At 54.0% G+C, this 57,671-nt stretch carries 51 protein-coding genes, 2 tRNA genes and 1 other RNA gene (1 of these 54 cut by a window edge); 35 read left to right on the top strand and 19 right to left on the bottom strand.

Annotated elements, in window-relative coordinates:
* Positions 1-945 carry the 3' end of a phosphoenolpyruvate synthase gene (ppsA, locus tag EDC54_RS10745; RefSeq protein WP_132456001.1) on the top strand. 1,434 nt of this gene lie to the left of the window's left edge, so the window shows 945 of its 2,379 coding nt (coding positions 1,435-2,379); its start codon lies beyond the left edge, outside the window; its stop codon occupies positions 943-945.
* A gap of 201 nt (positions 946-1,146) precedes the next feature.
* Here the strand turns inward: ppsA and apbE are convergent, their stop codons facing one another.
* The 3 genes from apbE to ydiK all read right to left on the bottom strand — a co-directional run bounded on the left by apbE (position 1,147) and on the right by ydiK (position 3,782).
* Complete coding sequence (gene apbE, locus EDC54_RS10740) at positions 1,147-2,190, bottom strand: FAD:protein FMN transferase ApbE (RefSeq protein WP_132455999.1); 1,044 nt, start codon at positions 2,188-2,190, stop codon at positions 1,147-1,149.
* Positions 2,191-2,283: 93 nt separating this feature from the next.
* Positions 2,284-2,395, bottom strand: an RNA gene (gene rprA, locus EDC54_RS10735) — antisense sRNA RprA.
* A 277-nt stretch (positions 2,396-2,672) separates the two neighbouring features.
* Positions 2,673-3,782, bottom strand: a complete 1,110-nt coding sequence (gene ydiK, locus EDC54_RS10730) for an AI-2E family transporter YdiK (RefSeq protein ID WP_132455997.1) — start codon at positions 3,780-3,782, stop codon at positions 2,673-2,675.
* 304 nt (positions 3,783-4,086) lie between these two features.
* On the opposite strand from ydiK, the gene ydiJ reads away from it, so the two are divergent.
* Entirely contained in the window at positions 4,087-7,140 is a 3,054-nt protein-coding gene (gene ydiJ, locus EDC54_RS10725) for a D-2-hydroxyglutarate dehydrogenase YdiJ (protein WP_132455995.1), read from the top strand.
* Positions 7,140-7,556 carry a 1,4-dihydroxy-2-naphthoyl-CoA hydrolase gene (menI, locus tag EDC54_RS10720; RefSeq protein WP_132455993.1) on the top strand — a complete coding sequence of 139 codons (417 nt, stop codon included), beginning with the start codon at positions 7,140-7,142 and terminating at the stop codon, positions 7,554-7,556. The genes ydiJ and menI overlap by 1 nt, the downstream gene beginning before the upstream one ends.
* Positions 7,557-7,591: 35 nt before the next feature.
* Here the strand turns inward: menI and EDC54_RS10715 are convergent, their stop codons facing one another.
* Entirely contained in the window at positions 7,592-7,993 is a 402-nt protein-coding gene (locus EDC54_RS10715; protein WP_132456022.1) for a hypothetical protein, read from the bottom strand.
* A 425-nt stretch (positions 7,994-8,418) separates the two neighbouring features.
* Here EDC54_RS10715 and sufA point away from each other — a divergent pair, with 425 nt between their 5' ends.
* The 7 genes from sufA to EDC54_RS10680 all read left to right on the top strand — a co-directional run bounded on the left by sufA (position 8,419) and on the right by EDC54_RS10680 (position 15,560).
* A complete protein-coding gene (sufA, locus tag EDC54_RS10710) occupies positions 8,419-8,790 on the top strand; it encodes a Fe-S cluster assembly scaffold SufA (RefSeq protein WP_132455991.1) in 372 nt (123 codons plus the stop codon).
* 28 nt (positions 8,791-8,818) lie between these two features.
* The gene (gene sufB / locus EDC54_RS10705; RefSeq protein WP_132456021.1) at positions 8,819-10,318 is read left to right on the top strand and encodes a Fe-S cluster assembly protein SufB; all 1,500 of its coding nucleotides are present in this window, start codon (positions 8,819-8,821) and stop codon (positions 10,316-10,318) included.
* Between the two features lie 95 nt (positions 10,319-10,413).
* Positions 10,414-11,160, top strand: a complete 747-nt coding sequence (gene sufC, locus EDC54_RS10700) for a Fe-S cluster assembly ATPase SufC (RefSeq protein WP_132455989.1) — start codon at positions 10,414-10,416, stop codon at positions 11,158-11,160.
* Positions 11,135-12,490, top strand: coding sequence for a Fe-S cluster assembly protein SufD (sufD, locus tag EDC54_RS10695; protein ID WP_132455987.1), 1,356 nt, complete (start codon positions 11,135-11,137; stop codon positions 12,488-12,490). The genes sufC and sufD overlap by 26 nt, the downstream gene beginning before the upstream one ends.
* On the top strand, positions 12,487-13,710 hold the full coding sequence (sufS, locus tag EDC54_RS10690; protein WP_132455985.1) for a cysteine desulfurase SufS: 1,224 nt from the start codon (positions 12,487-12,489) through the stop codon (positions 13,708-13,710). The genes sufD and sufS overlap by 4 nt, the downstream gene beginning before the upstream one ends.
* Positions 13,711-13,741: 31 nt before the next feature.
* Positions 13,742-14,158 (top strand): cysteine desulfuration protein SufE, encoded by a 417-nt coding sequence (gene sufE / locus EDC54_RS10685; RefSeq protein WP_132455983.1) that lies wholly within the window; start codon positions 13,742-13,744, stop codon positions 14,156-14,158.
* A 385-nt stretch (positions 14,159-14,543) separates the two neighbouring features.
* Positions 14,544-15,560, top strand: a complete 1,017-nt coding sequence (locus EDC54_RS10680) for a L,D-transpeptidase family protein (RefSeq protein ID WP_132455981.1) — start codon at positions 14,544-14,546, stop codon at positions 15,558-15,560.
* 151 nt (positions 15,561-15,711) lie between these two features.
* On the opposite strand, the gene EDC54_RS10675 is transcribed toward EDC54_RS10680, so the two are convergent.
* Both EDC54_RS10675 and pykF read right to left on the bottom strand, forming a co-directional pair.
* Complete coding sequence (locus EDC54_RS10675) at positions 15,712-15,948, bottom strand: major outer membrane lipoprotein (protein ID WP_005970385.1); 237 nt, start codon at positions 15,946-15,948, stop codon at positions 15,712-15,714.
* Positions 15,949-16,262: 314 nt separating this feature from the next.
* On the bottom strand, positions 16,263-17,675 hold the full coding sequence (gene pykF, locus EDC54_RS10670; protein WP_132455979.1) for a pyruvate kinase PykF: 1,413 nt from the start codon (positions 17,673-17,675) through the stop codon (positions 16,263-16,265).
* 640 nt (positions 17,676-18,315) lie between these two features.
* On the opposite strand from pykF, the gene licT reads away from it, so the two are divergent.
* From licT to ccmI, 21 genes are all read left to right on the top strand, one after another.
* Complete coding sequence (licT, locus tag EDC54_RS10660; RefSeq protein WP_132455977.1) at positions 18,316-19,182, top strand: BglG family transcription antiterminator LicT; 867 nt, start codon at positions 18,316-18,318, stop codon at positions 19,180-19,182.
* Positions 19,183-19,394: 212 nt separating this feature from the next.
* Entirely contained in the window at positions 19,395-21,296 is a 1,902-nt protein-coding gene (gene bglF, locus EDC54_RS10655) for a PTS beta-glucoside transporter subunit IIABC (protein WP_132455975.1), read from the top strand.
* 35 nt (positions 21,297-21,331) lie between these two features.
* Complete coding sequence (locus EDC54_RS10650) at positions 21,332-22,738, top strand: glycoside hydrolase family 1 protein (protein WP_132455973.1); 1,407 nt, start codon at positions 21,332-21,334, stop codon at positions 22,736-22,738.
* 298 nt (positions 22,739-23,036) lie between these two features.
* Positions 23,037-24,701: a carbohydrate porin gene (locus EDC54_RS10645; RefSeq protein WP_132455971.1), complete on the top strand. Its 1,665-nt coding sequence runs from the start codon at positions 23,037-23,039 to the stop codon at positions 24,699-24,701.
* A gap of 60 nt (positions 24,702-24,761) precedes the next feature.
* Complete coding sequence (locus EDC54_RS10640) at positions 24,762-25,943, top strand: alpha/beta hydrolase-fold protein (protein WP_132455969.1); 1,182 nt, start codon at positions 24,762-24,764, stop codon at positions 25,941-25,943.
* A 370-nt stretch (positions 25,944-26,313) separates the two neighbouring features.
* Positions 26,314-27,750, top strand: a complete 1,437-nt coding sequence (gene nrfA, locus EDC54_RS10635) for an ammonia-forming nitrite reductase cytochrome c552 subunit (RefSeq protein ID WP_132455967.1) — start codon at positions 26,314-26,316, stop codon at positions 27,748-27,750.
* 46 nt (positions 27,751-27,796) lie between these two features.
* Positions 27,797-28,366, top strand: a complete 570-nt coding sequence (gene nrfB / locus EDC54_RS10630; RefSeq protein ID WP_132455965.1) for a cytochrome c nitrite reductase pentaheme subunit — start codon at positions 27,797-27,799, stop codon at positions 28,364-28,366.
* Positions 28,363-29,034 (top strand): cytochrome c nitrite reductase Fe-S protein, encoded by a 672-nt coding sequence (gene nrfC, locus EDC54_RS10625; protein WP_132455963.1) that lies wholly within the window; start codon positions 28,363-28,365, stop codon positions 29,032-29,034. Before nrfB ends, nrfC begins: the two co-directional genes overlap by 4 nt.
* On the top strand, positions 29,031-29,993 hold the full coding sequence (nrfD, locus tag EDC54_RS10620) for a cytochrome c nitrite reductase subunit NrfD (RefSeq protein ID WP_132455961.1): 963 nt from the start codon (positions 29,031-29,033) through the stop codon (positions 29,991-29,993). The genes nrfC and nrfD overlap by 4 nt, the downstream gene beginning before the upstream one ends.
* A gap of 21 nt (positions 29,994-30,014) precedes the next feature.
* Entirely contained in the window at positions 30,015-31,886 is a 1,872-nt protein-coding gene (locus EDC54_RS10615) for a heme lyase CcmF/NrfE family subunit (RefSeq protein WP_132455959.1), read from the top strand.
* Entirely contained in the window at positions 31,879-32,280 is a 402-nt protein-coding gene (gene nrfF, locus EDC54_RS10610) for a heme lyase NrfEFG subunit NrfF (protein WP_132455957.1), read from the top strand. Before EDC54_RS10615 ends, nrfF begins: the two co-directional genes overlap by 8 nt.
* Complete coding sequence (gene nrfG, locus EDC54_RS10605; protein WP_132455955.1) at positions 32,277-33,107, top strand: heme lyase NrfEFG subunit NrfG; 831 nt, start codon at positions 32,277-32,279, stop codon at positions 33,105-33,107. Before nrfF ends, nrfG begins: the two co-directional genes overlap by 4 nt.
* A 465-nt stretch (positions 33,108-33,572) precedes the next feature.
* Positions 33,573-34,193: a cytochrome c biogenesis heme-transporting ATPase CcmA gene (ccmA, locus tag EDC54_RS10600; protein ID WP_132455953.1), complete on the top strand. Its 621-nt coding sequence runs from the start codon at positions 33,573-33,575 to the stop codon at positions 34,191-34,193.
* Positions 34,193-34,849, top strand: coding sequence for a heme exporter protein CcmB (ccmB, locus tag EDC54_RS10595; protein WP_132455952.1), 657 nt, complete (start codon positions 34,193-34,195; stop codon positions 34,847-34,849). Before ccmA ends, ccmB begins: the two co-directional genes overlap by 1 nt.
* 68 nt (positions 34,850-34,917) lie before the next feature.
* Positions 34,918-35,658, top strand: a complete 741-nt coding sequence (locus tag EDC54_RS10590; RefSeq protein WP_132456020.1) for a heme ABC transporter permease — start codon at positions 34,918-34,920, stop codon at positions 35,656-35,658.
* The gene (ccmD, locus tag EDC54_RS10585) at positions 35,655-35,876 is read left to right on the top strand and encodes a heme exporter protein CcmD (protein ID WP_132455950.1); all 222 of its coding nucleotides are present in this window, start codon (positions 35,655-35,657) and stop codon (positions 35,874-35,876) included. Before EDC54_RS10590 ends, ccmD begins: the two co-directional genes overlap by 4 nt.
* The gene (gene ccmE, locus EDC54_RS10580; RefSeq protein WP_132455948.1) at positions 35,873-36,355 is read left to right on the top strand and encodes a cytochrome c maturation protein CcmE; all 483 of its coding nucleotides are present in this window, start codon (positions 35,873-35,875) and stop codon (positions 36,353-36,355) included. The genes ccmD and ccmE overlap by 4 nt, the downstream gene beginning before the upstream one ends.
* A complete protein-coding gene (locus EDC54_RS10575; protein ID WP_132455946.1) occupies positions 36,352-38,307 on the top strand; it encodes a heme lyase CcmF/NrfE family subunit in 1,956 nt (651 codons plus the stop codon). The genes ccmE and EDC54_RS10575 overlap by 4 nt, the downstream gene beginning before the upstream one ends.
* Positions 38,304-38,861, top strand: coding sequence for a DsbE family thiol:disulfide interchange protein (locus tag EDC54_RS10570; protein ID WP_132455944.1), 558 nt, complete (start codon positions 38,304-38,306; stop codon positions 38,859-38,861). Before EDC54_RS10575 ends, EDC54_RS10570 begins: the two co-directional genes overlap by 4 nt.
* On the top strand, positions 38,828-39,316 hold the full coding sequence (locus EDC54_RS10565; protein ID WP_380895549.1) for a cytochrome c-type biogenesis protein: 489 nt from the start codon (positions 38,828-38,830) through the stop codon (positions 39,314-39,316). The genes EDC54_RS10570 and EDC54_RS10565 overlap by 34 nt, the downstream gene beginning before the upstream one ends.
* Positions 39,313-40,182, top strand: a complete 870-nt coding sequence (gene ccmI, locus EDC54_RS10560; RefSeq protein WP_132455941.1) for a c-type cytochrome biogenesis protein CcmI — start codon at positions 39,313-39,315, stop codon at positions 40,180-40,182. Before EDC54_RS10565 ends, ccmI begins: the two co-directional genes overlap by 4 nt.
* A 439-nt stretch (positions 40,183-40,621) precedes the next feature.
* Here the strand turns inward: ccmI and napC are convergent, their stop codons facing one another.
* Genes napC through napF form a run of 7 tightly spaced genes read right to left on the bottom strand, consistent with a single transcriptional unit; the run spans position 40,622 to position 46,504 of the window.
* A complete protein-coding gene (gene napC, locus EDC54_RS10555; RefSeq protein WP_132455940.1) occupies positions 40,622-41,221 on the bottom strand; it encodes a cytochrome c-type protein NapC in 600 nt (199 codons plus the stop codon).
* Positions 41,222-41,229: 8 nt separating this feature from the next.
* Entirely contained in the window at positions 41,230-41,667 is a 438-nt protein-coding gene (napB, locus tag EDC54_RS10550; protein WP_132455938.1) for a nitrate reductase cytochrome c-type subunit, read from the bottom strand.
* Positions 41,664-42,527: a quinol dehydrogenase ferredoxin subunit NapH gene (gene napH, locus EDC54_RS10545; protein WP_132455936.1), complete on the bottom strand. Its 864-nt coding sequence runs from the start codon at positions 42,525-42,527 to the stop codon at positions 41,664-41,666. Before napH ends, napB begins: the two co-directional genes overlap by 4 nt.
* The gene (gene napG / locus EDC54_RS10540) at positions 42,514-43,206 is read right to left on the bottom strand and encodes a ferredoxin-type protein NapG (protein ID WP_132455935.1); all 693 of its coding nucleotides are present in this window, start codon (positions 43,204-43,206) and stop codon (positions 42,514-42,516) included. The genes napH and napG overlap by 14 nt, the downstream gene beginning before the upstream one ends.
* 3 nt (positions 43,207-43,209) lie before the next feature.
* Positions 43,210-45,696 (bottom strand): nitrate reductase catalytic subunit NapA, encoded by a 2,487-nt coding sequence (gene napA, locus EDC54_RS10535; RefSeq protein ID WP_132455933.1) that lies wholly within the window; start codon positions 45,694-45,696, stop codon positions 43,210-43,212.
* Positions 45,693-45,962, bottom strand: coding sequence for a chaperone NapD (gene napD / locus EDC54_RS10530; RefSeq protein ID WP_132455931.1), 270 nt, complete (start codon positions 45,960-45,962; stop codon positions 45,693-45,695). Before napD ends, napA begins: the two co-directional genes overlap by 4 nt.
* Positions 45,959-46,504 carry a ferredoxin-type protein NapF gene (gene napF, locus EDC54_RS10525; protein WP_132455929.1) on the bottom strand — a complete coding sequence of 182 codons (546 nt, stop codon included), beginning with the start codon at positions 46,502-46,504 and terminating at the stop codon, positions 45,959-45,961. The genes napD and napF overlap by 4 nt, the downstream gene beginning before the upstream one ends.
* 217 nt (positions 46,505-46,721) lie before the next feature.
* Here napF and narQ point away from each other — a divergent pair, with 217 nt between their 5' ends.
* Positions 46,722-48,458 carry a nitrate/nitrite two-component system sensor histidine kinase NarQ gene (gene narQ / locus EDC54_RS10520; protein WP_132455927.1) on the top strand — a complete coding sequence of 579 codons (1,737 nt, stop codon included), beginning with the start codon at positions 46,722-46,724 and terminating at the stop codon, positions 48,456-48,458.
* Positions 48,459-48,526: 68 nt separating this feature from the next.
* A complete protein-coding gene (gene narP / locus EDC54_RS10515) occupies positions 48,527-49,186 on the top strand; it encodes a nitrate/nitrite response regulator protein NarP (protein WP_132455925.1) in 660 nt (219 codons plus the stop codon).
* A gap of 258 nt (positions 49,187-49,444) precedes the next feature.
* Here narP and EDC54_RS10510 read toward each other — a convergent pair.
* Positions 49,445-49,521 (bottom strand) — tRNA-Val (locus tag EDC54_RS10510).
* 367 nt (positions 49,522-49,888) lie between these two features.
* Here EDC54_RS10510 and EDC54_RS10505 point away from each other — a divergent pair.
* Both EDC54_RS10505 and katG read left to right on the top strand, forming a co-directional pair.
* Positions 49,889-50,203 (top strand): DMT family transporter, encoded by a 315-nt coding sequence (locus EDC54_RS10505; protein WP_132455923.1) that lies wholly within the window; start codon positions 49,889-49,891, stop codon positions 50,201-50,203.
* A gap of 264 nt (positions 50,204-50,467) precedes the next feature.
* On the top strand, positions 50,468-52,642 hold the full coding sequence (katG, locus tag EDC54_RS10500; protein ID WP_132455921.1) for a catalase/peroxidase HPI: 2,175 nt from the start codon (positions 50,468-50,470) through the stop codon (positions 52,640-52,642).
* A 162-nt stretch (positions 52,643-52,804) separates the two neighbouring features.
* Here the strand turns inward: katG and EDC54_RS10495 are convergent, their stop codons facing one another.
* The 5 genes from EDC54_RS10495 to EDC54_RS10475 form a co-directional block, all read right to left on the bottom strand.
* Complete coding sequence (locus EDC54_RS10495) at positions 52,805-53,503, bottom strand: LutC/YkgG family protein (RefSeq protein ID WP_132455919.1); 699 nt, start codon at positions 53,501-53,503, stop codon at positions 52,805-52,807.
* The gene (locus EDC54_RS10490; protein ID WP_132455917.1) at positions 53,503-54,924 is read right to left on the bottom strand and encodes a LutB/LldF family L-lactate oxidation iron-sulfur protein; all 1,422 of its coding nucleotides are present in this window, start codon (positions 54,922-54,924) and stop codon (positions 53,503-53,505) included. The genes EDC54_RS10495 and EDC54_RS10490 overlap by 1 nt, the downstream gene beginning before the upstream one ends.
* 9 nt (positions 54,925-54,933) lie before the next feature.
* The gene (locus EDC54_RS10485) at positions 54,934-55,653 is read right to left on the bottom strand and encodes a (Fe-S)-binding protein (RefSeq protein WP_132455915.1); all 720 of its coding nucleotides are present in this window, start codon (positions 55,651-55,653) and stop codon (positions 54,934-54,936) included.
* A gap of 46 nt (positions 55,654-55,699) precedes the next feature.
* Complete coding sequence (locus EDC54_RS10480) at positions 55,700-57,253, bottom strand: L-lactate permease (protein ID WP_132455913.1); 1,554 nt, start codon at positions 57,251-57,253, stop codon at positions 55,700-55,702.
* A 304-nt stretch (positions 57,254-57,557) separates the two neighbouring features.
* Positions 57,558-57,634 (bottom strand) — tRNA-Val (locus EDC54_RS10475).
* Positions 57,635-57,671 lie beyond the last annotated feature (37 nt).

Here is a 57,671-nt window from a genome sequence, read left to right as displayed (position 1 = left end):
GAAATGCCCGCGCTGCCGCTGAAAGTGATGATGAATGTGGGTAACCCGGATCGGGCGTTTGACTTCGCCTGCCTGCCAAACGACGGCGTGGGTCTGGCGCGTCTGGAATTTATCATCAACCGCATGATTGGCGTGCATCCCAGAGCGCTGCTGGAATTCGACCAGCAAACGCCGGAACTGCAACGTGAAATCAACGCGCTGATGCAGGGCTATGACGATCCGGTGGAATTTTACGTTGGCCGCCTGACGGAAGGGATTGCCACGCTGGCCGCGGCGTTCGCGCCGAAGCGCGTTATCGTTCGCCTGTCCGATTTTAAATCGAATGAGTATGCGAATCTGGTTGGCGGCGAGCGCTATGAGCCGGAAGAAGAAAACCCGATGCTGGGTTTCCGCGGCGCAGGCCGTTACGTTTCAGCGGATTTCAAGGCCTGTTTTGCGCTGGAATGTGAAGCGGTTAAACGCGTGCGTAACGTTATGGGGTTGAAGAACGTGGAGATCATGGTTCCCTTCGTTCGTACCGTAGCGCAAGCGGAGGCCGTCATCGCCGAACTGGCGAGCCAAGGGTTGCGCCGCGGTGAGGATGGCCTGAAGATAATCATGATGTGCGAGATTCCATCGAACGCGCTGTTGGCCGATGAATTCCTGCAACACTTTGATGGCTTCTCCATCGGATCCAACGATATGACGCAGCTGGCGCTGGGGCTGGATCGCGATTCCGGCGTGGTATCGTCGCTGTTTGATGAACGCAACGATGCGGTGAAAGCGCTGCTGTCGATGGCGATCAAAGCCGCCAAGAAGCAGGGGAAATACGTCGGTATTTGCGGTCAGGGTCCGTCCGACCACGAGGACTTTGCTATCTGGCTGATGGAGCAGGGGATTGATAGCCTGTCGCTCAACCCGGATACCGTGGTGCAGACCTGGCTGAATCTGGCGGAGCACAACTAGTCTGAGATGAATTTTTAGATACTGATGTATTTTTTATTCGCGTAATCATCGTGCTGAGGCGGACCGGGCTGCGGTCACGAACGCCGAAGGTATCGCGTCGCGATTTTCGCGAATAGCCTGGGGTCATGGGGCGGTGGTGGTTGAACCGCTCCATGTATCTCGTCCTTATCACGATGGGATTTTTATTCGTTTGGCCATTTCTTACTGTGCCGTAATCAGGAAGGATTTAAACTGCGGCGTCATTACAGCATCGAACCCCTCATCCGTTTTAGTGATGAGATACACCGCCAGCCCTTGTTGTTTCGCCAGCGCCAACGCTTTCTCCGTTCCCAACACCATTAAGCCGGTATCCCAGCCGTCGGCCTCCAACGCCGTTGGTGCAATAACGGTCGCAGAAACCAAGCGGTGCGTAATCGGTTTGCCGGTCGCGGGGTCGATAATATGGGAGTAGCGTTTGCCCCCGTCCTCAAAATAATTGCGATAGCTGCCGGATGTGCTGATGGCGTAGCCCTGCAAATTCACCGCCGCCTGCATTGCGTTCTCGCGATCGGTCGGTTTCTGGATCGCCACGCGCCACGGTATACCTTCTGCATTCACGCCTCGGCTGGAGATCGCCCCGCCGACAGAAACCAGATAATTCGCGATCCCTTTACGCAGCATCAACTGCGCGAGAAGATCTGCGCCGTAGCCTTCGCCAAGCGTGGAGAGATCGACGTACAAATCCGGAAGATCTTTTTGAATCCACTCGCCTTTCTCGTCACTAATCAGCTTCAGATGATGCAGCCCGACTTTTTGCCGCGCTGAATCGATCTGCTGTTGGCTGGGAAGCTGCACGGGCTGTTTCTGTGGGCCGAATCCCCACAGGTTGACCAGCGGGCCGACGGTGATATCCATCGCACCATGCGTGGCCCGGCCAATCCGCTGTGCGACCAGAATGATGTCCGCCATTCCGCGGGGGATTGGCTGCGGCGCCGTCCCCCGATACTGATTGAAGCGGGATAAAACGGACTGGTCGCGATAGGTGGAGATATCATTGTTGGCCTGCTCCAGCAGCGCGTCGATTTCCTGCTGTAGCTGTGTTCTGTCTTCAGCGATGTCGCCGCTGATTTTTACACTGTAAAACGTTCCCATCGTCTTGCCTTCAATGGTCAACAAAGGGCGCTGGGTTGGCGTTGTATTGTCGCAGGCTGTCAGCAAGCTGAATAAGCCCCAGAAGAGTAAGCGCTTTACGGTGGGGAACGGCATGCAAAACTCCTGAAATAATCTGAACCGATGGCGGGCAAACGGGAGAGTAGCAAAAAAGGAATGAACTGCAATGTCATCGAAGAGAAATCACGGGCAAAAAAAAACCCATCTCAGGGGATGGGTAAAGACTACACACAGCAATTCGTTACACATTCTGACGAGGAGGAATCCTCATTAACGAACAGTAGATTAAAACTAGCTCCGGTGCTTACCTTAGGGATTGCAGACTGTCGGGTCATTAAGAATCCTCTTAATCGTTAATTTATTTTAAGAATGTTCTTTTCTTAATTTTTCTATAGTCAATAAAATTAATGCGATTAAGAAACGATATCAGGTTTTTTAGGATTAATCCCTAAAAATAGAGGCAAAAACATTAGCTATTTTTACCTATTGAACCGTGAAGGGGAAATGGCGACGACATAACGCTAAATGCGCAGAGAAGGGGCAATCCATTGCCCACATATACAGAGGGATTGCCGCGATCACTTTTTGTCAGGCAGATTTGACGTATTCACCGAGATGATGCTCTGCGGTTCGGGGATTTCACGCATCCAGGCGAACAGCAGGCGGTAGGAAACGGCGAGAACGACCGGGCCGATAAACAATCCGATCATGCCAAAGGCCAGTAAACCGCCAATGACGCCAGAGAGTATCAGCAACATCGGAAGATCGGCGCCCATTTTAATGAGAACCGGGCGAATGACGTTGTCGATCGTTCCGACGACACAGCTCCAGATCAACAGGATAGTGCCCCAGCTCGTCTCGCCGCTCCAATACAGCCAGATAATGGCAGGGATAAGCACCGGGAGCGGCCCCAACTGCGCCAGACAAAACAGAAACATCAGAACGGTCAAGAGCGTGGTGTAGGGGATGCCGGATATCGCCAGGCCAATGCCGCCTAATACCGATTGTACGATGGCGGTGACGACCACGCCCAATGCGACGGCCCGAATTGACTGCGCCGCCAGAATCACGGCGGCATCGCCGCGCTCCTGTCCCAGCCGGATAGCAAAGTGCCGTACAGATTTCGCAACGGCCTCACCCTTGTAGTACAGCAGGGCGCTGAAGATAAGCATCAGCGAACAGTGCATCAGGAAGCGCCCGACATGCGCGGCCTGCGCCACCAACCAGGTGGCGGTTTTGCCGAAATAGGGTTGCACTTTGGTAAACAGACCGCTGCCGCCGCTTTGCAGGAGCATCTGCCAGCTGTTGAACAGCTTGTCCCCGACGAGGGGAATTGAGGTTAGCCACTCCAGCGTCGGCGGGGTGAAGTTTTCCTGTCTGGCTCCCCAGTTCATTAATGCTGAACTGTTATCCACTACGCTACTGACGAGAATCGCGATCGGGACAACAAATAACAGGATAAGCAGCAATGTCATAGCGACGACGGCGAGAGAACGGCGTCCCCAGAGTAGTGCCTGGATTTTGATCAGCAGCGGCCAGGTGGCAATCACCACCATACACGCCCAGGAGAACCCCAGTATAAAAGGCTGTATCACCCAAAAACAGGCGATGATCATGATGGTGATAAACGCCAGACTGAACAGGACCCTGGCCAGATCGAATTGGGGGGGCTGAGAATTTTTGCTCAATACATTGTTCCTCAATAGCAAAATAGATGCCTGAAGACGAGGCAACATGGGTAAAACATAATGGATACTGCTAAATCATCATGAGATATTTCCGGGGATTTTGACAGCCTGTTGAACATTTTGTTGGCGAAACGGCCAATAGCCAACACGCTGTATGTTTTTGCCGATCCGGGAGCGCACACGATGGAGAAATGTGATAAAACGTGATGTCGTCCGCTAACCGGGCGGCGGTAATCGCTGGCGCCTTGCCGGCTTTTTCTCGACATATTGGCAAATCCATCTTGTACGGACAGGGTCAAAAATAATGATCCCACAGATCACGCAGTCTCCCGGCCTGGCTCAGCCGGTGCTTAATTTTCTGGAAGCATTGAAGCAACTCGGATTCACGGGCGATACGGCGACCGATTATGCCGATCGTCTGACCATGGCGACGGATAACAGTATTTATCAACTCTTGCCCGACGCGGTTGTCTTTCCCCGCTCAACCGCCGATGTGGCGATATTGTCGCGACTGGCGGGTGAGGCGCGTTTTTCCGGATTAACTTTTACTCCTCGCGGCGGGGGAACCGGCACCAACGGTCAGGCGTTGAATCGCGGTATCGTGGTGGATATGTCGCGCTACATGAACCGTATTCTGGAGATTAATCCTGAACAGGGCTGGGTGCGGGTTGAAGCTGGCGTCATTAAAGATCAGTTGAACCAGTACCTTAAACCTTATGGCTATTTCTTCGCGCCTGAACTGTCGACCAGCAACCGGGCGACGCTGGGCGGCATGATCAATACCGATGCATCAGGACAAGGTTCGCTGGTGTACGGCAAAACGTCAGACCATGTGCTGGGGTTGCGTGCGGTACTGCTGGGCGGTGAGATGCTGGATACTCAGGCGATGCCGGTCGAACTGGCCGAGCAGTTGGCGCAGGAGAACTCGGCGGCAGGCCGCATTTACCATACGGTGCTGCACCGCTGCCGCGAACAGCGCGAGTTGATTTTCAATAAGTTCCCGAAGCTGAATCGTTTTCTGACGGGGTATGATCTGCGCCATGTGTTCAGCGACGATCTCCGTACCTTTGATCTGACGCGTATTCTGACCGGCGCCGAGGGCACGCTGGCGTTTATTACCGAAGCGAAGCTCGATATCACGCCGCTGCCAAAGGTTCGCCGTCTGGTGAATATCAAATATGACTCTTTCAATTCAGCGCTGCGCAACGCGCCGTTCATGGTGGAAGCCAAGGCGTTGTCTGTTGAAACCGTGGATTCCAAAGTACTCAATCTGGCACGCGAAGATATCGTCTGGCATTCCGTCAGTGAACTGATTACCGATGTGCCCAATCAGGATATGCTGGGGCTGAATATCGTCGAATTCGCGGGCGATGATGAAACGCTGATCGGCGGGCAGGTTGACGCATTATGTCAGCGGCTGGATGCGCTGTTAGCCAGCGGAGAGGGCGGCGTGATTGGCTATCAGACCTGTAACGATCTGGCCGGCATCGAACGTATTTACGCCATGCGGAAAAAAGCCGTAGGCCTGCTGGGGAACAGCAAAGGGCAGGCGAAGCCGATTCCGTTTGCAGAAGATACCTGCGTGCCGCCGCAGCATCTGGCGGATTACATTGAAGAATTCCGCGCGCTGCTGGACAGCCACAACCTGACATACGGCATGTTTGGTCATGTGGACGCCGGGGTGCTGCACGTTCGTCCGGCGCTGGACATGTGCGACCCGCAGCAGGAAATGCTGATGAAACAGCTTTCCGACCAGATTGTAACGCTGACGGCCAAATATGGCGGCCTGCTGTGGGGCGAGCACGGTAAAGGCTTCCGCGCCGAGTACAGCCCCGAGTTCTTTGGGCCAGAACTGTATGCCGAGCTGCGTCGCATCAAGGCGGCGTTCGATCCCGATAACCGCCTGAACCCCGGGAAGATTTGTGCGCCGTTGGACGTGGAGGCGCCGATGATGAAAGTCGATGCGGTCAAACGCGGCACATTCGACCGTACGATCCCGCTGACGGTGCGCACGGCGTTTCGTGGTGCGATGGAATGTAACGGCAACGGGCTGTGTTTTAACTTCGATGCCCGTAGCCCAATGTGTCCGTCGATGAAAATCAGCGGCAACCGAATTCATTCGCCGAAAGGTCGGGCGACGCTGGTGCGGGAATGGTTACGCCTGCTGGCGGAGCAGGGCGTCGATCCAGTGGCGTTGGAGAAAACGTTGCCGCAGCAGAAGTTGAGTCTGCGCGCCTTTATCCAGAAAGTCCGCAACACCTGGCAGGCTAAACAGGGGGATTACGATTTCTCGCACGAAGTGAAAGACGCGATGTCCGGCTGTCTGGCATGTAAGGCTTGTTCAACGCAGTGCCCTATCAAGATTGACGTGCCCGGTTTCCGTTCCCGCTTCTTGCAACTGTATCACACGCGCTACCTGCGTCCGGTTCGTGACTATCTGGTCGCCGGGGTCGAAAGCTATGCGCCACTGATGGCACGCAGCCCGAAAACGTTTAACTTCTTTCTGAAAATGCCGTGGCTGAATAACCTGAGCCGCAGCCAGATTGGGATGGTCGACTTGCCCTTGTTGTCATCGCCTTCGTTGCGTCAGCAGTTTGCCGGGCATCGCGGCGTCAACACCACGCTCGAACAGTTGGAACAGTTGCCGGCATCGGCGCGACAGCAGTATGTGTTAATTGTGCAGGACCCGTTCACCAGCTATTACGATGCGCAGGTGGTGGCGGATTTTGTTCATCTGGTTGAAAAACTGGATCTGAAACCCGTGCTGTTACCGTTCTCGCCAAACGGAAAGGCGCAACATATTAAAGGTTTTCTACAGCGCTTTGCCAAAACGGCGGCGAAAACGGCGGATTTCCTCAATCGCGTTGCCAGATTAGGCATGCCGATGGTGGGAGTCGATCCGGCGCTGGTGCTGTGCTATCGCGATGAATACCGTGAGATTCTGGGTGAGAAACGGGGCGATTTTCAGGTGCAACTGGTGCACGAATGGTTGGTGACGGCGCTGGCAGACAGCGCGCCTCAGCCAGCCACCGGCGAGGCCTGGTATCTGCTGGGGCACTGTACGGAAACCACGGCGCTGCCAGCCAGCACGAAACAGTGGGCGGATATTTTCTCACGTTTTGGCGCGCAGTTGGAGAACATCAATGTGGGGTGCTGCGGTATGGCGGGAACCTACGGTCACGAAACTAAAAACCTCGTCAATTCGCAGGGAATTTATGCGCTCTCCTGGCAGCAGGTGTTGCAGAAGTTGCCGCAGAAACGCTGTCTGACCACGGGGTATTCGTGCCGCAGTCAGGTTAAGCGTATGGAAGGCCGCGCGTTGCGTCACCCGCTACAGGCGCTGCTGGAGATTATCTGATGTGTTGGAAACGACAGGTGACGCTTGAGCAACTCAATCAGCAGAGTCAAACCTGTATGGTCGGCCATGTCGGCATTCGCTACACCGTTATCGCGGACGATTATCTGGAAGCGGTGATGCCGGTGGATTCACGCACGCGTCAGCCATTTGGCTTACTGCACGGCGGCGCGTCCGTCGTGCTGGCGGAATCGCTGGGCTCCGTCGCGGGGTATCTGTGCTCTGAAGGGGAGCAGCAGGTGATAGGGCTGGAAATCAACGCCAATCACTTGAGAGCGGTACGCGATGGCGAGGTGCGCGGCGTCTGCCGGGCGCTGCATGTTGGCCGCCGCAGCCAGGTGTGGCAGATTGAGATTTTTGATCATCAGAATCGTTTGTGCTGCGTTTCACGTCTGACGACGGCGGTGATTACGCCGTAAGCGTAATGCACCCGCCTCTTGATCGGTTTGCCTCTTCAGGGAAGAAAAGGCACTCGCTTGACAAAGTCGCTCTGGAAGGCGGTGGCTTTCTCCCATGCGCCTTGCATACTTAACTGATAGCAGATCGACTTCAACGTATTGCGGGCGAAGTAGTAGCTTTGCACCCGAAAAAGGTGACAGCGCCCTTCATTATTGATCTCTTTAATCAACCGATTGTGCAACTTGACCAGCGCATGCAGATAGCTGTCGTCATCGCCGTTTTTCAGGCAAAGTTCAACCATGGTCATACAGGCTTGATGATAGCGGCGTAAATGATCAAGATGACTTCCCGGGCGGTTCAGACGGGCTTCAGCCATGTAGAAATCCACGGTGGCATCACGAATCTGGAACTTATACTCGTCAATCTGGTGTTGCAGCCAGGCATTCACGGAAAGCATGTTGTCGATCTCGAAATTCAAATGATAATCATTATCATATTTATTAAAAAGACCGTGATCAATGGGCAAAGTGAGTTTTAGCGACAAAAAATACGCAACAAAAGCATATAAATCTTCATATACCTTCCCTGTTTTATAAATAGGCATCCCCAATGGATGTTATAATAATGATAATAAAATGATAAATTATGCTGACTGACGTAGCCAAAGGCGATGAGTTAAACCCCTTGTTTATCAATTGAATACATGTTTTCTTCGCTCCGATCTTTTGGGGCGAAAGAACAAAACACAGGGGCCATTGCCCGGCTGAAACGTGAAATGTTACGAATAGCCCTGCGAAACAAGAGGTTGAAGCGAGTTTTATTATCACTAACATGAGTGGAAACCAGCATGAAACTGGTAGCACACGTAATGAGGTATGCCTTATGCAAGCGGAAAATGTAGGAACGTTTTCACTGGAAGAAAATGTTTGGCAGGGACTGACGATGACGGACAGCGCCGCAAAGCAGATCAAGACCCTGATGAAGCAGGATGAGGCCGTCAAAGGTCTGCGCCTTGCGGTGAAACAGTCAGGCTGTGCCGGGTTTGGCTATGTATTGGATCTGGTGCAGACGTTCGAAGCAGATGACCTGGTATTTGAGCATGACGGCGCGAAACTGTTCGTCCCGCTCAAAGCGATGCCTTTCATTGACGGCACAGAGCTTGATTTTGTGCGTGAAGGGCTGAATCAGATATTCAAGTTTAATAATCCCAAAGCGCAGCATGCTTGTGGATGTGGCGAAAGCTTTGGCATTTAAGTGATGAAAAATTATGGCACGTAGCATTATGGCACGTAGCACGGTAGATGTACCTGATGATGTCCAGATCTGGATGGGCGATGGGCGTTATAAAGAAGGGTTCTTCACGCAGTTGGAGACGGACGAATTGGCACACGGCATCAACGAAGATGTCGTGCGGGCGATCTCGGCAAAACGTAATGAGCCAGAGTGGATGCTGGAATTTCGTCTTAACGCCTACAAAGCGTGGCTGGAGATGGAAGAGCCGCACTGGCTGAAAGCTCATTACGAGAAGCTCGATTATCAGGATTATAGTTATTATTCCGCCCCTTCCTGCGGCCACTGTGACGACAGCTGTGGTTCTGAACCGGGGGCCAAACAGCAATCCGGCATTACGGATGTGAATAATTACCTGACCAGCGAAGTGGAAGATGCCTTTAATCAACTGGGCGTGCCGGTGCGTGAAGGGCAGGCCGTTGCCGTTGACGCCATTTTCGACTCGGTTTCCGTTGCAACCACCTATCGGGATGAGCTGGCTGAAAAGGGCATTATTTTCTGCTCCTTCAGTGAGGCGATTCAGGAACATCCTGAACTGGTTCGGCAGTACCTCGGCACCGTGGTGCCCGCCAACGACAACTTCTTTGCCGCGCTGAACTCGGCGGTGGCCTCTGACGGCACCTTTGTCTATATCCCCAAAGGTGTGCGTTGTCCGATGGAGCTGTCGACCTATTTCCGCATCAATGCGGCGAAAACCGGACAGTTCGAGCGCACGATCCTGATCGCCGATGATGACAGCTACGTTAGTTACATTGAAGGGTGTTCTGCGCCAGTGCGTGACTCCTATCAACTGCATGCCGCCGTGGTGGAAGTGATCATCAACAAAAACGCTGAAGTGAAATACTCCACGGTACAGAACTGGTTTTCCGGTAAAGATGACGCGGAAGGGGGGATTCTGAATTTTGTCACCAAGCGCGCGCTCTGTGCCGGCGAACATGCAAAAATGTCGTGGACGCAGTCGGAAACGGGCTCAGCGATTACCTGGAAATACCCAAGCGTGATTCTGCGCGGTGATCATTCCGTGGGGGAATTCTTCTCTGTCGCGCTGACCAATGGTCGCCAACAGGCCGATACCGGCACCAAGATGATTCACATCGGTAAAAATACCCGCTCGACCATCATCTCCAAAGGGATTTCCGCGGGACGTAGTGAGAACACCTATCGTGGTCTGGTGAAGATCATGCCGAGCGCCACCAACGCGCGTAACTTTACCCAGTGCGACTCCATGCTGATCGGCAGTGAGTGCGGCGCACACACATTCCCTTATGTGGAGGTGCGCAACAATACCGCGCAGTTGGAGCATGAAGCGACAACCTCGAAAATCGGAGAGGATCAGCTGTTTTACTGCCTGCAACGGGGTATCAGCGAGGATGATGCGATCTCAATGATTGTTAACGGATTCTGTAAGGATGTTTTCTCTGAACTGCCGCTGGAGTTTGCGGTGGAAGCACAAAAGTTGCTGGCGATTAGCCTGGAACACAGCGTGGGATAATTCGTCGGTCGCCGGGATTTTCACACCCATAATGAGAATCATCGGTCCCGGAATTCATTAAGCGCTCGTCGTATCGGGCGTTGGAAGGAATAAGCATGTTAAGCATCGAAAATTTAAAAGTCAGCGTAGAAGACAAAGCGATCATTCAGGGACTGAATCTCACGATCAAACCGGGCGAAGTGCATGCCATCATGGGGCCGAACGGCTCAGGGAAAAGTACGCTCTCCGCGACGCTGGCCGGGCGTGAAGAGTACGAAGTGACGGATGGCTCCGTCAGCTTTAAAGGCAAAAATCTGTTGGAGCTGGACCCGGAAGCGCGAGCGGGCGAAGGCGTTTTTATGGCGTTTCAGTACCCGGTCGAGATCCCCGGCGTCAGCAACCAGTTTTTCCTGCAAACGGCGGTGAACGCGGTGCGTAAATACCGCGAGCAGGAGCCGCTGGATCGTTTCGACTTCGCCGACTTTATTGAAGAGAAAATCAAGCTGTTGAATATGCCGGAAGATTTGTTGACTCGTTCGGTCAACGTCGGTTTTTCCGGTGGTGAAAAGAAGCGTAACGACATTCTCCAAATGGCGGCGCTGGAGCCGGATTTATGTATTCTGGATGAAACGGACTCCGGGCTGGATATCGACGCATTAAAAATCGTCTCCAACGGGGTGAATTCGCTGCGCGACGGTAAGCGTGCGTTTATCATCGTCACGCACTACCAGCGTATTCTTGACTACATCAAACCGGATTACGTTCACGTCCTGTATCAGGGGCGCATTGTGAAATCCGGTGATTTCTCGCTGGTGAAACAGTTGGAGGAGCAAGGCTATGGCTGGCTTACCGACCAACAATAAGGTCACGAATAACGAAACAAACGCAGCGGGAAAAACCACTATCGCGCAGCGACAAGAGCAGGCGCTGCAACAGTGGCATAGCCTGTTCGAACGCGAGGCGTCACGTCGTTCCGACGAGGCCCGCCAGCACTGGCAGGAAGTGGTGCGTCTGGGTCTGCCGCATCGTAAGCACGAGCACTGGAAATATACGCCGCTGGACGGCCTGCTGAATAACGAATTTATTGCGGCGCAGGCGCCGTCTGTCGATCGCGCCGTGCTGGATGCGCTGTCTTTGCCGGTTGACAGCTGGCGTCTGGTATTTATTGACGGCATTTTCAATGCGGAACTCAGCGATAGCGACTGGGGGCCTTATCAGATCGATACACGGGTATCGCATGCGCATGGCGCGTTGCCTGCTGCTGTTCAGCCTGAGGTGTTTTTGCATCTGACCGAAAGTCTGGCGGCGGAACGTACCCTGATTCGTCTGGCTGCCGGGCAGACGGCGGAAAAGCCGCTTTACCTGTTGCATATCAGTAGTAGTCAGGCGTCGGCATTGAATACGATTCATCACCGCCATCATCTGACGGTTGAACGTGGCGCAAGTGCGGAAATTATCGAGCATTACGTCAGCCTGGATGAACACGCGCACTTTACCGGCGCGCGACTGACGGTGAGTGCGGCAGAAAATAGTCAGGTTAACCACTATAAACTGGCGTTTGAAACGGCGGCGAGCTATCACTTCGCGCACAACGATCTGGTACTGGCGCGCGATGCCAGAGTGCGTAGCCACAGCTTCCTGCTGGGGGCGGGGCTGACGCGCCACCATACCAGCGCGCAACTGAACGGCGAAGGCACGAATCTGTCCATAAACAGCCTGATCCTGCCCGTTGGCAGCGAAGTGTGCGATACGCGGACCTATCTGGAGCATAATCAGGGCTATGGCGAAAGCCGTCAGTTGCATAAAACCATCGTCAACGATCGCGCCAGAGCGGTATTTAACGGCATGATCAAAGTGGCGCCGCATGCGCTGAAAACCGATGGACAGATGACCAATAATAACCTGCTGTTGGGCAGACTGGCGGAAGTCGATACCAAGCCGCAGTTGGAAATCTATGCGGATGACGTGAAATGCAGTCACGGCGCGACCATTGGCCGTATGGACGAAGAACAGCTTTTCTATCTGCGCTCCCGAGGTATTACGCAACAGGATGCGCAGCAGATGATTATCTTCGCTTTCGCGGCGGAGGTGACCGAGGCGATTGAAAATGCGTCTCTGCGGGATGTGGTTCTGAAGCGTATCGCGCAGCGTTTGCCCAGCGCGCTGTCGGACAACAGCAAGGCGGTGCAATGAATTTTCCAATTGAACGGGTTCGTGACGATTTCCCGCTGCTGGCAAGCGAGATTAACGGTCAGCCGTTAGCCTATCTTGATAGCGCCGCCAGTGCGCAAAAGCCACAGTCGGTGATTGAGCGTGAAGCCGCGTTCTATCGTCATGAGTATGCCGCTGTCCATCGCGGCATTCATACGCTGAGCGCGCAGGCAACCAGCGCGATGGAAGCCGTGCGTGAGCAGGTCGCGGCTTTTATCAACGCGGCGTCAGCCGAAGAGATTGTGTTCGTGCGCGGGACGACGGAGGCCATTAATCTGGTCGCGAATAGCTATGGCCGCGCCTTCATCCAGCCGGGTGATAACCTCATCATCACGGAGATGGAGCACCATGCGAACATCGTCCCCTGGCAGATGCTGGCGGAAGCGCGTGGCATTGAGGTGCGCGTCTTGCCACTGGCCGACGATGGCACGCTGGATGTCGCACAACTTCCCAGCCTGCTGGATGAACGTACTCGCCTGCTGGCGGTGACGCAGATATCTAACGTACTGGGCACCTTGAACCCGGTAAAAGCCCTCATCGCGCAGGCAAAAGCGGCAGGGGCCGCGGTGCTGGTCGACGGCGCGCAGTCGATTATGCATCAGCCTGTCGATGTGCAGGATCTGGACTGCGATTTCTTTGTTTTCTCAGGACATAAGATCTACGGCCCATCGGGTATTGGCGTGCTGTATGGCAAACGAGACCTTCTTCAGGCTATGCCGCCGTGGGAAGGCGGCGGGGCGATGATTCGTCAGGTGAGTCTACGCACAGGCACGACCTATGCGGATTCACCGTGGCGCTTTGAAGCCGGTTCGCCCAATACCGGGGGCATAATGGGACTCGGCGCCGCGCTGGATTATGTGTCAGCGTTGGGACGTGAAGACATTCAACGCTATGAATCCTCGCTGATGCAGTACGCGCTGGACGCGTTAACGCAGGTGCCGGATCTGACGCTGTATGGCCCCGCTGAGCGTCATGGCGTTATTGCGTTTAATCTTGGGCAGCACCACGCCTATGATGTTGGCAGTTTCCTCGATCGGTACGGTATTGCCATTCGCACCGGCCACCATTGCGCGATGCCGCTAATGGAACACTACGGTGTTTCAAGTATGTGCCGCGCCTCGCTGGCCGTTTATACTACACGCGAAGAAATTGACCGGCTGGTTGCCGGATTGCAACGTATCTATCGATTACTGGGCAGTTAAGCGCGGCGCGAAATTGTCCGGGGAGGAAAGCATGGCGAGTCTGCCAGAACCGCAGAAACTGGCGCGTAATTTTGCGCGCTGTAATGACTGGGAAGAGAAGTATCTTTATATCATTGAGTTAGGGGAGCGCCTCGCCCCACTGCCCGAAGAGTGGCGCAAGCCGGAAAACCTGATTTCAGGCTGTCAGAGTCAGGTCTGGATTGTTACCCAGCGTGGTGAGCACGGCGTGGTTGCGCTGTATGGCGACAGCGATGCCGCCATTGTAAAGGGGCTGATCGCGGTGGTATTCAGCCTGTATCAGGGATTGACGGCGCAGGAGATGGTTGAACTGGATGTGCGCCCGTTCTTTGACACACTGGCTCTGAGTCAACACCTGACGCCATCCCGCACTCAAGGGTTAGAAGCGATGCTGCGCGCGATTCGCGCCCAGGCAGCCGCACTGATTTAATGTCTGATTTACGCTGTCTTGATAAAGCGCTGTGGCGGTAAGACGTCCGGCGCTTTTCACTTACTTCTCTTCGCGTTTTTTATTCCGATAGGAATTGGCGTCGATCGCATGATTAACTCGCTGATATTTCAGAATTCATCTGTATATTTATTTTCCGTTAAATTTTATGCTGATTCAGCTTTGTAAAGAACTGAATATCAATGCTTTGATTTTTAAATGAAATATTCTTTTGTTACCACAATGCTAATATAGACCCACATTCGGTGGAGAAGTGTTTTTGCCGCATTGACATTCACTGCAAGGTATAACCGGATACGGTTTTGTGGGTAACTAGTCGGATGTTGTTGATCAATAAGTCTGTTAGCTGTGATGTAGGGAACCTAATATGAAACGCGCGTTAACGTTACTTGGTATGGCTTTCGCGGCCTATCTGGCTGGCAGTTCTGCCGCCAGAGCCAAGGAATACCCTTTACCGCCACCGAATAGCCGTCTTATCGGTGAAAATATTACTTATACGGTCCCCAATGACGGTCGTCCGCTGGAAGCGATCGCCGCGGATTTCAAGATTGGCCTGCTGGGCATGTTGGAAGCGAACCCGGGTACGGATCCTTATCTGCCCAAGGCGGGTTCTACGCTGACGATCCCGACGCAAATGCTGCTACCGGATGCGCCGCGTGAGGGGATCGTTGTCAATCTCGCGGAACTACGCCTTTACTACTACCCGAAAGGGAAAAATACCGTCATTGTCTACCCGATCGGGATCGGTCAACTGGGGCGCACGTCGCCGCTGATGACGACCACGATCAGTGAGAAACGTGAAAACCCGACCTGGACGCCAACGGCGAACATCCGTAAGCGCTATTTGGAAGAGCAGGGCATTACGTTGCCGGCGGTTGTTCCGGCTGGCCCGGACAACCCGATGGGCCTGCACGCGCTGCGTCTGGCTGCGCACGGGGGCGTTTATTTGCTGCATGGAACGAATGCGAACTTCGGTATCGGTATGCGGGTCAGTTCCGGCTGTATTCGTTTGCGCCCGGACGACATCAAGGCGCTGTTTGATAACGTGCCGGTCGGTACGCGAGTGCAGATTGTTAACGACGCGATTAAAACCTCGGTTGAACCGGATGGTAAACGTTACATTGAGGTGCATCAGCCTTTGTCGAAGAGCGACAAGGACGATCCGCAAACCATGGCGATTCCGTTGACGGCGAAGACGCAGAAATTTGTCAAAAGCGCGGAGACGGACAGCAAAGCGGTCGCTGACGCGATTGCACGTCGCTCTGGTATGCCGATTCTGGTTAACGTAGGGCAGGATATCAATACCTACCAGCCTCCTGTTGATGCATCCCCTGAAACGCATCAGGCCGCGCCTATCACGTCAATCGATACCACTGCGCGTTAATCAGGAAATTCCCTCGCCAGATGCGTTTCTGCGCATCTGTGTTCGGGGGAGAGAACGGCCAGAGTGTCATGAAACATCACCCGAAAGGGTGAAATAAAGACAAAAAAAATGGCGCACAATGTGCGCCATTCTCACTACTTAACCAGTTCGATTACTTTTTGTAAGTGCGAACTTGGTTGTCCAGACGCTGGTTAGCACGAGCTGCGTCATCTTTAGCAGCCTGCACGTCAGAGCGGATTGCGTTCACATCGTTGCTCAGTTGATCAACTTTCGCGTTCAGAGTCTGAACGTCAGAAGACAGTTGATCGATCTTAGCATTGCTGGAGCAACCAGCCAGCAGAGTTGAACCCAGGATTACCGCGCCCAGTACCAGTTTAGTACGATTCATTATTAATACCCTCTAGATTGAGTTAATCTCCATGTAGCATTACAAGTATTACACAAACTTTTTTCTAATGAGAATAAATTTTTGATGAGAACATGCTTAATTTTGATCGTTCGCTCAAAGAAGCAGCGAGTTTTTCTCATTAATGAAAAAAGCAGGGAAAACAGGGCTATTTTTATCGGATAACTCCGAGGCTTATGACGAATAAATCGCTACGTTACACAAAATCATTAATTAGGTTATTTCGTCGTGTAACGTCGTCGCAGAATATAAAAAAAGCGCCATCAAGGCGCTTTTTACCAACAGGGTTGTTGGGATCAGAGACGGTGTACGGATGCCGTATTGGTTGTACCGCTGGGCACTAAGGCGCCAGACACCATCACCACCACATCGCCAGCCTGCGCAAAACCGCTGTTTAGCGCGGCCTCTTTACCAATACGGTAGAAATCATCGGTAGAGGCGATTTCCTTCACCAGCAGCGTGTCGATGCCTTTGCTCAGCAGAAGCTGACGGGCAGTGACCTCGTTAGTGGTTAGCGCCAGAATACGAGCGTGTGGGAAGTATTTACGCACAGATTTGGCAGACTTGCCGCCACTGGTGGCCACCACAATCAGCGGTGCATCCAGTTTTTCTGCTGTTTCAACCGCGCCGCGGCAGACGGCTTCCGTGATGCGCAGTTTTCCCGATGTCTTGATCGTTTCCAGACGGCTTTTCATCACCGAGTCGGTACGCTGACAGATGGTCGCCATGATGGTGACGGATTCCAGCGGGTATTTACCTTTCGCGCTCTCGCCGGACAGCATCACGGCATCGGTGCCGTCGATAATGGCGTTGGCGACGTCGCCTGCTTCAGCGCGAGTCGGACGCGGGTTTTTGATCATTGAATCCAGCATTTGCGTAGCGGTGATTACCACTTTGCGTGCCAGATTGCATTTTTCGATCATCATCTTCTGCGCGAAAATCACTTCTTCAACCGGAATTTCAACGCCCAGATCGCCACGGGCGACCATGATGCCGTCGGATGCGTCCAGAATTTCGTCAAAGTTGTTCAGGCCTTCCTGATTTTCGATCTTGGAAATGATCTGAATGTTTTCGCCGCCGTGCGCTTTCAGATGGGCGCGGATCTCTTCAACGTCGGAACGTTTACGAATAAAGGAAGCGGCAACGAAGTCTACGCCTTGTTCGCAACCAAAGATCAGGTCACGTTTGTCTTTTTCAGCCAGCGCCGGCAGTTGGATGGATACGCCGGGCAGGTTGACGCCTTTATTTTCACCCAGATCGCCATTGTTCAGTACCTTACAGACGACCTCGTTACCGTTGATAGCGGTAACCTGCATGCCGATCAAACCGTCGTCAACCAGGACGGTATTGCCGACGTTGAGATCGTTTGCGAAGCCGTCATAGGTCACCGCAACGCGTTCCTTGTTGCCGACGATGCTCTGATCGGTCGTGAATGTGAACGTTTGACCTGCGGTTAATGCCACATCCGCGCCGTTTTCAAGCTTCATGGTGCGGATTTCCGGGCCTTTGGTATCAAGCAGGATAGCCGCTTGTTTACCGGTTTTTTCCATGACAGCGCGCAGGTTCTTGATGCGCTGCCCGTGTTCTGCGTAGTCCCCGTGAGAGAAGTTCAGGCGCATAACGTTCATGCCAGCAGACAACAGGTTGCCAAGCATTTCTTCTGACTCTGTTTTTGGCCCGATGGTGCAAACAATTTTGGTCTTTTTCATACGATAGTTTCTACAAGTTGTGATGGATAATAAAAACGGATGAACCGGTGAGAATTTGAGACAAACCGCCGGAAAGAATGCATGAGGAAACAGTGTGAAAGAGGTAAGTATAGATGGTTGCAGCAAGTGGATGACGAGGTGCGTAGCCAATCGTCGCACATGATAAGCGGGATTAGCATTGGCGATGCCGTTGAGGATGATGTTATTGATAGTGGCACGTTGTTTAGCTGAAACCATTCAATTAAAACGACGTTTCGTATTATAGGTATTAAGCGGCGAGAAACAAAGTGATAAAAGGCATGAAATTGAATATTTTGCCGCGTTTACGCAAAAAAACGAACGATTTGATATTTTTATCACACTTTTATGCGTAACGGCTCGCACACGCCACTGGGTAACACCGGTATTACGACGAACCGCGGATCAATGGCTTAGCTAACGGTGAACGGTAAATAGAGAATAAGGAATGTTAACGGCATGTTTTTCTATCGATCGGTATCACGTTTTTGTGACATGCTTATTGTGAAGATAACAGTAAATGATAGCTTACCTGCTATTACGGATTGTTACTGCGTAAGCAGGCAAAACCAGATACTCGTTTAACCGCGGGTGTCTGGTTTTTTATTTCCAGGGTTTGAAAATGAAGATTGCCAAAATACTCAACAATAATGTCGTCACCGTAATCGACGAAAACGATAATGAGTCGGTTGTTATGGGGCGCGGACTGGGCTTCAAAAAGCACTCAGGCGATCTGCTGGACGAAACGCTGATTGAGCGCGTATTCGTCATGAAACCGGGAGAGCTGACATTACGTCTGCAGGAGCTGCTGTCGGAAATTCCGATGGATGTCATCACCACGGCCGACAAGATCATTCTGTTGGCAAAAGCGCGTTTACCCGGGAAGTTGCAAAATAGCATCTATATCTCCCTGACGGATCACTGCCATTTTGCGATAGAGCGCCACAAGCAGGGCGTTGATATCCGCAATGTCCTGTTATGGGAAATAAAGCGTCTGTATCCCAAAGAGTTTGCTGTCGGTCTGGAAGCGCTGGATATGATTGAGCAGCGTCTGGCGGTACGGCTACCGGAAGATGAGGCCGGGTTTATCGCTTTGCATCTGGTTAACGCACAGCTTGACAGTGAAATGCCGGAAGTGCTGCAGATCACCAAAATCATGCAGGAAATACTGAATATTGTGAAATATCAGCTGAGTCTGGATTATAACGAACAGGCTTTGAGCTATCACCGCTTTGTGACGCATTTGAAGTTTTTTGCTCAGCGGCTGATAGGAAAAAATACGGTCTTTAGCGCTGATGAGTCGCTGCATGATGTGGTGAAAGAGAAATATCCGCTGTCTTATCGCTGCGCGGAAAAAATCCAGACGCATATTGCTCAGCAGTATCATTACTCGTTAACGAAAGAAGAGTTAATGTTTTTAACCATTCATATTGAACGGGTCCGTACTGAAGGTCAGGAAAATACAGAACCTGGCGATGGAGAAGATTAGCTCGCGTCGTTTTTATTATTGACGCACAGTCGTGCGGGTGAATAAATCAGCAGGATTGTTACTGTCGGGCGACATTGGCCGGACAGGCAAAACCTAAATCGTTTTCTCAATGTTTATTGGGAATATGCGATTTAGGTTTTTTTTGTCTCAAATATGGCGCTGGCAAGAGTAATTTATTGATATTAAAGTCTCTTTGGCATTAAGGATCGGCAATGGAATACAAAACATTAGCAAGCGAGATACTCGATGGTGTCGGTGGACGCGGCAACATCCTTAGCGTGATACATTGTGCAACCCGACTGCGTTTTAAATTAAAAGATAACCAAAAAGCCGATACCGCCTCGCTGAAGCGTCATCCCGGAGTAATTATGGTGGTTGAGAGCGGCGGACAGTTTCAGGTGGTTATCGGTAATCATGTCAGTGACGTCTACCTCTGTTTATTGGATGTCGCCGGATTGGCCGATTGCGCTGATGCCACGAATCAAGACGGAGATGATGAAAAGAAAGGAAATATTCTTTCCCGCTTCATTGATATTATTTCCGGCATATTTACGCCGTTGCTCGGCATTATGGCGGCATCGGGTATTTTAAAAGGTTTTCTGGCGCTGGCGTTGACCTGTGGCTGGCTGGTTGATACCAGCGGGACTTATAAAGTGTTATTTGCCGCAAGCGATGCGTTATTCTTTTTCTTTCCTGTGGTATTAGGGTATACCGCTGGGAAAAAATTTGGCGGTAATCCTTTCGTGACGATGGCGATTGGCGCGACGCTGGTTCATCCGTCAATGATTGCTGAATTTAATGCGATGCAGAATGCGGATTATCAAACGCTGCATTTTCTCGGGATCCCCATCACCTTTATCAATTATGCCTCATCCGTCATCCCCATTATTTTCTCAGCCTGGCTCTCCTCACGTTTGGAAAAGCCGTTAAATGCGCTATTGCATATTAATATCCGTAATTTCTTTACGCCTCTGCTTTGCCTTTGTATCACGGTTCCCGTCACATTTCTGTTAATTGGCCCTGCGGCAACCTGGCTTGGGAGTCTGCTGGCGAATGGTTATCAACTGATTTATGGCCTCAACGCCAGTATTGCGGGGGCGCTGATCGGCGCTTTGTGGCAGGTGTTTGTGATATTCGGCCTGCATTGGGGACTGGTGCCCTTGATGATCAATAACCTCAGCGTACTGGGCCATGACACCTTGCTTCCGTTACTGGTCCCCGCGGTATTAGGGCAGGCCGGCGCCGTATTAGGCGTCCTGTTGCGCACCCGCGATATGAAATTGAAAGGGGTTTCTGGTTCAGCTTTATCGGCGGCGATTTTTGGGATTACGGAACCGGCGGTGTATGGCGTCACGCTGCCATTGAAGCGTCCCTTTATCTTCGGCTGTCTCGGTGGCGCGCTGGGCGCTTCAATTTTGGGCTATTACCAAACGACCATTTATTCATTCGGTTTCGCCAGTATCTTTACGTTTACGCAGGTGATCCCGCCGTCAGGCGTCGACAACACGGTCTGGGCCGCGGTTATCGGTACGCTGATCGCCTTTATTTTCGCCACGGCCGCCAGTTGGGCTTTCGGCATCCCGCAACAAGACAATGCGGCGGAAGAACCCCCTTCCGGCACGTCGCCACAGACTCCGCGGCGCTCAAGTGAGGCGATGAGTCAGTTGGCGATAAGTAGCCCGATTGACGGCACGGTATTACCGCTCGATCGGGTGAACGATCAGACGTTCGCCAGCGGGTTAATGGGAAAAGGCATTGCGATTAAACCGCAGGTCGGGCGTGTCGTCTCGCCGGTGAATGGCACCGTTGCCTCACTGTTTAAAACTCTCCACGCGATTGGTCTGGAATCGGAAGAGGGGGCTGAGATTCTCATTCATATCGGTATCGATACGGTGAAGTTGGATGGCCAGTATTTCACCGCGCACATCAAGACCGGGGATGTCGTCAGGCAGGGCGATCTTCTGGTGGAGTTTGATTATCAGGCGATCGAGCAGGCCGGCTACGACACGACAACGCCCATCATCATTACCAATAGCGAAAACTACGTTGACGTTCTGCCAGCTACCGCTGACACCGTACAGGAACAAGGCGCATTGCTAACGCTAATCCGCTGAGATTGACATTGATGACCCAATTGGGAGGAGAAAAGATGAGTTATTCGTTTCCGAAAGCATTCTTGTGGGGAGGCGCAATTGCAGCGAATCAGGTTGAGGGCGCGTATTTAACGGACGGCAAAGGGCTATCGACATCAGATTTGCAGCCGCAGGGCATTTTTGGCGACGTGGTCGAGCGTACCCCCGGCGACAGCGGCATTAAGGATGTTGCGATCGATTTTTATCATCGGTATCCCGAAGATATCGCCCTCTTTGCTGAAATGGGATTCAAATGCCTGAGAATATCCATTGCCTGGACGCGTATTTTCCCGCAGGGGGATGACCTTCAGCCAAATGAGGCGGGGTTGGCTTTTTACGATCGCCTGTTCGATGAAATGGCGAAATACGGCATTCAGCCGCTGGTGACCTTATCTCACTATGAGATGCCGTATGGTCTGGTGAAGAATTATGGCGGCTGGGGAAGCCGTGAAACGATAGCGTTTTTTGAGCGCTACGCCCGCACGGTGTTCCAGCGCTATAAAGACAAGGTGAAATACTGGCTGACATTTAACGAGATCAACTGCGCGCTGCACGCGCCGTTCACGGGCGTCGGCTTACCATCTGACAGCGACAAACCGGCTATTTATCAGGCGATTCATCATCAGTTGGTTGCCAGCGCTAAAGCGGTAAAAGCGTGCCATGAAATTATTCCGGACGCAAAAATCGGCAATATGCTGCTGGGCGCGATGAGGTATCCGTTGACCTGCAAACCGAGCGACGTACTGGAAACCCTGCAACAGAACCGTGACTGGCTGTTCTTTGGCGATGTGCAAGTGAGGGGAAGCTACCCGGCATACATGACGCGTTTCTTTGCTCAGCACGGCATTACGTTAACGGTGACGGAAGACGATCGCCAGTCGCTAAAAGAAACGGTTGATTTCATTTCGTTCAGTTATTACATGATCGGCTGTGTGACGACGGACGAAGCGGTGAAGCAGAATGCCCAGGGTAACATTTTGAGCATGGTGCCCAACCCACATCTGGAAAGCTCTGAATGGGGCTGGCAGATCGATCCCGAAGGGCTGCGCTATTTGCTGAATTTCCTGTATGACCGTTACCAAAAACCGCTGTTTATTGTGGAAAACGGCTTAGGGGCCAAAGATAAGCTTGAGAGCGATGGCAGTATTCACGATGACTACCGTATCAAATACCTGAACGATCACCTTTATCAGGTAGGCGAAGCGCTGAAAGACGGCGTTGATGTGATGGGTTACACCTGCTGGGGGCCTATCGATCTGGTCAGTGCGTCAAAAGCCGAAATGTCAAAACGCTACGGCTTTATTTATGTCGATCGTGATGACGAGGGGAATGGCACGTTGGCTCGTCGACGTAAGAAAAGTTTTTATTGGTACAAGGAGGTTATTGCTAGTCGGGGAGGCATCTTAAAGGAAACTGGCGTGTAGATAAGTTTATCTCCTAAAGATTGTCAATACGGAAAATGATAAGGAGGGATGAAGAGCGAAAGCGAATCCGGGCGAAATATTATCTCCGGCAATAATCATATTGCCGTGATATTGATTGTTCTTTTCTGCCCTTAGCTCATGACTGGAAAATAACATAACGCGCATATTGCAAATGAATGAATCCGTTCGGGGACATTCCCCCAACGAAAATAAAGATAAAAGCGTCGTGCTGATGCCGTCAGCATGACGGAACGCTTTCGTCTCTAATTTATTCTGTATTCTACTCGGGGTGACGATAATGTATAAAAAACCGTCGTTAAAATTAATTGTACTGCTTATATCCTCTGCCATTGTATCTAATAGTGCCGTCGCGGCGAAATTAACCATCGAAGAGCGGTTGGCATTATTGGAAAAAGAACTCGCAACAAATCAGCAAGAATTAAAAGTCACGCAAAAAGAACTTCAGGAATATAAAAAGATGGCTGAAAACCGGCAGACCGTTGTCGCCGGGCAAGGGGGGAAATTGACGGGCAAGGAACGCGTCACCGTACCGGTAAGCACGGTATCAGAGAATGGCGCACAGACCGCCGCATCGGTCGATGTGCCATCCGTCGCGCCGCGCCAGCGTGAATTAACGCTGAATGACATTAGTCAGTACGTAAAAGATGACATTGGTTTCACCTATCGGGGTTACTTCCGCTCGGGTTGGGCAACGGGCACACGCGGTGCGCCGGAGTCCTACGCCATTGGTGCTCTGGGTCGTTTCGGTAATGAAAACGGCGCCTGGTATGATCTGGAGTTACATCAGAAAGTATTCGATCGCGACGGGAAGCAGGCGAAAGCGGTCGTGATGCTGGACGGTAATGTCGGGCAGCGTTACACCACCAGCTGGTTCGACAAAGATTCGGAAGATCTGTTGCAATTCTCTGATATCTATCTGACGACGAAGGGATTCCTGCCTTTCGCGCCGGAGGCCGATTTTTGGGTAGGTAAACACCGGTTGCCAAACTACGAAATCCAGATGCTGGATTGGAAAAGCCAGCGCACGACGTCCGGCGCGGGAGCGGGGGTCGGCATAGAAAACTGGCAATTGGGCCCCGGTAAAATGAATGTGGCGTTGATCCGGCAGGATCTGAAAGCCCACGAAGTGAACTATGAGTCATTGTGCAAAAATCAATCCGACGTGAGCGCCAGAAGGGCGTGTGCGACGCAGGATGTGAACTCCAACAGCGTGGAAATCCGCTATAAGGATATGCCGCTGTGGGATAAAGGCTCGCTGGAGGTGTTCGGCAAATATGCCATGGCGAACCGCAATGATACCAACCGTAAGCGTGAAAACGATGGCGCCTACTACAGTGTGAAAGACTCCTGGATTGCGGGAACCATTCTGCGGCATAACTTTGCTGACGGCGGATTCAATGAATTTACCGCGATGGCGGCGGATAATTCCCATGCCAGCGGCTTCGCGCTGATTGATAATGCCAATGCGACGTATGGTTTTGGTGACGATTATTACGGTAATCATTCCTATGGCAAGGCATATCGACTGATCTCTCAAGGCGAAAACTATTTGCGTTCCGATGTGATTATGTCTCATGCGCTGGTTTATTCCTGGGGTGACGATATCTACAGCTACAACACGGGGGCAAATACCGATTTTGAAGGTATTCGCGCCGTGATTCGTCCGGCCTACATTTGGGATGAATATAATCAGACCGGCGTGGAGTTGGGCTGGTTCGAGCAAACCAACAAGGTCGGGGGCGTGAAATATCGGGAATCCGGATATAAGAGCACGTTGTTCCATACGTTTAAAGTCGGTACGAGTTTGCTTAATTCGCGCCCTGAGATCCGTTTCTATGCGACTTACCTGAAATCCAAAGATAATGAAATTACGGATTTTCGTTTTGCGGATGAAAAGAGCGATCAATTTACTGTAGGCGTGCAAACAGAAGTCTGGTGGTAACTATCCTTTGTTAATAACCGGCGGGTAACCGCCGGTCAGACTGCGGAGAAACGAAACTCAATGCGCAATTTGCCCTCTTTAGTCAGCCTGCTGGCTGTCGCGCTGTTCAATGTGGCGACAGAAGCCTCTGCATTACCCGCCGATTTCCCTGTGATGCCAGCGACAACCGTTCCCGTGAGTGAATATGTCACTGCGGTTAATGCGGACAACAGCATCACTTTCCGCCTGTTTGCGCCGACGGCGAAACAGGTCAGCATTTTTACGGGGTCGACGCCTGAAAGCATCGTATCCCATGCGATGGCGAAAGATGCGTCAGGCGTGTGGTCGTTCAGGACACCGGTACTGGCACCGAATTTGTACGAATACTTCTTCAGCGTGGATGGTTTTCGGAGCATCGATACGGGCACCGCATTGACCAAACCGCAGCGTCAGGTGAATACCAGCCTGATTCTGGTGCCGGGGAGCATTCTGGATGTACGTCAGGTGCCGCACGGTGAATTGAGATCGCTGACCTATCACTCGAAAGAATTGCAATCGGAGCGTCAGATGTTTGTCTGGACGCCGCCGGGTTATAGCGAATCGTCCAAACCGCTGCCCGTGCTTTATTTCTATCATGGCTTTGGTGATACCGGGGCATCGGCCGTGGCGCAGGGCCGGATACCGCAGATGATGGATAACCTGCTGGCTGAGAAAAAAATTGTGCCGATGCTGGTCGTGATCCCTGATACGGAAACGGACGTTCCGGGCATCATCCCGGAAGAATATCCACCGCAGGAGCGCCGCAAGGTATTCTACCCGCGCAATGCGTTAGCCGCGGACAGGGAGCTGATTCATGACATTCTTCCCGAGATCGGTAAACGCTTTAACGTACGTCAGGATGCGGACGGCAGGGCGCTGGCAGGACTGTCTCAGGGCGGGTATCAGGCGCTGGTTTCCGGCCTGAGCCACCTGGATCATTTCGGTTGGCTGGCGACGTTCAGCGGCGTGACCACCGAAACGGTGCCAAACAGCGCCGTTGCCGCGCAGCTTGAGCGGCCAGAGCAGATTAACCAGCAGTTGAAGAACTTTACGCTAGCGATTGGCGAAACCGACAATATCACCGGTAAGGATATTGCGGGGTTGAAAACGGTACTGGAACAGAAAAATATCCGCTTTGACTACCTTTATTATCCACATCTCGGTCACGAAATGGATGTGTGGCGGCCAGCCTACGCTGAATTTGTTCAAAAGCTGTTTAAATAGCGACGACAGTGCGGCAGGGGGCGCATCGTCAACCCGCCTCCGCTTAACATAGATAAGCATCGCTTGCATTGGCGCGGCTTATTGCTACCTCAAGAACCTACTCGCGCTATACGGGATACGGCATCAAATGGCGCTGGCGTCCCTCCCGTATCGGCGTTCCCTACGCCAGACCCGCCTATATTAATGCGATGATCATCATATAATTTTCGATACGATTCATTACTTTTCTTTACCTTTGATCAAAAACAATATTTTAAATGCATCATTTTGATATTGATATCGTGAGTAATGTCACGACAGTTATTGTGGTTTCTGTCAAATAGATAACTAAAATGACCGCCGGCAGGCGGCTTAATTTGGACACAAACGCATGGTCAGGATAAGCACGTCAATCTCCTATCTGTGGGGCATGGTAGCCAGTTTTTTTCTCATAGTGCCAGCCTATTCTTCTGAGGCTCCGGCGTCCCCGCCTCCCGCCCCGATAGAAGCAAGAAACGCCGTATTTACCGATCAACACCCCGATCAGTTCAATTCGTGGAAAGCCACCAGTGAACAGTCTGAGCGTCACGATGCGCTGGCAGAAGATCCCAATATGGTGATTCTTTGGGCGGGCTATCCCTTTTCCAGAGACTATAACAAGCCGCGCGGCCACGCCTATGCGTTGACTGACGTGCGTGAAACGCTGCGTACCGGCGCGCCGAAAACGGCGGAAGACGGCCCGCTGCCGATGGCGTGTTGGAGCTGTAAAAGCCCGGACGTGGCGCGACTGATCCAGCAGGAGGGGGAAGGCGGCTACTTCAAAGGCAAATGGGCGCGGGGAGGGCCGGAGATTGTCAACGATCTCGGCTGTGCGGACTGCCATGATACCGCGTCGCCCGATTTTGCGCAGGGCAAACCTGCGCTGACGCTGTCGCGTCCTTACGCGGAGCGCGCCATGGCATCGATTGATAAACCGTTCGATCAGGCCAGCCGCTTCGGCCAGCAGTCAATGGTCTGTGGGCAATGTCATGTTGAATATTATTTTTCCGGTAAAGACAAAGCCGTGAAATTCCCGTGGGACAACGGGTTGAAAGTCGAAGACATGGAAAAATACTATGACGAGATCTCCTTCTCCGACTGGACAAACTCCCTTTCCCGCACGCCGATGCTGAAAGCGCAGCACCCAGAATATGAAACCTGGAGCCTGGGTATCCACGGTAAAAACAATGTGACCTGTATCGACTGTCATATGCCGAAGGTTAAAAACGCCGAGGGCAAATTCTATACCGATCACAAGATCGGCAATCCCTTCGACAACTACGGAGAAACCTGTACGAATTGCCATACGCAGGACAAAGCGACGATGCAGGCCGTGGTCGCCGAGCGCAAGGCAGCGGTTAAGGAATTAAAACTGAAGGCGGAAGACCAACTGGTTCATGCGCATTTTGAGGCTAAAGCTGCCTGGGATGCCGGCGCAACCGAAGCGGAAATGCAACCGATTCTGATGGATATCCGTCATGCCCAGTGGCGCTGGGATTTGGCGGTCGCCTCTCACGGTATTCACATGCATGCGCCGGATGAAGGTTTGCGGATGCTCGGCACTTCGCTGAATAAGTCCAGTGATGCGAGAACCAAACTGGTTCGGCTGCTGGCGCAGAAAGGGATAACCGGCGAAGTCAAACTGCCGGATATTTCGACAAAAGAGAAAGCGCAAAAGGCGATTGGGCTCAACATGCAGCAAATCAAAGCAGAGAAACAGGATTTCCTGAATACGGTGGTGCCGCAGTGGGATGAGCAGGCGCGCAAAGCGGGACGATTGAACCAATAACCCCTCAATCGCCCGTGGATGCGGGCGATCACAAAGTGGAGTGGATATGAGCGTATTACGTTCGTTATTGACTGCCGGGGTGCTGGTATCAGGCATGCTTTGGGCATTGCCGGGAGTCACGCAGCCTGCACCTCAGGCAGAAAAAGGAGAGCGGTGGACCGTCATGCCGCAACGCAACCCCGATGAGGCCTGTTTACAGTGCCATAAACCGGAAGAAGACGGCATGCAGGGTAAACATGCTTCCGCGATTAACCCGCACAACCAGCAGCAGTTAACCTGTACCAACTGTCATGGCAAACCGTCGCTTCTGCATCGTGAAGGCGTTAAAGACGTTATGCGCTTTAACTTCCCGATGTATACGGTGGCAGAGCAAAACAGCGTCTGTATGTCATGCCATGCGCCGGAGCAGTTGCAGAAAGCGTTCTGGCCGCACGATGTTCATGTGGCGAAAGTGGCGTGTGCCAGTTGCCATCAGTTGCATCCCTCGCAGGATACAATGCAGACGCTAGACGACAAGAGCCGTATCAAGCTGTGTGTGGATTGCCATAGCGACCAGCGCAATAACCCCGATTTCAACCCCGCCTCAGTTCATCTGGGTAATAAGAGGCAGCCATGAGTTGTTCTCGTCGCCAGTTTATTGCCCGTATGGGGGGGCTGATCGCCATGACCAGTACGGCGGGGCAGGCTGTGGCGAAAACGTTGAATATCAACGGCGTCCGTTACGGCATGATTCATGATGAATCGCGATGTATTGGCTGTACGGCGTGTATGGACGCCTGTCGGGAAGTCAATCAGGTGCCTGAAGGCGTATCGCGTTTGAAGATCGTTCGCAGTGAACCGATCGGGACGTTCCCGGACGTGAAATATCATTTCTTCCGTGACTCGTGTCAACATTGTGAGAATTCGCCCTGTGTCGATGTGTGTCCCACCGGCGCATCATTCCGCGATGCGGCTACGGGGATTGTGGATGTGAATCCCGATCTGTGCGTCGGGTGCCAATACTGTATTGCCGCTTGTCCGTATCAGGTGCGTTTTATTCATCCGAAGACCAAAACGGCGGATAAGTGCGATTTTTGTCGTAAGACCAACCTGAAACAGGGGAAATTACCCGCCTGCGTGCTGTCCTGCCCGACGGATGCGCTGACGTTCGGTAATCTCGACGATCCCGACAGTGAAATTACCCGCCTGCTGCGCCAAAAGCCGACGTATCGCTACAAGATCGCGCTCGGTACCCGACCGAAGGTCTATCGCGTGCCGTTTAACTACGGGGAGGTTCATCAATGACGCCGGTATCTTCGAGCGCGTTTCATTTCACATCGCTAGTCTGGGACTGGCCGATCGCGATTTATCTGTTTTTAGTGGGGATTTCTGCGGGGCTGGTGACGCTATCGGTCTTACTGCGGCGCTACCACCCTGAGCAGGCAACATCGGACAGTACGCTGATGCGCACCACGCTGATCCTTGCGCCGTGCGCCATCGTTTTCGGGCTGTTAATTCTGGTGTTTCACCTGACGCGTCCCTGGACATTCTGGAAGCTGATGTTCCATTACAGCTTTACTTCCGTGATGTCGGTTGGGGTTATGTTGTTTCAGGTGTACATGGCGGTATTGGTGGTTTGGCTGGCGAATATCTTTAGCGCGCAGGTCGTCGTGCTTCAACGGCGTTGGCTACCGACGTGGCGTTTTGTCGAAAAGGTCCTCGGCTGGCTGACACCGATGCAGAAATCGCTGGATATCGTGATGCTGTTATTGGCGGTGATGTTAGGGGCTTACACCGGGTTTCTGCTTTCCGCGCTTAAGACCTATCCGCTGCTGAATAATCCGATCTTACCCGCGTTGTTCCTCTTTTCTGGTGTCTCTTCCGGTGCGGCGGTGGCGCTGATCGCCATGAGCTGTCGCTACCGCCGTAATCCGCATAGTGCGGAAGCGCACTTTGTACACCGTATCGAAACGCCGGTCGTGTGGTTGGAAATCTTCCTGCTGTTCGCGTTCTTTATCGGTCTTGCTTTAGGCGACGATGGGAAACAGCGGGCGCTGGTGGCCGCGCTGGCCGGTGGATTCTGGGCCGTGTGGTTCTGGCTGGGCGTCGTGGGCGTCGGGTTGGTGATGCCCTTGTTGCTGAAGTCGTGGGCCAATCGGCGTCATTCCCCCTATGGGGTGCTGGCCGTCAGCGGTATGAGTCTGCTCGGGGTACTGCTACTGCGCTTCTTTATCCTCTATGCGGGGCAGTTAACCGTTGTTTAATCCCCGGCAAGAGGTCTGTTGATGTTGCTATTGCCAGAATTTGGATATGTGGCGCTATTGCTGGCGGGTTGCGTGGGTGTGGCGACGGCGCTGCTGACATTTTCAGGTTATTATCGGCGCTGGTCTGGCACTTACCGACTGGCGCGTTGCTGGACGTTGGTGCTGTTTGGCCTTGTGCTGTTCGCGTTTATCGCGCTGACGCTGAGCGTGGTGCAGGATGATTTCTCCGTCAACTATGTCGCCCAGCATAGCCACCGCGATTTACCGCTGGGGCTAAAAATGGCGGCGGTCTGGGGCGGACATGAAGGGTCGTTGTTGCTGTGGCTGGTATGTCTGTGCGGCTGGAGCGCCGCGTTCGCCTGCCGTTATCGCAAGGCGACGAGCGATCTGTTTCCGCTCACGTTGGCGATACTCGCCGTGGTAGCGGCGGCGCTATTGGTGTTTATTGTCTTTTTTTCCGATCCCTTTGTGCGTCTCTTCCCGCCTGCGGTGGCGGGACGGGATCTCAATCCGATGCTGCAACACATTGGTCTTATTCTTCATCCGCCGTTGCTCTATCTCGGCTATGGCGGGTTAACCGTGGGCGCGGCACTGGCGTTAGCGGCGCTGATTCACGGTGAATTTACGGCGCCCGCCTGGCTTTGCTGGCGTTGGGCGTTGCCCGCCTGGAGCCTGTTAACGCTGGGGATCATCCTGGGGTCGTGGTGGGCCTATAACGAACTCGGTTGGGGAGGATGGTGGTTCTGGGATCCGGTAGAGAACGCCTCGCTGCTTCCGTGGTTAACGGCCACAGCCTTACTTCACAGCCTGTTCGTCACCCGCATGCGCGGCATCTTCCGCCATTGGTCGCTGATACTCGCGCTGCTGACGTGCATGTTATGTCTGCTGGGCACGCTGATTGTACGCTCCGGGATACTGGTTTCCGTCCATGCGTTCGCCCTTGATCATGACAGAGGCATGCCGTTGTTTCTGCTGTTTGCCGGTTTAAGCATGGCAGCGTTGGCGGTTTACGGCTGGCGCGCTCAGCTAATTCATCCTGCCGCCCGTTTCTCCGGCTGGTCGCGGGAAGTTGCCATCCTGCTGGCGTTGCTGTTTTTCAGCGCCGTCGCGCTGGTGGTGCTGATTGGCACTTTGTATCCGATGATTTATAGCCTGGCGGGTTGGGGAAGGCTCTCCGTGGGCGCGCCCTATTTTAACCTTGTGCTCTTGCCCTTCGGTGGCCTGATGCTGCTGCTCATCGGGATAGCAGCGGGTGGCGGCTGGAAACGCAGTGCGCGGTGGTCTGCCCGGCGTTTTGGCATGGCGCTGGCGATCGGCATCGTCACCGCGTTGATTTCATGGCCGTATGGCGTCGCCGTCGCGCTGGCTGCGCTTCTGGTCGGTTGGGTCATGGCCGCACAGTGGTTACAACCGCTGTCGGCGCTACGCCAGCAGCTTCCCGCACTGTTAGCGCATACGGGCGTGGCGTTGTTCGCTTTGGGGGTGGCGTTCTCTGCGGGCAGCAAACAGGAAATCAGCGCCAATGTGGGACAAGGAGAGCAGGTCGCGCTGGGTGACTATCATTTTCGATTTTTACAGCTTGATTTGGTGGCGGCGCAGAATTACACCGCGGAGCAGGCCATGATTGCGATTTATCGTGGCGACTCGCTGGTCGCTCACGTCGTGCCAGAGCGTCGTTATTACCACGCCCGCAAACAGCAGATGATCGAGCCGGGCGTAGCCTGGGGGCCGATCAGGGAATGGTATGCGGTGATGGGCGAGAAAACCGGCGAAAACCGCTATGCCATGCGTTTCTATGTGCAAACCGGCGTTCGCTGGATATGGGGCGGCGGCCTGTTGATGGTGGCGGGTGCACTGCTGGGGTGGTTTCGGGGGCGAAGGATCTATGGTTAAACATATGGCGTTGCTTCTCATGCTGCTGATTTTTTCCGCCTCGGCTCAGGTGGTGGATACCTGGGCGTTTACCAGCCCGTCGCAGCGTCAGGCCGCAATGGCGATCGCCGGGGAGTTACGCTGCCCGCAGTGCCAGAACCAGAGCCTGCTGGAATCGAATTCGCCCGTGGCGGTCAGCATGCGCCATGAGGTTTTTTCCATGGTGGAGCAGGGTAAAAGCAAGTCGGAAATTATCGCGTTTATGCATCAGCGTTACGGTGATTTTGTCCAGTACAACCCGCCGATGAACCGGCAAACCGGCATCCTTTGGCTCACGCCGCTGGTTTTGCTGTTAGCGATCGCGATGATTGCGTGGCGGGTGATACGACGCCACAACCGGGGATCGCGGCCATGAACCTGTTAAATGTTGCGTTTATCACTGTCGCCATTCTCGCACTGACCGCCTGTCTGCTATGGCCACTGTTGCCTCTGCGCAAAACGGAGGCGCAGGACACGCTACCGCGTTTAGCTGAGCGCATCTGGCAGTTTCAGTGTGAACAGGCAGTGAAGCACTTGTCTGAACATGAGGCCAGGATGTTGGGTCGCGAGCTGGCCCAGGATCTGCCGTTAACCCAATCCTCTTCCTCTGTGCCGCGCCCGATGCCCGTCGGCATCGTGGTGGTCACGATCATCGCTATCTTTTTGGGGAGCGCCACGTTCTATGCGCTGGGCCAGCGGGGTGTACTCGTTCAGGAGGAACGCCAGCGGCTTGCCGATCCGCTACACGATTTCAGTGTCGCGCAGCAGCAGGAAAAGCAGCTCGCCGCCTTGCAGGACAACATTCGCAAAACGCCGGGTAACAGCGTCCTGTGGGCCGAACTGGGGGAATATTATCTTTATCGCAACGCCTATGACCACGCGCTGCGTGCCTATCGGCAGGCGATTGCGTTGAAGGGCGACAGCGCTGAACTGTATTCGGCGTTGGCGACGGTGCTGTATTACCAGGCCGGTCAGGTTATCACGCCGCCCACGCAGGACATGCTCGATAAGGCGCTGGCGCTGGATGCCGATGAAGTGACGGCGCTGATGCTGCTGGCGTCCGACGCGTTTCTGAAGGCCGACTATGCACGTGCGATTACGCTTTGGCAGCGCTTGCTGGATACCTATAGCCCGCGGGTGAATCGCGTTCAACTGATCGAGGCGATCAACACGGCGACGCTGCTGAAGAATAGCCAGAAATAGTAGGCGATAAGTTTCGCTTTAACCGTCTCTTATACATCACTGCCGCAGTTTATGGCGGGTTTTGCTGTTATACGGCGTAAAAATTATGCAGCGGTGGGCTCGGATAGTGCTCATGAACACCGATGGCACCGCGCAGCGGCATAATTTAGCCGGAAGCCAGGGCTCGCAGGGCTACGGCGATTGAGTCGCCCTGCGTCGGGCGCGTGCTAAGCGGTAGCATAAAATGACGGTCTTGTAGCGCACGAAACGATCTCGGCGGCTGCATAAAAATATGCCCAATAGATTTCCGGTTTAGGCGTGTCGGCGTGGTTTTCGATACGACTCGATGATAGGGATAACCGGAATCACCGACTTTATTGATCTTAATAAAAGAGATTAACTCTTTATGGTTACGGCCCCCGAGAGGGGGGAGTAAGGGCAGCATGTTATTCTATACCCACTTATGAAGTAAGGAGTGGCTCCCCGATGTTAGAAGCGCGCGATGTGGTTTGTCTACGTGATGAGCATGTGCTGTTCAGCGCGTTGTCGTTTACGGCCAGTCCCGGAGAAATGGTGCAGATTGCCGGTGCTAACGGGGTGGGAAAAACTTCGCTGTTGCGCATTTTAAGCGGTTTAGCGACGCCCGAATCGGGGGAAGTTTGCTGGCAGGGACAACGAATTCACCGTATCCGTGAGCGTTTTAATCAGCAACTGCTGTGGCTAGGCCATCAGCCGGGCATCAAGAGTGTCCTGACCGGTGAAGAGAATCTGCGTTTTTTTTATCCGCAGCAGCGTCAGGAGGCGCGCTGGCAGGCGCTGGCGGCGGTCGGATTGTCGGGCTATGAGGACGTGCCGACGGCGCGTCTTTCGGCAGGCCAGCAGAGGCGCGTCGCGCTGGCGCGTTTATGGCTGACGGATGCGCCGCTCTGGATTTTGGATGAACCGCTAACCGCACTTGACGTGGCGGGCGTCGAAATGCTGACACAGCGCATGGAGCGCCATATTGCACACGAGGGCATCATTATTGTCACCACGCATCAGCCGTTGCGTCCCTTCGCTAAGGACATTCGCTGTCTTCATTTAACGCCAGGTGAGGAAACGCCATAATGCGGCGGCTGATTGCGCGGGAACTGCGCGTTGCGTTGCGTAATAGCGCGGAGATTCTCAACCCTCTGTGGTTCTTCCTGATTGTGCTTATCTTATTTCCTCTGGCTATTGGGCCGGAGCCACAGCTGTTGGCGCGCGTCGCGCCCGGTGTGGTATGGGTGGCGGCATTACTCGCTTCTTTATTGGCGATGGATCGCCTGTTCCGTGACGACTATCAGGATGGATCGCTGGAGCAACTGACGCTACTGCCTTTACCGTTACCGCTCGTGGTGCTGGCGAAGGTTGTGGTGCACTGGGTGGTCAGCGGGTTGCCGCTATTGCTGCTTTCACCGCTGGCGGCGCTTCTGTTTGGGCTGGATCGCCACGGCTGGTGGGTGATGGCATTAACGCTGCTGCTCTGTACGCCAACGCTCAGCTTTCTGGGCGCTATCGGCGCTGCGTTAACGGTTGGGCTGCGCCGCAGCGGCGTATTGTTAAGCCTTCTGGTCCTGCCCTTAACCATACCGCTATTGATTTTCGCCACGGCAGCAGTGGAAGCCGCGATGATGCAACTGCCGGTCGGCGGGTATCTGGCGATTCTCGGCGCCTTTCTGGCGGGCAGCGCTACCCTGAGCCCGTTCGCCACGGCGGCGGCGTTGCGGGTGAGCATACAATAATTTATCGATCTCAGGATCGCCTTTATCGTCCCGCAGGGATGAGTTTTACGCAGAGTGAGCACATGATTATGTTGAAAAAAAACGATCAGCTTACGCAACCGGAGCGTCTTTATGGGCGTTGCGGCAAGCTTGTCCCATGGTTTGCCCTGATAAGCGCCGCGTTGCTGATAGGCGGCTGCCTGTTAGGTTTTGGCTTTGCGCCTGCGGATTATCAGCAAGGGCAAGGGTATCGCATCATGTATCTGCACGTGCCTGCGGCCGTGTGGTCGATGGGCGTCTATGCCGTGATGGCGATGTTCGCGCTGGTCGGCATGATCCGGCAGTCAAAAACCGCGGAGCTTGCCGTGGCGGCGATGGCGCCGGTTGGCGCGGTGTTTACCTTTATCGCGCTGACCACCGGCTCCACCTGGGGTAAACCGATGTGGGGGACGTGGTGGGTCTGGGATGCGCGTCTGACGTCGGAGCTGGTGCTGCTGTTTCTCTACGTGGGTATCATCGCGCTCTATAACGCATTTGATGACCGCCGTCTGGCTGGTCGTGCGGCGGCGATTCTGGTACTGGTGGGGGTGGTGAATTTGCCCATTATCCATTTCTCCGTCGAGTGGTGGAATACCCTGCATCAGGCATCGACGAAAATGCAGAAAACCATCGATCCCGCCATGCGCCTGCCGCTGCGCATCATGATGCTGGGATTCATGAGCCTTTTCGTGACGTTGTCACTTATGCGGCTGCGAAATTTGATCCTGATGCAGCAGCGCCGGGCACCCTGGGTGGCAGCATTGGTCAATAAAGGAGGGGTAGCACGATGAACATCGCTTTCACCAGTTGGCAGGCATTCTTTGCGATGGGCGGTTATGCCTTTTACGTCTGGCTGGCCGTGGCGCTCACGCTGTTGCCGCTGGGCGCATTGATCGGCCATACCCTTTGGCGTCGGCGGACATTGCTGAACGACATTCGCCGTCAGCAGGCGCGCGAGCAACGCAAACGCGCGGCTCGCCAATCGGACTCGGTGGAGGTGACGCCATGAGTGCGCCGCGTAAAACTCGCCTCTATGCCATTCTGGCCGTCGTCTGTGGCGCGGTGTTGACCGTCGCGTTGACGCTGTATGCGTTGAGTTCAAATATCGACCTCTTTTACACGCCCAGCGAAATTCTTTACGGCAAGAACGAAACGCAGGAAAAACCGGCGATCGGGCAGCGCCTGCGCGTTGGCGGCATGGTGATGCCGGGCAGCGTGCGCCGCGACAGCCAAAGTCTGGCAGTCCGTTTCACCGTTTATGATGCGCAAGGATCGGTCGATGTGACCTACAACGGAATGCTGCCGGATCTGTTCCGTGAGGGACAAGGCGTTGTGGCGCAGGGCGTTCTGGATACCGACGATCATATTACGGCGAAAGAAGTGCTGGCCCGCCATGACGAAAATTACACGCCGCCAGAAATCAAAGCGGCGATGGAAGGAGAGCACGGGCATGCGCCGACGACGGCCAAAGAAGGTAATCCCTTATGATGCCTGAAGTCGGTAATTATCTGCTTTGTCTGGCGCTGGGCGTGGCGCTGTTGCTTAGCATATATCCGCTGTGGGGCGCGTCGCGTCAGGACACCCGTCTGATGGCGTTGGCTCGCCCTCTTGCCTGGGCGCTGTTCGCATGCATTCTTGCCGCCTTCCTCGTGTTGGTGCATGCGCTGGTGATCAATGATTTTACCGTCCTCTACGTGGCAAATAACTCGAACCGTGCGCTCCCGGTATGGTATCGCGTTGCGGCGGCGTGGGGTGCCCACGAAGGGTCGCTGCTGCTCTGGGTGCTGCTGATGAGCGGCTGGACTTTTGCCGTGGCGGTTTTCAGCCGCGGAATGTCGCTGGATGCGGTCGCCCGCGTGCTGGCGGTGATGGGGATGATCAATGTCGGTTTTTTGCTGTTCATCATTCTGACGTCGAATCCTTTTACACGCACGTTGCCGGAGTATCCGATTGACGGGCGCGATCTCAATCCGCTTTTGCAGGATGTTGGGCTCATCGTCCACCCTCCGCTGCTTTATATGGGTTACGTCGGGTTCTCCGTGGCGTTTGCGTTTGCGGTCGCCTCGCTGCTGGCTGAGCGACTGGACAGCGCGTGGGCTCGCTGGTCACGACCGTGGACACAGGCGGCCTGGTCATTCCTGACGTTGGGTATCGTACTCGGCTCGGGCTGGGCGTATTACGAGCTGGGCTGGGGCGGCTGGTGGTTCTGGGATCCGGTCGAGAACGCGTCATTGATGCCGTGGCTGGTGGGCACGGCATTGCTGCATTCGCTGTCGGTCACCGAAAAACGCGGCAGCTTTAAAGCCTGGACGGTGTTGCTGGCCATCGGCGCGTTCTCGCTCTGCCTGTTGGGGACGTTTCTGGTGCGTTCCGGCGTTCTGGTGTCGGTGCATGCATTCGCCTCCGATCCGGCGCGTGGCATGTTTATTCTCGCGTTTTTGGTCATTGTCATCGGCGGTTCGTTACTGCTGTTCGCCATCAAAGGCAACCGGGTGCGGGCGCGGGTAACGAATTCGCTCTGGTCGCGTGAAACCTTCCTGCTCGGCAATAACCTGATCCTGATGGCCGCTACGCTTGTCGTACTGCTGGGAACACTGCTGCCGCTGGTGCATAAACAGCTAGGTCTGGGCAGCATCTCGATTGGCGCACCATTTTTCAACACGATGTTTACCCTGTTAATGGCGCCTTTTGCCTTACTGTTGGGTGTAGGTCCGCTGGTTCGCTGGCGGCGCGACGAGCCGCAAAAGCTGCGTAAGCTGCTGCTGATGGCAATGGCGGTGACCGCCGCGCTGTCGCTGCTGCTCCCTTGGCTGCTACAGGATTCCCTTGTCGCCATGACGATAGTCGGCCTGTCGATGGCGCTTTGGGTCTTCTTCTTAACGTTGTACGACCTGCATGCCAATGCAACCCGACGTCATGGTCTGCTGCGCGGTTTGACCTCACTTTCCCTGAGCCAGTGGGGGATGGTGTGCGGGCATCTTGGGCTGGCGGTGACGGTGGTCGGGATCGCATTCAGCCAGAATTATAGCGTTGAGCGGGATGTGCGGATGCGGGCGGGGGACAGCATACAAATCCATGATTATCATTTTACGTTTCAAGGCGTGCGTGATGTGGTGGGGCCGAACTGGCACAGCGGCAAAGGAACGATTGAAGTCACGCGTCACGGCAAGCCGGAAGCGACGTTGAAAACGGAAAAGCGTTTTTACAACACCAGCGGGGCGATTATGACAGAAGCGGCCATTGATGCGGGCGTGACGCGCGATCTGTATGCCGCTTTGGGCGAGGAACTGGATGACGGAAGCTGGGCGGTACGGCTCTATTACAAACCCTTTATCCGCTGGATTTGGTACGGCGGCGGGCTGATGGCGTTAGGCGGCATCCTGTGCATGTTTGACCCGCGCTACCGCCTGCGCCGTGCCGTGAGAGAGGCATCATCATGAGTCGTAAGATATTGTTAATCCCGCTCGTTCTGTTTTTACTGCTGGCGACAGCGTTGCTGTGGCAACTGGTGCGCAACAGCGACGGCGACGATCCCATGCGGCTGGAGTCAGCCCTGATTGGCAAACCGATCCCAGCGTTCCGGCTGGAATCGCTGGAGCAGCCGGGAAAGATTTACAGCCAGTCTGAACTGCGCGATGGCAAACCGCTACTGCTGAACGTCTGGGCGACCTGGTGCCCGACATGCCGCGCGGAGCACCAATTTCTTAATACGCTGTCGACGCAGGGCGTTCGCGTTGTGGGCATGAATTATAAAGATGAGCGCCCCAAAGCGATCGAGTGGCTGAAGACGCTGGGCAACCCCTATGCGCTGAGTCTGTTTGATGGCGACGGCATGTTGGGACTGGATCTGGGCGTGTATGGCGCGCCGGAAACCTTTCTGATCGACGGACAGGGCATCATTCGCTATCGCCATGCGGGCGATCTCAATCTGCAAGTGTGGCGGGAAACGTTACAGCCGCTGTGGGAGAAATACAGCCGGGAGGACGGGGCGTGAAAGCGATCGTTTTTTTTATTGCTCTGTTGTTGTCGCTCGGCGCGTTGGCCGCCTCAGAGACATTACATTTTGACAATGACGCGCAGGAACAACAGTTTCGTGAGCTAACGATGCAGTTACGTTGCCCGAAATGCCAGAATAACAGCATCGCTGATTCCAATTCGATGATCGCCGCGGATATGCGGCAAAAAGTTTACGAACTGATGCAGCAGGGGCAGACGAAGCAGCAGGTTGTCGACTATATGGTGGATCGTTACGGTTACTTTGTGACGTATGAGCCGCCGATCACGCCTTTTACGATCCTGCTCTGGCTGCTGCCCGCGCTGTTTCTGGCGGCGGGCTGCGGGATGATTATTCGGCGCGCGCGCCGTACTAAGCGGGCCAGAGCGCCGATGAGCGAACAGGATAAAAAACGTTTGCGTCAATTGCTGGACAGCGAGGGGAAACCAAAATGATGTTACTGACGGTCATCATTGTTTTATCGCTTATTGCGCTTTCCACGCTGCTGCTGGTGCCGTGGTCGTCAGGGGAGGAATACGATCGGGACGCGATTAATCAGGCGCTGTATCGCGATCGGCTGCGTGAACTGAACGTGGATGTCGCCAATGAACAGGAACGAATCCCCATGGTGGAGGAACTTCAGCATACGCTCCTACAGGATATTCCTGTCGGTGCCAGAGCACAATCGCGTCCGCTGAGCCGCTGGATGTTGCTGCCGGGCGTGCTGTTGCTGGTGATTGTCAGCCTCGGCGTATTCTGGAAAACCTCAGCGGTTAATCGGGTGCAGGAATTACAGCAGGTTGTTGCGTTAACGCCGGACCTGATGAAGCGAGCGTTGGATCCGGATGCCGAACCGCTGACCATTGAAGAGGTGGCGCGTCTCGGTCTGGGGTTGCGCAGCCAACTAGAGGCGCAGCCAGACAATCCACAAGACTGGTGGATGCTGGGGCGCATTGCGGGCCTGCTGAATAATTATGACATGTCCTTGCAGGCGTTTGCCAAAGCATTCCAGCTCGACCCGAAAAATACGGATCTGGCGCTGGATTACGCCGACCTGCTGTCACGTTCCACCAACCCGCGTGATAGCCAACGCGGTGGCGAAATGCTGCGTGAACTGCTGAAGTCCGGCTCAACCAATGTGCGCGTACTGAGCCTGATGGCTTTCAATGCCTATGAAGCCCAGCGCTATCAGGAAGCGATTGACGCCTGGCAAGCGATGCTGAAACTGCTGCCGCAAAACGATACACGCCGCGCGGTCATTGAGCGCAGTATTGCGCAGGCGAAGGCGTCACTGTCGGTTCAGGCGGTCACGGGGAAATAAATCCTTTTTATCTTCACCATCAATAACAAAAGGGCGAGATATCGCCCTTTTGTTGTTTCTGTTATTTCTGTTTTTTTTTGTTATTACTGTGAAAGTTTCGTGCGCATTATCCAACGTTTTTTTCTGCAACCGTTGCAGTACGCGCCCGACGCCGCCCCGTGATCCCTGACTTGTTGCGGTAAGTCGCGCCGCTTCGCGGTGCCTTCGGCGTTCGTATCCGCTGTTCGGACCGCCTGCGACGCGTTCCATACGCGGCGCAGGCTTTCGCGGCGTCCATGCCGCTCATCCGGCGGCTACGCCCACCTCAGCGCGATTTTTTACGCGAGCTAATCCCATAAAATCAAAAGACTGAACTTCGTTCATTGTTATTTTGCGGCAGATGTTTCCGCTTGTGGTGAGGACGGCATACGCCGTCCCGTGAGTTACAAGGAGACGCGGGTTATAACCCGCTTTTGACGCCGTGCATGTCCGGCAGTTTGTGTGCGATGCCTTTGTGGCAATCGATACAGGTTTGACCGAGTTTTATCGCTTCGCTGTGTTTTTGCGCCGCGACCGTTTTTTGCCCTGAGAAGTCCATATAGTCAAAGTTGTGGCAGTTGCGGCATTCCTGAGAATTGTTATTTTTCATGCGCCGCCATTCGTTCTGCGCCATCGTTAGCCGGTGTGCTTCGAATTTTTGTGGCGTATCAATCGTGCCCATGATTTTGCCGTACAGCTCTTTACTGGCCTGAATTTTACGCACCATTTTCGGCACAAACTCGTGTGGAACATGGCAATCCGGGCAAGTGGCGCGCACGCCGCTGCGGTTGCTGTAGTGCGCGGTTTCCATATATTCCTGATATACGGTGTTGCGCATTTCATGGCAGCTGATGCAGAATGCCTCGCTATTGCTCATTTCCATACCTTTGTGGAAGGTGGCCAGAAAGAAAATGCCGCCGGCAAAACCGATGATAAGCAACGTGCCCAACGCCAGCCGGCTTGGACGACGCCACCATTGCCATAATTGCTGTAATCGTCCCGCTTTTCCAGGTTGTTTCATCGTAAACCTCACTGTCCAAAACCTTTAGAAGGGGTGAACGTGTTGCCGGTAATCGGGGCGGCGTCGGCTTGCGGCACGTGACATTGCAGGCAGAAATAGCGAGCGGGCGCCACGTTGCTCAGCACTTTGCCGTCTCTGTCGATAAAGTGGGTCGGGCTGACGCGGGGGGCGCTGGTGGAACGATAGTTCTCGACGCCGTGGCACTGTATGCAGCGGTTAAAGGTCGGCGTGACCTGATAGCCATCCACGCTATGGGGGATCATTGGCGGCTGGTTGACATAGTTGAGCGCCATACGCTCCTGCTGCTTCGGCATCCGGCTATTTCCCGGCTGCGTCGCGGAGACTTCCGGCGACTGGCTTAAATCGACCTGCGCAGTAGCCAACGCACTGCTCATTATCGCCAGGGCGGCGATCCAGCGAAACCATCCCGTTCTCAGGCTTTTCATGACTTTGCTCCCGATTTCCATCTAAGGGTTATTTTAAAAACGTCTTCAGCGCAGACATCTATACAGCGTCCGCATGTTATGCAGTCCCGGTCAGCGATCTGTACCGGACTGTGTTTATCCAGCAAGGGGGCGCGCAGTACCTGCGGCTCTGGACAGACGTGAAAGCAGTCCATACAGCGCGTGCAGCGTTCGCGCCCGGCGGCATCCACAACCAGCGCGCCTTTACCGCCAAGCGCGCCATACAGCGCGCCCGTCGGACACAGGTGCCCACACCAGCCGTGTTCCACGACCAGTAAATCAAACAGAAACAGCGCCAGCAGCAGCCAGATGCCTGCGCCAAACCCGAAAATCAGCCCGCGGCCTGTCAGCGAGACAGGGTTAACCCACTCCCACAGTAGTCCTCCCGTCAGCGCGCTTCCCGCCAGGATAAGCACCAACAGCAGATAACGCAGATTGCGAGGGAGCGTCGCCGAGGCGGTGATGCCGAACCGACGACGCAGCCAGGCGGCCAAATCGGTAAGCGGATTGACGGGGCAGACCCAGCTACAGAACAGACGCTTACCTGCCAGCGCATAGCTCAGGGTAATAATCAGCGCGCCAACCAGCGCGAGGGCGGCGGGCAGATGACCGCTGGCGAGACTTTGCAGAATCATCAGCGGATCGCTGAGCGGCACGGTGTCAAGCACGATGCTGGCGCTGTAGTTACCGCGCAGGATCCAAAACCCCAGCAGCGGCCCGCAGAGAAACAGGAGCAGCACCAAAGACTGGGTCAGACGGCGCATAACCAGCCAGCGGTGGCTGCGCCACCAGCCTTTTTTTATCCGGGCCTCTCGTCCGGCATCTTGCTTACGATTTGCCATCGCGCGCCTCCAGCCAATTGAAACGGTAGTGGTGCCCGAGTTCGCCTTTTGCCAGTGTGCGCGGCAAAACTTTGATCGCGGCCTGTTCCAGCACGCAGGCTTTTTCACATTTTCCGCAGCCGGTACAGGCATCGCTATGTACCGTCGGCAAAAAACGGGCGTGTTTTCCGGTTCGGGGATTGCGTTCTGGCTCCAGTGTGATGGCGCTATCGATGAGCGGACAGACGCGATAGCAGACATCGCAGCGTAGCCCCTGATAGCTCAGGCAGTTCTCCTGGTCGAGCAACACGGCTAATCCCATACGGGCGTCGTCAATCGCTTCCAGCGACTGTAAGGCGCCGCTGGGGCAGGCGGCGATGCAGGGAATGTCCTCGCACATTTCGCACGGAATATCGCGCGCGACGAAGTAAGGACTGCCGGCTGCGGGACCGGAAACCAGCGTCGCCAGCTTCAGCGTGTCATACGTGCAGGCCTGAACACATTGGCCACAACGTATGCAGGCACCGGAAAACGCCGCCTCCGACAGCGCGCCCGGCGGACGTAGCCGGACCGCGTCAGCCTGAGCCCGCCGCTGCTGCATGCCGAGTATCGTGACCGCGGCGGATAACCCCGCCACGGCGCGGACGGCGTCACGCAGAAAGCGGCGGCGAGCAGGAGGCGTATTTTCCGGGCGCGCCATGCGTTATACCTTCGCCAGCTTGACGGCACATTTCTTAAAATCCGTTTCTTTCGACAGCGGGTCGGTCGCATCCAGCGTCAGGACGTTGGTCATCTGCGCGGCGTCGAAGAACGGCATATACACCAGTCCCCGCGGCGGTTTATTGCGGCCACGCGTCTCAACCACGGAGACGATTTCACCACGGCGCGAAATGATGCGTACTTTCTCACCGCGTCGCAAATTGCGCGCTTTGGCATCCAGCGGGTGAATGAACAGCACAGCCTCGGGGAAGGCGCGATGCAGCTCTGGTACACGGCGCGTCATGCTGCCGGTGTGCCAGTGTTCCAGCACGCGACCGGTGGAGAACCAGAGATCGTACTCGTCGTCCGGCGCTTCTGCGGCGGGTTCATAAGGCAGCGCGAAAATCACCGCCTTACCATCGGGTTTGCCGTAAAAACGGTAGGCTTCACCCGCTTTTACGTAAGGATCGTGCCCTTCGCTGTAACGCCACTGCGTTTCCTTGCCGCCAACGACCGGCCAGCGTAGTCCACGCACCTGATGGTAATAGTCAAACGGCGCTAAATCGTGGCCGTGGCCGCGGCCGAACTCGGCGTACTCTTCAAACAGGCCTTTCTGCAAGTAAAAACCGAATTCACGGGATTCATCGTTCAACTGATTTTCCGCTAATTCGCTGAGCGGGAAACGCGTGGTGACATCATTAGCGAACAGTACGTCGTAGAGCGTCTTACCGCGGTAGGCCGGTTTCTGCGCCAATAACTCTTCCGGCCACACGTCCTCGACGGTGAAGCGCTTGGCAAAGCTCACGAGTTGCCACAGATCCGATTTTGCTTCGCCCGGCGCTTTCACCTGTTGACGCCAGAACTGCGTTCTGCGCTCGGCATTACCGTAGGCGCCCTCTTTTTCCACCCACATCGCGGTCGGCAAGATCAGATCGGCGGCCAGCGCGCTAACGGTCGGGTAGGGATCGGAAACAACGATGAAGTTACGCGGATCGCGCCAGCCGGGCATACGTTCCTGATTGATGTTCGGACCGGCCTGCATATTATTGTTACACATCACCCAATAGGCATTCAGCGTGCCGTCCTTCAACGCTCGATCTTGCGCTATGGCGTGCAGACCGATTTTTTCAGGGATGGTGCCTGCCGGTAACTGCCAGCGTTTTTCCGCTATCGCGCGGTGTTTTTCATTGGTCACCACCATATCCGCGGGCAGACGGTGGGCGAAAGTACCGACTTCACGCGCGGTACCGCAGGCAGAAGGCTGACCGGTTAACGAGAACGGCCCGCAGCCCGGTTGAGAAATTTTGCCCGTCAGCAGATGGATGTTATAAACCAGATTGTTTGCCCAGACGCCGCGGGTGTGCTGGTTAAAGCCCATCGTCCAATAAGAAATGACTTTTTTCTTCGGGTCGGCGTAGAGCTTCGCCAGCGCTTCTAACTGATCCGCCGGCACGCCGCTGATTTCGACCGTTTTTTCCAGCGTATATTCCGCAACAAAGGCTTTATAGTCTTCAAAACTCATGGGTTCAGACGCGTCGGAACCGGGGTTTTTCGCCGCTTTTTCCAACGGGTGTGTCGGACGTAGGCCATACCCGATGTCGGTCACGCCTTTGCGCAGGTTCACATGACGCTTCAGGAATGCTTCATTGACGGCGTTATTTTGAATAATGTAGTTGGCGATATAATTGAGGATGGCCAGATCGGTTTGCGGCGTAAAGACCATGCCGTTGTCTGCCAGCTCAAAGCTGCGGTGCTGATAGGTGGATAGCACGGCGACCGTGACGTTGCTGTCCGACAGACGGCGATCGGTAATGCGCGACCAGAGGATTGGGTGCATTTCCGCCATGTTGGAGCCCCACAGGACGAAGGCATCGGTCTGCTCTATGTCGTCGTAACAGCCCATGGGTTCATCCATACCGAAGGTACGCATGAAGCCCACGACCGCAGAGGCCATACAGTGGCGCGCGTTCGGGTCGATATTGTTGGAGCGAAAGCCCGCTTTGAACAATTTGGCGGCGGCATAACCTTCCCATACCGTCCATTGCCCGGAGCCGAACATCCCGACTGCCGTCGGGCCTTTCTCTTTCAGCGCGGCCTTGAATTTCTCCGCCATCACGTCGAAAGCTTTATCCCAGGAAATCGGGGTCAGTTCGCCTTCCTTGTCGAATTGGCCATTGCGCATACGCAGTAAAGGCTGAGTCAGTCGATCCTGTCCGTACATGATCTTTGGCAGAAAATAGCCTTTGATGCAGTTTAATCCCCGGTTCACCGGTGCGTCAGGATCGCCCTGACTGGCAACGATGCGACCGTTCTGTGTTCCCACCAGCACACCGCATCCCACGCCACAGAAGCGACAGGGGGCTTTATCCCAGTGGATGGCCTCTTGCTGGCCGACTACGGCGCGAACGGCGGTCGGTATGGTAATGCCTGCGACCGCGGCTGCCGCTGCGACAGCGTTAGCCTTCATAAAGTGTCGTCGACTGAGTTTCATGGTATTTCCTCACCCTGAGATTGGTCATCAAGCTGGTGATAAACCAGCGAAACCGCCAGTACGCCTGCAAGCTCGCGTATTGACGCTATTTGTTTTAACAGCGCGTCTTCTGAATCTGACTCCAGCACCACGGCCATTTTCCCGGTATTACTGTCGCTGGCGGCAACCTCCACGCCGGGCAGCGCCGCGAACGTTTCGGTTATGGCCGCCATGCGCTCCGTGTTCACGTGAACGACTAAACTGCAAACATGCCAAACTGTGCTCATTGGCTTTCCTGTCGTGCTGGAAGAGGGGGATGTGCCGCCGTGATTTTTTTCATCGTCATCGCCTCAACGGGACACCCGGCGATGCATGCCCCACAGGTGGTGCAGGCAGCGGTATCGATCGCGGGCGCGGCAACGCGTCCCGCAGTGGGTCGAAACCGGATGGCATCGGCTTCACAGCTGTCCTGACAGCTGCGACATTCCACCTGATGCTGTGCTAAACAGGTATCCTGTATCGTCAGGCGGTACGTCCACGGTACGGTATGGCGATCGGCAAATAGCGCCTGCGGGCAGGCGCTGGCGCAGCTGTAGCAAAACGTGCATTCGCCATGCTGAAAGTTAACGAAGGGAAATCCTCCCGAACCACGCTGGATAATTCCGGTTTCGCAGGCATTGACGCAGGCGTCGCAACGTGAACATTTCTCCAGGAAATAACTTTCCGTGCCGCTCCACGGTGGACGTAGCGTATTGTCGCCACGCAGCCGACCCGCGGTCAGCAGGGAACGACGAGAGAGGTTGGTTACGGCAGTGTGTTGCTCCGGCATCGGGTGAAATACTCAATAAAAACACGCTTTTTTTATAGGGATTACACTATTCCTCCCGGGGTGTATTCGATAATCACTCTTTAGGGGTAAATGATGGTGTAGGATCAAGCTTATGCAGGATTGCAGGCCTACCGGCTTGCCCGGACGCGTCGCGATAGTGATAGTGGCGCAGAAATCCCACTTACCCGTATGACGTCAAAGAGGGTTATTCGTCGTGATGGTCAAACGCCCTGTCTCAACCAGTCTTGCTCGTGCTTTTTTTTATATTGCGTTGCTCTCGTTCCTCACGACGGGCATTGCGCTGTTAACATTAGCCAGTGGGTTACGCGATGCGGAAGCGATCAACGTGGCCGGCTCCATGCGGATGCAAAGCTATCGTATGGGGTATGACCTACAGGGGCAGCGTGCGGAATTAGCGCAGCACCGGCGTCTCTATGCGCAAACGCTGGATTCGCCGGTTTTTCATCTGCTGGAACGGTGGTATGTGCCGCAGGACGTTCGTGAGCGCTATGCCGCGTTGTTACAGAGCTGGAAAACGATGGATGAGCGCCTGAATGCCGGGGATCAAGTGTGGTATCAGGACAATATTGTCCACTATGTCACGCAGATCGATCTCTTTGTTCTGGCGTTGCAACATTATTCCGAGCGCAAAATGATGATAGTTGTTGCGACATCAATAATAGGGTCGATCACTATCTATATACTGATCTTCTTTACGCTGCGCCGCATTCGTCGTCAGGTGGTCGTTCCGTTGAATAAACTGATGGCGGCCTGCGCATCGATCGAGAAAGGGCGTTTCACTCACGCGCGGCTGGATGTCAATCTGCCTAACGAATTGGGATTACTGGCGCAAACGTTCAGTAGCATGACTGACGAATTGCAAAAGCTTTATCGTTCTCTGGAAGACAAGGTACGGCAGAAAACGCTGCGCTTGCAGGAAGCGAACCGCATGCTGAAGGTACTGTATAACTGTTCGCAGGCGATGAATGTCAGCACGATTGATAGACACTGTTTCCAGCGGATTCTCCAGATCGTTCACCGCTATGAAACGGTTGGCTGTCTGGAAATGCGGGTAGGGGAAAACTGGCGGTTATGCGAAGGACAGCCGGACGAACATATCGCATGGCAGGCGTTGCCCATCCGTTTGCAAGAAGTGGAGTTTGGTCAGTTGTGCTGGCAGGCGTCAACGCAACAACCGTCGGCGCAACTGATGGAAAGCGTGGCGAATATGCTGGGTCGCGGCCTGTATTTTAATCAGGCCCAGAAACATTATCAGCAACTGCTGTTGATGGAAGAGCGCGCTACCATCGCGCGTGAGCTGCATGATTCATTGGCTCAGGTGCTTTCTTATCTGAATATCCAGATGGCGTTGTTAAAGCGCGCGGTAGCGCAAGAAAATGCCCAGGCCCGGCAGATCGTCACAGATTTTGAGCAGGCATTAAGCGATGCTTATCGTCAACTGCGCGAGCTGTTGAGCACGTTCCGGTTGACGTTGCAACAGGCCGATTTGCCAGCGGCAATGCAGGAAATGATTGAACCGCTGCGCGCGCAGACCCCGGCGAACATCACGGTAGATTGCCGGATCCCTACGCAGGCGTTGGATGCGCCACAGCAGGTTCATTTGCTGCAAATCATTCGTGAGGCGGTGCTGAACGCCATTAAACACGCGCAGGCGACGACGATTAGCGTCAACTGCCGTACACAGCCTGATGGCAGTCATTGTGTTGCAATCCGCGATGATGGCTGCGGCATTATGAATCAGGAGGAGCCGGCGGGGCACTATGGTTTAAACATTATGCAGGAGCGCGCCGAACGGTTAGGCGGAAAGTTGTCTATTCGTCGCCACCCCGAAGGCGGGACGCAGGTTAGCGTCCGTTTTGCGGCGCAGACGGCAGCGCGTGAACGCGACAATACCAACACGCTTTACCCTGAATCATTCGAGCGATACCCGTGAGGCTTGAAGCAGATCGGGGATAAACCATAAATAAAAATAATAAGATCCATATTACATTGGGGCAGGACATGTCAGAAAAACTATCTTATCGCGTGTTGATCGTCGACGATCATCCGCTTATGCGTCGGGGAATTCGTCAGTTGCTCGCCACTGACGCCACCTTTGACGTGATAGGGGAAGCCAGTAACGGCATGGAGGCGTTGAGTCTCGCGAACAGGGATTCTCCCGATATTATTTTGCTCGATCTCAATATGAAGGGATTGAGCGGTCTGGATACGCTTCACGCACTGCGGCGCGACGGGATTAGCGCCCGCGTGATTGTGCTGACGGTCTCCGATGCGCCCTGTGACATTTATACGTTGATGGATGCGGGGGCTGACGGTTACCTGCTTAAAGACAGCGCCCCGGAGCTGTTATTGGATGCGATTCGCAGCGACTCGGCTTTCAGCGAGCAAGTGCGGGAGGTGTTGCACCACCGTATTGCCATTCAGGATACGCCGTCGCCATTCGCCGCGTTGACGGAGCGTGAACTGGATGTGCTTCAGGAAGTGGCGGCGGGTCTGTCGAACAAGCAGATCGCCGCGGTACTGTATATTTCTGAAGAAACGGTCAAAGTGCATATCCGCAACATGCTGCGTAAACTGAACGTGCGTTCACGCGTTGCCGCCACCGTGCTCTATCTGGAAACCTACGGCCTGTCGTCCCGGTCATTGAAGACGTCATTGTGAATAGGGTTTTATTCTGTCAGTGTGTTCCTGCGCGTCGCGTTGGAACACGCGGGGAAGCGTGGCGGCTCAACGCGCGCCGCTGGCTCTCCGCGAAATCGCGCAACGGTCGGAATCTGTCATCACACTTATCTATATAGACAATAGACATTGGACGCATACAACGCTGCCGGATCCAACAGGGAAATCAATAAATTCACAGGAAGAGAAGAAAAGTCATTTCTTCTTTTAATGACGGGATAATGCCATAAAACAGGAAATTGGTACGACCGAGTGGACTCGAACCACCGACCCCCACCATGTCAAGGTGGTGCTCTAACCAACTGAGCTACGGTCGTACAGAAGATGACATTTCAATCGGTAACATTATGATTAGAATGTCTTTCTTTATTCCATTATCTGGAATGGGCGCTATTATGGACGGCTCCGGCGTCGCTGGCAAGCGCTTTGTTTATCATCCACTTTCAAGTGTTGAATGTTTAGCCTGATTTGTCGAATAAAGTGGTGGCGTAAGCAAAATAGGCCGCTGTTGCCGTTCATTTTTATGCCGCATTACGACCTCAGGCCGTTTGTGCAAAGACTTTACTCTCTGGCGGGGCAACGATATGGTGACGTTTTGCGCATCACCATCCTGACAAGGGACGACCTTTGTCGTGAAAAGGACTAACGGGACGACCCATATTCGATGTGAAAGGAGAACAGGATATGGCCTGGTTTCTATTAGTGCTTGCCGGTCTGTTTGAAATTATCTGGTCTTATAGTATGAAGCTGTCTGATGGGTTCACGAAAGTGGGCGCGTCAGTGGTGACGTGCATCGCTATGATTGTCAGCTTTGTGTTGCTCTCAATGGCGATGAAGTCTCTCCCGCTGGGAACGGCCTACACCATCTGGACGGGGATTGGCGCGGTGGGGGCGTTTATTGTCGGATTGCTCTTCCTCCATGAGCCAGCCAGTGCGACGAGAATCATTGCTGCACTGCTTATCGTTAGCGGTTTGATTCTGATGAAGCTGTCTTCATAACGTTCTTATCTCAAAGTGAATTGCGATACTGTAATCAAGGTAGATGATGATAGGTAACGCATGTATTTTAGCCATCTTTAATCAGCTTAATCTATCGCAGAAGTTAGCCGATACAATTATAAATCATAGGGACACTCTGTCACTATTTTGCCTAACAGAGAGGGAATAGTTTGAGGATAGCGTTGCCGTCAGGCCACGCTCTCGGAGAGCTGGCACACCTTCTTGCACAGCAATTAAGGCAATGCAATATAGTGGGAGAGAACGATGGACGAGAATAAAATTAAAACAGCCGGCAAATGTCCGGTTATGCACGGCGGAAATACTTCCGCTGGCACATCAAATGTTGACTGGTGGCCGAATGCCCTCAATCTCGACATTCTGCATCAGCATGATAGTAAGACCAACCCGATGGGCAACAATTTTAACTATCTCGATGCCCTCAAAACGCTCGATGTCGATGCTCTCAAAAAAGACCTGCATGCGCTGATGACCGACAGCCAGGAATGGTGGCCGGCAGACTGGGGCCATTACGGCGGCCTGATGATTCGTATGGCCTGGCATTCCGCCGGTACCTACCGCATCGCCGATGGTCGCGGCGGCGGCGGAACAGGCAATCAGCGTTTTGCCCCGCTTAACTCCTGGCCGGATAACGCCAGCCTCGACAAAGCGCGTCGCCTGCTGTGGCCAATCAAAAAGAAATACGGTAATAAAATCAGCTGGGCAGACCTGATTATTCTTGCCGGTACTATCGCGTATGAATCTATGGGGCTGAAATCCTTCGGCTTTGCTTTTGGGCGCGAAGACATTTGGCACCCGGAAAAAGATATCTATTGGGGCTCAGAAAAAGAGTGGCTGGCGAAAAGCGAAGGACGCTATGCCAGCGATGACCGCGCCTCGCTGGAAAATCCGCTGGCGGCGGTGCAGATGGGGCTGATTTATGTTAACCCGGAAGGGGTTGACGGTCATCCTGATCCGCTGCGCACCGCACAGGATATGCGCGTTACTTTTGCTCGCATGGCGATGAACGATGAGGAAACCGTTGCCCTGACGGCGGGCGGCCATACCGTGGGTAAAACCCACGGCAACGGCGATGCCAGCCTGTTGGGCGCCGCACCTGAAGGCGCGGATGTCGAAGAGCAAGGGCTGGGCTGGCGTAACCCTAAGGGGTCAGGCAAGGGGCGTTACACTGTCACGAGTGGATTGGAAGGCGCCTGGACGACGCATCCGACGCAATGGGATAACGGCTTTTTCCACATGCTGTTGAATCATGACTGGGAATTGAAAAAGAGCCCGGCAGGTGCGTGGCAGTGGGAGCCGGTCAGCATCAAAGAAGAAGACAAACCGGTCGATGTGGAAGACGCCTCTATTCGTTATAACCCGATGATGACCGACGCGGATATGGCGCTGAAAGTCGATCCGGAATATCGCAAAATCTCTGAACGATTCTATCGGGATCAGGCTTATTTCTCTGAAGTCTTTGCCCGTGCGTGGTTCAAACTGACCCACCGTGATATGGGGCCGAAAGCGCGTTACTTTGGTCCGGATGTCCCGCAGGAAGATTTACTGTGGCAGGATCCGGTTCCGGCTGGCCGCACCGATTATGATGTTAATGCCGTCAAAGCTCGTATCGCAGAAAGCGGCCTTTCTACTCGCGATCTGGTGGCGACGGCCTGGGACAGCGCTCGCACATTCCGCGCTTCCGACAAACGTGGCGGGGCTAACGGCGCGCGTATCCGTCTCGCACCGCAGAAAGACTGGGTAGGTAATGAACCTGAGCGTTTGGCCCACGTGCTGGCCGTTCTGGAGGATATCGCCGCCGCGACAGGCGCCAGTGTGGCAGATGTCATTGTACTGGGCGGGAGCGTAGGCATTGAACGTGCAGCCAAAGCAGCGGGTGTGGATGTGACTGTACCTTTTGCCCCCGGTCGTGGCGATACGACCGATGCCCTGACCGACGCGGCGTCTTTTGACGTTCTCGAACCGCTGCATGACGGCTACCGTAATTGGCTGAAGAAAGATTATGCAGTAAGTCCGGAAGAACTTATGCTCGATCGCACGCAGTTGATGGGGTTGACGGCGAATGAGATGACGGTGCTGGTTGGCGGGATGCGCGTGCTGGGAACGAACTACGGCGGTACAAAACACGGCGTATTTACCGATCGGGAAGGCGTCCTGACAAACGATTTTTTCGTGAATCTGACGGACATGAAATATACCTGGAAACCCTACCGTAAGGACCTGTATGAAATCCGCGATCGTAAAACGGGTGAAGTCAAATGGACGGCGACGCGTCTGGATCTGGTCTTTGGCTCCAATTCCATTCTGCGTTCTTACGCTGAGGTTTATGCGCAGGACGACAACAAAGAGAAGTTTGTGAATGACTTTGTTGCTGCCTGGGTGAAAGTCATGAATGCGGATCGTTTCGATCTGGCGGTGTAAGACGTAAGCCTTCCTTGCAGGATCGTTGCCGCGAGGGGACGCGCCCGCAACGGTGCGCTGTTGTGGGGTAACGTCTGATAACACAATGACGTGATTGATACATAAAGGCCGGGGCGCATGCAGCGCGCTCCGGCCTTTTACTTTTATCCACACAGGCAACGGCTATTCGCAGTCTTCAATGATAAGGTAGGCTGCGTGAATCGGGCCGTGGACGCCGACAACTTTGATGAGCTCAATATCGGCGGTGGAGCTGGGGCCGCCAATGATATTGATGCAAGACGGCATTCGCTCACCGTTTTGCGCCATCTGATGGAGGCGCTGAGCCAATTGGGCGACGCGCGGTAACAGCGTGCTTTTGCGTATTACAAAAATTGAGGATTCCGGCAGCAGGCTGACGGATCTGCCGCGTTCCGGTGCGGAAAAGAGCACCACGCCACCAGATTCGGTTAACCCATGCTCCGCATAGACCACGCCGACTTTGGCCTGTTCCGCCAGCCGGATGTTCTCTTCACCAAGACGCGGATCCCAAACCGTCGCCTGGCATTCGCGCTGTAAGCATTCAGTGATCCCCAATTCAACCAGACGTCGATCGTCGCTGACGATCACCGGCGCATGGCCATATTTGTCGCACAGGCGATAAGCGGCCTGTGCGGCGTCAGCTTCGCTGACGATCTCGCAGTGCGCCAGCATGACGTTGGCGGCGACATCGGTAAATGCGTCGCAACGTTGCTGAAGGGTCAGTTCCGTCAGCCGCGTGCTGGCATAATTATTAGCGGGTGTTGGCAAAGGGTCGGGGATGTGACGAACCTTGCGACCAAGCTGACGGGCGATGTCGGCCAGAAAGTTATCTCGGTTTTCCATTATTTATTCCCTCTTGCCTGATGTTTCTTAAACCAGCTGCGGAAACTTTCGCCATCGGCATCCGGTAAGTCGCGTGCTTCGGTCCATTCGCCGATCGCGCCAATTTCAATCGGCATTTTGCCTTTTTTGATTAGCATGCTGGCTGCGCGGGCACCCGCGATCATACCGACCTTCCATAGCGTCGGATGGCTATTTACGTAGGAAAACATTTTCGTTATGCGTTGTTCTGTTTTTGGCGTTATCCCGCTCTCTGCCATGACACGACGATGCTTGAGAATCAGCGTCGAAAGTGGAATACGCACCGGGCAGACGGTGTCGCAGGCGGTACACAGCGAGCACGCATAGGGGAGCTCCTTGAAGTCCCGATAGCCGCCCAATAGTGGCGAAATGACGGCGCCAATCGGGCCGGGATAGATGGAGCCGTAACCGTGCCCGCCTATGTGACGATACGCCGGGCAGGTATTGATGCAGGCGCCACAGCGAATGCAGCGCAGGATGTCGCTGAATTCGGAACCGAGTATCTGTGAGCGACCATTGTCGACAATGACCAGATGGAACGCCTGCGGGCCATCGACATGTCCGGCCTCACGCGGTCCGGTGAGCCAGGTGTTATAACCGGTTAAACGCGCCCCGACCGCGCTACGTGCCAGCATGGTGATCAGGACATCCACTTCTTCAAACGTAGGGGCGATACGCTCCATGCCCATCACCGCAATGTGTGTTTTGGGCAACGTGGTGCACATCCGGGCATTACCTTCATTGGTGACCAGACAAATGGAGCCGGTTTCCGCGACGGCAAAATTACAGCCGGTTACGCCGACCTCTGCACTGAGGAAATCCTCACGGATCTTCTGGCGAATGAACAGCGTCATGGCTTCCGGCGTTTCCGGCCCGTCATAACCCAGTTTTTCGTGCAGCACTTTGCGAATTTGATAGCGATCCTTATGGATGGCAGGCACGACGACGTGAGAGGGCGGGTCTTTATCCAATTGCAGAATATATTCACCGAGATCGGTTTCGATGACCTCGATTCCCGCGTCTTGCAGGACATGGTTCATGCCGATCTCTTCCGTGACCATCGATTTCGCTTTTACAACTTTTTTGGCGTTATTCGCTTTGGCGACGTCGAGAATATAACGGGTGGCATCCTCTTTTGTTTTGGCGAAATAAACCTGTCCGCCATTGGCGGTCACTTTTTCCGACAGTTGATAAAGATAAGCATCCAGATTTTTGAGCACATGCTCACGGATTTGGGCGGCACGATCGCGCCATTCCTCCCAATTGCCCAGTTCATCGACCATTTTCTGCCGGTTGGTGCCGATGCGCTCCTGCGCGTTGGCAACCGCCTTACGCATAATGGGGTTGTTGATCTGGATGTGGATACGTTCTTTAAATTTAATCTCGCTGGTTTTCAGACTCATATCCTCTCCTTAACGGCTCATCAGGACTTCGGCGATATGCATGACTTTGATTTTATGGCCTTCGCGCTGTAGGCGGCCACCGATGTTGAGCAGGCAGCTGACATCAGCGCCAATCAGGTAGTCGGGCGTAATTTCCGTCATATGGCTGACTTTCTCTTTCACCATTTCGCCTGAAATTTCGGCCATTTTCACCGAAAAAGTCCCGCCGAAACCGCAACAGGTTTCTTCCGCCTTAAACGGCAGCAGTTGAAGGCCCTTGACGTGGTTGAGCAGCGTAATCGGCTCTTCACGAACGCCTAGCTTACGAAATAGGCTACAGGAAGGATGGTAGACCGCGGTCCCCGGCAGGCGTGCGCCGACGTCGGTCACCCCGAGCGTATGCACAATAAATGATGTTAAATCCTTCATGCGATCGGCTACGCGCTGGGCGCGTAACGCCCACTCAGGCTCCTCTGCCAGATAGTCGGGATAATGACGGATAGCATTCATGCACGAGCCTGCCGGGGAAATGATCGGGTCATCATTTTCCTCCAGCGCGGCGATCATGCTTTTCATGCCGGGAATAGCGCTTTTAATATAACCGCTGTTGATGGCGGGTTGACCGCAACATGACTGCTTTTCGGGAAAATGCACGTTACAGCCTAATTGCTCCAGAAGTAGCACGGTGTTACGCGCCATACTGGATTTTAGAGCGTCACCAATACAGGTAACGAAAAAGTTAACATTCACGACAGAACTCCTCATACTCAAAAGAGAGTGATTTATTGTTATTAAGTCAGGCCATAAACAGGTAGTACGCTAAACCGACCTTGAGTCCAAGAATGACAATGTAAACACCGCAATATTTCAGCGTGCCAGACATAATCGCGCTGCCTTGACCTTCCATACGCGTGGCTGAAACGGCGATAGCGATACTTTGCGGTGATATCATTTTACCGCCTGTCGCCCCTGAGGTATTTGCCGCCGCCAGCCAGACCGGATCGACGTGCAATTTTTCCGCCGCCATGGTTTGCAGTTTGCCAAACAGCACGTTGGAATTGGTGTCGCTACCGGTGACAAAGGTGCCTAATGCGCCGATCAGCGGGGCAATGAACAGATACCCTCCGCCGGTAATATCCACCATGGTTTGCGCTAGCGTGGCGATAAGGCCGCTGACATCCATAACGGTCGCCATCGCCACGATGGCGGTAATGGCGATGATCGAATTTTTAAGCTGTTTTACCGTGCCGAAGAAAACATTCAGCATGGTCATCAGGTTGGCGCCCTGAATAAAACCGCCCAGCAATGTCGCGATAATGATCAGTACGCCGGGCGTGCCAATCCAGTCGATCTTGAGGTTGAGAACTTGCGTTTCCGTCAGATGGAACGGGATCACCGACGACATTTGCGAGACGGCGTGTTTAATTGAGGGAAAAAGGGGAGAGCACAGCAGAATAAAGGTAAAAATCAGAATATAAATCGCGCACGCGCGCAGCAACTGGCTGGCAGAATAGGCTGAGGCCGCAGAATGCTGAGGCCTGTCGATAAGATAGACCGATTCGGTTTCTTTCTTGCGCATTTTCGCCATTAACGTCACGGCGATAAGGCTTACCAGACTGCCCGCGAATGCTGGGAGCTCTGCGCCAAGGTGAACGGCAACCAGATATTGCGGCACCAGCGTCGTAATACCGCACACGAGAGTGATTGCGAACACGCCGCGAATGGCTTTTATTCCTCCGCCAATAATCGCGACGATAACGAAAGGCAGCAGAATATTGAATAACGCCAGTTGCAACACCACGGTGGCACTGAGTGTGGTGACGGGGAGATTCACCTGCTCGGCCAGAATGGAGACAGGAATACCGACTGCGCCAAATGCGGTTGGAACGGTGTTCGCCACCAGTGAGGCAATGGCCGCTTTCATCGGATTAAAACCGAGTGCAATCAGGATCCCGATGGGGATCGCGACCGCCGTGCCGTATCCGGCAGCGGCTTCGAGAAACCCGCCGAAACACCATGAGATCAATAGCACCTGGATACGCTTGTCTTCGCTGATGCCGGCAAGGACATCCCTAAGCACATCCATGCTGCGCGTTTTTTGCATTAGGTTATAGCTGTAAATGGCCCCCAGAATCACGATGACAATTGGCCAAAGTCCTTTTAGTGCGCCATAGCCGGCGGCTAATCCCAATGTTTGTAACGGCGTGTGCCAAAAAATTGCGGTAATGATGGCTGTGAGCGCCAGCGTAATGAGTACGGCATAGTGGATGGGTATTTTTATTTTGAGAATAAGAACAATCATTACAATGAGCGGAAAACTACCCAGCAAAAAATATAAATAATCATGCATAGATATGTCCTGACAGCTTGGTTTCGAAGGGTAAAAGCAAGGAATACCAACGTAGAGCCAGAAACATTATATGAAGCATGGTTATTGAGTAATTTTAGCTGAATCGGGTCAAATGAAACAAAAAAGGGATAATCTTCGCTATATTAGTTACTCAATAATTAAATTAGTTAATTAATTGCATGTTTAAATATAACCATCGCTATGGATGAATTCGACTAACCGCGATTAACGACCGTTGAAGTACAAAGGGAAGTAGGAGGAATAAAACGGGATAGAATAAAATCAGACAACGCAAAACAAAGAATGGTGCGTTCAATTGGACTCGAACCAACGACCCCCACCATGTCAAGGTGGTGCTCTAACCAACTGAGCTATGAACGCATTTTAGAACCAGACTGTCTGTCTGACAGCGGAACGC

The sequence above is a fragment of the Samsonia erythrinae genome (assembly GCF_004342665.1).
Classification (GTDB): Bacteria; Pseudomonadota; Gammaproteobacteria; order Enterobacterales; family Enterobacteriaceae; genus Samsonia; species Samsonia erythrinae.
This window is presented reverse-complemented; position numbering and strand designations above follow the sequence as displayed.

Excerpts from the sequence above, each read along its gene's own strand:
- EDC54_RS10615 (WP_132455959.1), top strand. The coding sequence starts at position 30,015 with ATGTTGCTATTGCCAGAATTTGGATATGTGGCGCTATTGCTGGCGGGT.
- sufC (WP_132455989.1), top strand. The coding sequence starts at position 10,414 with ATGTTAAGCATCGAAAATTTAAAAGTCAGCGTAGAAGACAAAGCGATC.
- ccmE (WP_132455948.1), top strand. The coding sequence starts at position 35,873 with ATGAGTGCGCCGCGTAAAACTCGCCTCTATGCCATTCTGGCCGTCGTC.
- nrfC (WP_132455963.1), top strand. The coding sequence starts at position 28,363 with ATGAGTTGTTCTCGTCGCCAGTTTATTGCCCGTATGGGGGGGCTGATC.
- EDC54_RS10680 (WP_132455981.1), top strand. The coding sequence starts at position 14,544 with ATGAAACGCGCGTTAACGTTACTTGGTATGGCTTTCGCGGCCTATCTG.
- sufB (WP_132456021.1), top strand. The coding sequence starts at position 8,819 with ATGGCACGTAGCACGGTAGATGTACCTGATGATGTCCAGATCTGGATG.
- nrfF (WP_132455957.1), top strand. The coding sequence starts at position 31,879 with ATGGTTAAACATATGGCGTTGCTTCTCATGCTGCTGATTTTTTCCGCC.
- EDC54_RS10575 (WP_132455946.1), top strand. The coding sequence starts at position 36,352 with ATGATGCCTGAAGTCGGTAATTATCTGCTTTGTCTGGCGCTGGGCGTG.
- katG (WP_132455921.1), top strand. The coding sequence starts at position 50,468 with ATGGACGAGAATAAAATTAAAACAGCCGGCAAATGTCCGGTTATGCAC.
- ccmD (WP_132455950.1), top strand. The coding sequence starts at position 35,655 with ATGAACATCGCTTTCACCAGTTGGCAGGCATTCTTTGCGATGGGCGGT.
- sufS (WP_132455985.1), top strand. The coding sequence starts at position 12,487 with ATGAATTTTCCAATTGAACGGGTTCGTGACGATTTCCCGCTGCTGGCA.
- nrfG (WP_132455955.1), top strand. The coding sequence starts at position 32,277 with ATGAACCTGTTAAATGTTGCGTTTATCACTGTCGCCATTCTCGCACTG.
- EDC54_RS10480 (WP_132455913.1), bottom strand. The coding sequence starts at position 57,253 with ATGCATGATTATTTATATTTTTTGCTGGGTAGTTTTCCGCTCATTGTA.
- napF (WP_132455929.1), bottom strand. The coding sequence starts at position 46,504 with ATGCCGGAGCAACACACTGCCGTAACCAACCTCTCTCGTCGTTCCCTG.
- nrfA (WP_132455967.1), top strand. The coding sequence starts at position 26,314 with ATGGTCAGGATAAGCACGTCAATCTCCTATCTGTGGGGCATGGTAGCC.
- ccmA (WP_132455953.1), top strand. The coding sequence starts at position 33,573 with ATGTTAGAAGCGCGCGATGTGGTTTGTCTACGTGATGAGCATGTGCTG.
- napG (WP_132455935.1), bottom strand. The coding sequence starts at position 43,206 with ATGGCGCGCCCGGAAAATACGCCTCCTGCTCGCCGCCGCTTTCTGCGT.
- EDC54_RS10495 (WP_132455919.1), bottom strand. The coding sequence starts at position 53,503 with ATGGAAAACCGAGATAACTTTCTGGCCGACATCGCCCGTCAGCTTGGT.
- ydiJ (WP_132455995.1), top strand. The coding sequence starts at position 4,087 with ATGATCCCACAGATCACGCAGTCTCCCGGCCTGGCTCAGCCGGTGCTT.
- EDC54_RS10490 (WP_132455917.1), bottom strand. The coding sequence starts at position 54,924 with ATGAGTCTGAAAACCAGCGAGATTAAATTTAAAGAACGTATCCACATC.
- apbE (WP_132455999.1), bottom strand. The coding sequence starts at position 2,190 with ATGCCGTTCCCCACCGTAAAGCGCTTACTCTTCTGGGGCTTATTCAGC.
- EDC54_RS10640 (WP_132455969.1), top strand. The coding sequence starts at position 24,762 with ATGCGCAATTTGCCCTCTTTAGTCAGCCTGCTGGCTGTCGCGCTGTTC.
- narP (WP_132455925.1), top strand. The coding sequence starts at position 48,527 with ATGTCAGAAAAACTATCTTATCGCGTGTTGATCGTCGACGATCATCCG.
- ccmB (WP_132455952.1), top strand. The coding sequence starts at position 34,193 with ATGCGGCGGCTGATTGCGCGGGAACTGCGCGTTGCGTTGCGTAATAGC.
- bglF (WP_132455975.1), top strand. The coding sequence starts at position 19,395 with ATGGAATACAAAACATTAGCAAGCGAGATACTCGATGGTGTCGGTGGA.
- napA (WP_132455933.1), bottom strand. The coding sequence starts at position 45,696 with ATGAAACTCAGTCGACGACACTTTATGAAGGCTAACGCTGTCGCAGCG.
- sufD (WP_132455987.1), top strand. The coding sequence starts at position 11,135 with ATGGCTGGCTTACCGACCAACAATAAGGTCACGAATAACGAAACAAAC.
- napH (WP_132455936.1), bottom strand. The coding sequence starts at position 42,527 with ATGGCAAATCGTAAGCAAGATGCCGGACGAGAGGCCCGGATAAAAAAA.
- EDC54_RS10645 (WP_132455971.1), top strand. The coding sequence starts at position 23,037 with ATGTATAAAAAACCGTCGTTAAAATTAATTGTACTGCTTATATCCTCT.
- menI (WP_132455993.1), top strand. The coding sequence starts at position 7,140 with ATGTGTTGGAAACGACAGGTGACGCTTGAGCAACTCAATCAGCAGAGT.
- EDC54_RS10715 (WP_132456022.1), bottom strand. The coding sequence starts at position 7,993 with ATGCTTTCCGTGAATGCCTGGCTGCAACACCAGATTGACGAGTATAAG.
- EDC54_RS10675 (WP_005970385.1), bottom strand. The coding sequence starts at position 15,948 with ATGAATCGTACTAAACTGGTACTGGGCGCGGTAATCCTGGGTTCAACT.
- nrfB (WP_132455965.1), top strand. The coding sequence starts at position 27,797 with ATGAGCGTATTACGTTCGTTATTGACTGCCGGGGTGCTGGTATCAGGC.
- licT (WP_132455977.1), top strand. The coding sequence starts at position 18,316 with ATGAAGATTGCCAAAATACTCAACAATAATGTCGTCACCGTAATCGAC.
- napC (WP_132455940.1), bottom strand. The coding sequence starts at position 41,221 with ATGAAACAACCTGGAAAAGCGGGACGATTACAGCAATTATGGCAATGG.
- napB (WP_132455938.1), bottom strand. The coding sequence starts at position 41,667 with ATGAAAAGCCTGAGAACGGGATGGTTTCGCTGGATCGCCGCCCTGGCG.
- EDC54_RS10505 (WP_132455923.1), top strand. The coding sequence starts at position 49,889 with ATGGCCTGGTTTCTATTAGTGCTTGCCGGTCTGTTTGAAATTATCTGG.
- EDC54_RS10650 (WP_132455973.1), top strand. The coding sequence starts at position 21,332 with ATGAGTTATTCGTTTCCGAAAGCATTCTTGTGGGGAGGCGCAATTGCA.
- pykF (WP_132455979.1), bottom strand. The coding sequence starts at position 17,675 with ATGAAAAAGACCAAAATTGTTTGCACCATCGGGCCAAAAACAGAGTCA.
- sufA (WP_132455991.1), top strand. The coding sequence starts at position 8,419 with ATGCAAGCGGAAAATGTAGGAACGTTTTCACTGGAAGAAAATGTTTGG.
- sufE (WP_132455983.1), top strand. The coding sequence starts at position 13,742 with ATGGCGAGTCTGCCAGAACCGCAGAAACTGGCGCGTAATTTTGCGCGC.
- napD (WP_132455931.1), bottom strand. The coding sequence starts at position 45,962 with ATGAGCACAGTTTGGCATGTTTGCAGTTTAGTCGTTCACGTGAACACG.
- nrfD (WP_132455961.1), top strand. The coding sequence starts at position 29,031 with ATGACGCCGGTATCTTCGAGCGCGTTTCATTTCACATCGCTAGTCTGG.
- narQ (WP_132455927.1), top strand. The coding sequence starts at position 46,722 with ATGGTCAAACGCCCTGTCTCAACCAGTCTTGCTCGTGCTTTTTTTTAT.
- ccmI (WP_132455941.1), top strand. The coding sequence starts at position 39,313 with ATGATGTTACTGACGGTCATCATTGTTTTATCGCTTATTGCGCTTTCC.
- EDC54_RS10590 (WP_132456020.1), top strand. The coding sequence starts at position 34,918 with ATGTTGAAAAAAAACGATCAGCTTACGCAACCGGAGCGTCTTTATGGG.
- EDC54_RS10570 (WP_132455944.1), top strand. The coding sequence starts at position 38,304 with ATGAGTCGTAAGATATTGTTAATCCCGCTCGTTCTGTTTTTACTGCTG.